The following is a 56653-nucleotide window of genomic DNA, read 5'->3' on the forward strand; positions in this document are numbered from 1 at the left end:
TACTAATAGGGTGTCCACTACTCGAGGGTAACCTCACGAGGACGGAATAGTTGAGCAGAAATTCGTTGAAGAGCTGCATTTGTACTGCTCTCAACCGGAACTTGAAAGGCTGATAAAGCGGTTTAAAAGTTCCTTCGCTCAAGAATTTCACGAATTGGATGACTTTTCTCCCGTTGCAGTGGAAACCGAAGAAGACGACTATAATCTAGCTATCGAAGCAGCAGGTAGGGGCGATTTTGAGGATCTTCGAGCTTACGTAATAAAGCAAGAGTTTGTTTTCCCTGTCCGAAAAAAGAACGAGGAAGATCTCGACAAAATCAGCAATAGGGTCTTCGGGATTGTTGGAGAAACTGTTGAGGATGTCCCCTATTTCAGCTTCCTTGACCTGGAAGGGGATCGGACCTAAGTAGCCCCAGCGATTCTCCGCGTTCTGAGACGCCTGCACCACGCCTGGGTGATGTGCTCGACGCTCAAGAGCGCATAGAGCGCCCCGGACGACGGGGCGGGCGCGCTGGCTGGCGTTAGCCGCGTTCAAAGTCAGCGATAACCAAGTCAGCCGCCGTCGCCGTCTGCGTCGACACCTGGCGCTGCCGCGCGTACGGCTGCGCCGCACGCTTGCCCCTGAATTTTTCGTGCCCGACAGCCCCGCCCTGTACGTGCTTTTTCCCGAGGCCACCACGGAATCTCGGCAGATTGCCCGGGAGGATAGCGATTACCTGACACAGCCAAAAGCCGCCGAAAACTCGGCGGCTTTTCTATGCTGACCACGCTCTACGAGCGCTAAGCGCTCTAGGATATGGGACAGGTGCGGGACCCCTGTGGTACTACGACGCGGTTGGTACACCCCGGATGCTAAAAGGGGAAAAGGGGGTCCTTGGGGCTATGACAAGATCAGGCATAAGCACGGAATTTGGAACCTATATACGATAAACAAGTACTTTAAAGGGCTCTGCGAAGCGAGGATGGAAGGTACCGACCGTATCTATGAAACTCCTATCTATGAGGCTGTCCGCACTAATGATGGAAAAAAGGTTGGAACTGGAAGATCATTTGAACTTCGAGCAGTAATAGAAACTACAGTGTGGGTCCCTGGAGGACTAGAGCTACGTGGAGTGAAGACAATGTTCCCGCTACGTGAGTCCAATGATGGCAGCGACGTGGTTCCCCAGTGGTTCAATATGGAGAAAAACATAGATTAAAATAGGCGCGGTGAGGCAGGGGGTAAATGATTAACCGTGGCCGGTTCGTGGAATATAAAGCTCTGTGCCCATCTTTTTGTCTGCCTTCGCTCTCCTCAATTCTATAAAGCGTTGAGGCGTGTTGTCGCTAACGGTTCCGAGCCATTTTATTTTATCTCCGCAACCGTAGTCTAAATCCCCGGCGAATGGATCACCGGCAAGCTGATCTGCCCAGGCCTTGACAGCAGTATCTTCTTCCGATGAGACTCCCCCAGTACTCGGTATTGGGGGCATTTCCATGCCAACATACGCAAGTCCTTTCGTGGACATTACTGAGAATACGCAGTAGACGTACTGAGCCGTTCTCCAAGCTGCCCGTAGCTCGACAGCTCCGGAAGAAATGAGGTTTTCTTGAGCAAAATACCGCTTTAAAAGCGAATTCATGTAATGGGCAAAAGACGTTATGCTCCAATTATTTACCATGTTTCACTCCTCGTATTCGCGCTACTGACAGTCAATGCAGCTTCCGCAGTCCATACCAACTGCATAGTACCTCTTGGGGTTACCCGCAAATCTGCGAGCCCAGAAATTGCGACACTCCTTCGTAGGAGTATTGCTTCTTCCATCGTGCCAATGACCTCGGTCGTTCCATGTCCTTTACCTCAATTCTCTCGTAAGAGTGGAAGACTATTTCCTCGTTCGAAGGCTGTGCTTAGCTCTCAGCTGAACCGTTGGCTACATTCAGCCATAGCCCGCGCATCCATCGGTCGACGACGTAGAGACGCCAAATCAACTTGATCATCTCACGTCGCGATGAGTGCGCCGGGATCTCAAGGGCAGCGCCCTTCGAGAAGTCCTCGAGGATCCGCCAAAATGTAGGCTGTGTCTTGGATTTAAGCTTCTCAAGATTCGGCGACTCTAGTAACTCGGCCGCTAATTCTCGCGCGAGCGTTTCGGTATATTCTCGTGGCTTAAGTGTCTTCAATCGTTCATCGACATACGTATCTTTGGAGTCAACAAACTCAGGAACTGCACTTTGACGCTGCTCGTAACTATCTCGGCCTATTTTTTCGTCTGCCCCTCGCGACTCAAACAACCAACTGCCGCCATTTGAAAGAGGGACTCGGTTTCCAGCGGGCCAAATAAGCTCCAGCGCCCTAAACAATGCACGTTCCGACACTTTCTCTGACATCGTCAGAGCATCCGATACAGCTGCAACCTCGGCATCTGCAATGGGATAGGCTATTACCGCATCCCGCTCGTAGAGGTTGATATGCCCTTGAAGCCAACGTCCAGACCGGAAACTCCGTGCGAAAAGGTAAAGGTATTCAATCGATTGGTTCACAGCAACGTCGCTCGCCCACTGCTCTAGGAACTGGTTATATCCCTCTATTAGAGAATCAGCAGCAAGCCAGGTCGCTTGCCGGCGGAGCGCATTCTTCAACGACTGTGGGGTGTAGGACAACTTGTTAGCCTGTCCGCCTTTCATGAGCGGCCACTGCCCAAGAACGATAGGATCACCGTCATGCCGAGGGCTAGAACCTTCGTACAAAGCCGTGTGCGGTTCCGAAGGAGGCACACCATCGGAAAGCCTAATTATCCTATCTACCTTATCCGACGTTGCGGATAGATCAACTTCCTTAGGTGCTGTGACATGCAGTGGAGTTCCTGCTAGGGAGCACAAGGTTTGCGCCACCCTAACTTCTTCGTCATAAGGACGCCCGTAAGTCACCGCATACAGTGGAAGTTTTCGGTTACTCAACAATCCCAGGAGGATGCGGCTGTCTTTTCCCCCGCTCATGCGTAGTTGTACGTCTCCGCCGCCGAAGTCCCGAAAAGCACGCTCCGTCGCATCCTGGAGGGCAGATGCCAAGGCTTTGCCGCCTTCTTCCTCTGTATGAAACTTGTCTAACCGTGAGTGGTTCCCCGCAGGAGCATCGATAATCCGAATACGCCCAGCACGGATTTCCAAGGCCTGATCTACCGCAAGTGTTGATACCTTTTCATAAGGCGACGCTGAACTCACGTTGTACCCAAAAAGCACGTACTCATCCAAATAATCGTCCGAAAGCTTCACATCTGCCAGGACTCCTTCGACGCGAGCCAGAGCTGCTAGTAGTGGGCGATTTGAGACCACTACGAAGTCTTCGTTCTCTGCGTAGTGCGCAGTTTCCAGAGCAGGCACGGTGTTCCAAATTGTCACGCAGTCGCGGTATCGCTCACCAAAAACTGCAACGTACGAACCCCACAGCGGGTCGGTGAAAACGAGCTTTTCGCCACGTCGGCTTACATAGTGAATCAGATCTTCGCCAACGTCTTGGCCCGAGGAATAGGCCCACCAATCCTTCTTCTTGCGTACAGAATTGGGTTCCTTGTCACGAGCCCAGGTAAGAATGGACGCCAGACCATCAGCTCCCGGTGGTACGATTTTCGGTTCAGCTCCGTAGTGGTTACCGACCACGGCACGATAGGTTGTAAACACCCGCCGCAAAAACTCCGAGCTCTGTTTCACACGTTGCTCGGATCCGCCTTCGCGCTGGCGTTCCTTGGGGATAGCTAATAAGAAAATACTCATTTATTTCTTTCGAGAGAGGAGACCGGTCTAGGACAAACGCAGCTTAGGTATTGCCTACCTTAGAAGTCTTTAGAGAGAATACCGGCCCACTGGGTGTAAATACTGTCCGTGTTCCACTTCGCCGCATTTTGACGGGCTCTGAAGCTCATTTCCTTGAAACGTTCGAAAGAGCGGGCGGATAGAACGACTTCGGCCATTTGTGCAAGATCTTCGTAGACATTGTCACTGCCAAAGACGTCCATCGAGCCGGCACGACTCCAGACTATTGGCACAGCTCCGGAGGCCATGCCTTCGGCTGGGGCGAGGTGAAAACTTTCTTCATCACTGGGTGAAAGGACGAATCCGATTCCTCGCAACCAGGAAGCAATGTCCGTGCTGAACGGTTCGAAAACAACGTGGCTGGAAAGAAGCTCATCTTCTCGTAGGCGTGCGAAAAAGTCGAGGTATTTGTGCCTCTGTAGGTTGTCTTTCCACACGTAGGGGTAGTCCCAAGGCATTCGCCCCTTGATGTGGAGATAGTAGCGGTCGTCCTGTTGTAGTAGCTTGCTGAGCAGATCCAAAGCCTTGTCGGGGCGCTTCAAGAACGGCACCATCCCAACGAGGCCTAAGTGGTAGCGAGCATCTGGCCCCTTCGGGCGCGAAAAGTCTTTGGTGTCAATCATGTTCGGGACCACCTGGACCTTGCCGTCTAGTTCGGGAAGGAATTCAATGGTGGCCCGTCGATAGTGCTCCGAGACCGTGAGCACAGAATCAACTGCTTCTAAGTTCGCGTCGGCGAACCAGGGAGCCCGATTGCGTGTTTCGAATCCGTGGAGGCGAGCAATAAGGCGAGTATCTTCGGCCTTGTGGTTTGAATAGTACGTCAAGTTTGGGCCAGCGAACTCGCAGAAGATGACGTCGGCCCATTGGGCTAGCTCGTTGCTTTGTGCCTCATCGTGCTTGTGTAGCGACTCCCAATGGTCGAACTTAATCTCAAAGCGAGGATCCTTGAGCAGCCGAGAAAGCAGTTCGCCAGCGAATTTGAGGTCGTGGGATGCCACCAGTAGCTTCGTCGGCTCATACGCATTTTCGTCGTCTTTATCATTGCGCAAGACCATCGCGCGGGTAAAGACGTCGCGCAAGCGTTGTACAGCAGAGCTCATCGAGTATTGGTGAACCGCACGCTGGACAGAGTCTTGAACCTGCGGGACTGAGCCAAGATTCGTCGCAATGGTCTCGGCTAGCAGGTCAACGTCAGTCTGTGCGTTAACGAAGAAGGGATAATCAGCCCCCAAGAGGAGCTCATGGTCGCCATTGCGGTTAATTACCGGCGGAGTGCCGGCTGCTGCGTATTCCAAGGCCTTTGTGGAGATCTCCATGCTGGAGTCCAGCTTTGAAGTACGCCACCCGATTCCCAGATCTGCCTCCGAAATCATGCGCAGAGACTCTTCGCGCGCGACCGCACCTACTGCCGTGACTCCGGGGTACTCCCCGCGTTGGGCAGACTCAAGTGCCTGGGCCATTCGACTACTCCAGCTCGGATCGTCCTTGTCCCGATTGATCTTTGCTCCGATGACTGTCAGGTGGGCACGCACTCCCCTCTCCTGGAGTTTGGCCGGCAGCTCCAGCATCTCCAAGGTCTTCCAGTCCTTGGCGAATTTACCCGCGTAGACGATCTCCAGTGGTCCCTCATTCCCCGCACTATCTTGTGTCATGTCGGCAAAGGCTTTGTCGGGAATCATGGGAGGAAGGAGGTAGGTTTTCCCAGGGGCCGAAGGCGCAAGGGCTTCGAAATAGGAGCGGGAAGTCTCCGTCTGCGAGAACAAGCCAGCTGAGCGAGAAGCAACGCGCTCTAGACGGTTCAAGCCATTAGCGGATAGCTTGCTCGGCGGAAATGGCAGGTCAGTGACGTAGGACCATAGGATTTCGCTAAGCCCCTGATCCTTGCAAAATGCATTACACGCTTCGAGGCCGCGGACCACAACGGCATCAAGGCCTTCCGCAGCGTGGATTTCCTTCACGCGAGCAGCACACTGCCCAATATCGCGGACGCTAATTTCCCCGCTCGAAGGATTCGGCACGTAGTCAATGGCTACATTGTCCAAGACCGAAACCGCTGATACCAGCTTCTTGTCGGTCGGTTCAGTCTTCAAAACCAGCCAAACCTCGTCGAAGACTCGGCTAAGGACCTCGGTGATCGACATCATCCAGATGGAAGAGCCGTCAATAATATTGGGGTTAATGTCAGCGTATACAGCAGCCTTAGACATTGAGTGTGCTCTCCTTTTCCAGATAGTTCTCTAGCTGGGCGTAAATCGCCAAGCCTTCCAACTGCGACCTATCATCTTCGCCGTCACCAATTACGTAGTCTGCTGCCTCTCGCAACGAATGTGTCAAGGTCGTGACCTCGGCTCCGGCAAGGACGAGCACAATGGCCCCTTGCTTCTTCGCTAGGTTCAATGACTCCATTAGCTCGAGGAATGCTTGCAAGCGGAAAGACTCGAGCCCGTGCGCCCACGCCCCCTTATTGAAAGCTTCTTCTTCGATAATCACGTAGTCCTGTGGGGCAGCCACTGCGCGCCGGGTTTGATTCGGCTCGAGCGTCTCTAGGTCTACCGAATCAGACAGATCCGACATCAATTCAGTTGTCCCAATGACCGCTACACGTTTAGCCCATCGATCATCGGAGGAGTCGAAGACCGCACTGAAATTCTGATATTTATCGCTAGTTACGCTGATGGCGGCTGCCCCACGACCGATAACTCCCGGCGCATTCGACCGCTGCACAGAGGATGCAGGGATCGCTCCGGCAGCGTATACACTTCCTGCTTCAGCTTCGAACGGCGAAGTATTATTTGGAGCATCTGCAGGCACTGGATTTGCGGGCGCACTAGATTTGCCAGTACGCGCTTGGAGCTGTTCAATGACCGTATTTCTTTGCGAGGCCGCGTTCGAAATATGCGGATCCAGGTTCTTGAGGCGAGCATCCACCTGACGGAAGTATTGCCGAAGTTCACCCACTGACTGCTTTGCCCAAGACAAAAACCCCACGGCGAAAATAAGAGCGACAAGGCCACCGGCCAGAGCGAAGATGGTTTCCACGACGCCTTGCGGCACGACGAAAGCCACTGCAAACAGCACAAACGCCACGGCTAGAAGCAGCGTCAATGCTTTACCGTGGCGAATTTTGCCTAGAACACTCATCCTGGGCCTTTCCACAATTATCCAGACTAATTTCAACTGCTAATTTAGAATACACAAGGTATCTCACCCTCGTGAGGTAACTGGGGAACCTCCGTTTAACCCAAAACGACGTTCGGAGCCCGGTAAGCCGCGGTGACTTCCTGGAGGTACTCGTGCGCGGGATCTTTGTTGTCCTTGCCCATCAGGCGTGCCCACTCGTGGTACTGGGGAGAGACCACGTCGGTGGGCCCGTCGGCGATGATGTGTCCCTTGCTGATCCAGATGCAGCGCTGGCAGTTCTTCTCTACCTGCCCGATGGAGTGGGAGACGAGGAAGAGGTTGCCGGCGCGCTCTAGGACCTCGGCCATGCGCGCCTTCGCCTTGGCGCCGAAGGCGGCGTCGCCGGTGGATAGGGCCTCGTCGATGAGGAGGATATCCGGCTTGACGGCGGTAGAGATGGCAAAGCCCAGGCGGGAGCTCATGCCGGAGGAATAGGTAGACATGGGGCGCTTGATGGCATCGCCTAGCTCGGTCCACTCGGCGATGAGCGGGATCTGCGCGCGAGCCTCCTCCGGTTTCATGCCCAGCGCCAGGCAGCCCAGGTAGATGTTCGTCTCCCCGGACAGGGACCTCTGCAGGGCGGGGCTGACCCCCATCAGCATCGGCTGCGAGCGCACCAGGATCTTGCCGCTGGTGGGTGACTCGCCCCCGGCGATGAGGTTAAGCAGCGTGGATTTGCCGGAGCCGTTCAGGCCGATGATGCCGACGGACTCGCCGGGCGCGGCGACCAAGGAGGCATCGGTCAGCGCGTCGACGACCATCTTGTTCTTGCCCGCCCGCACGGTCCGGGCGTCGTCGGAGCGGGACTGGCTGATGACGTAGCGCTTCGAGACGTTCTGGACGACGACGTTGGCTTCCTCCACGTAGTGGACGTTGTCGTCCGCGTTCGCCTCGCTCGTCGCCGCGGTGCTAGTGGCGGTCTTTGCTTGGTCGGTCTTATGCAAGTCGGACATATTTGTGCTCCGCTCCCCAGAAGTAGATGAAGCCCACCACGAACGTGCCGACGGTCCAGGCCAGCAAGGTCAGCCACGTGGAAAGAGCCGGACAGGTTCCGTAGATGGTCGAATCACGGATCGCCGTGAGGAAGATGTATGCCGGATTGTGCGACATGAGCTCCTGGACGGCCGGCGTGTGGGAGAAACGATCCAACGAAAACATCACGCCGGACAGGAAGAACCACGCCTGCGTCACAATGCCGATGAGGGCTTTGACGTCCGGGATTTCGGCGGTCAGGCGCGCCACGATCATCATCAGCCCACAGCCGAAGATGTGCAGCATCAGGTACAGCGGCACCACCAGGATGATGGTCCAGTTGGGCGGGGTGCCCCACTGCGCCAAGAACGCCAGGATCATGCCGATGAGCGCGGGCAGGAGGTTATCGATGCCGGCGCGCAGGGTCTGCGAGAATGCCAGCGAGGCCCGCGGGAAGGCAAAGGTGCGGATCATCCCGCGGGACTTGGTAATCAGGCCGCTGCCGGCGGAGAACAGGCCCGTAATCATGCGCATGAACATGATGCCGAGGATGAGGTAGCCAATGAAGTTCTCGATGCCGCGGGAGGTCTTGAACAGGTAGCCGAACAGGAAGCCGTAGAAGGCCACGTCCAGGATCGGGTTGGCCACCAGCCACAGCTTCCACAGGCGGTAGTCGCGCGTGGAGCGCAGGGCCTTGGAGCGGGCTTCCGCGATGACGAAGAAGCGGCGTTCCCAGAGCTGCTGGATATAGGTGGGCAGGCTGGGCCGGGGGTTGAGCGGTTTCAGCCCCTCCGGGGACACGATCTGGACCGGACCGTCGGAATGGGTGATCTGCTCGTTGAGCTTCTGGAAATAATCGACGCTCCGGGAGTTCTCCCGCTTTCGGTGACGACTCATTTACCTAGGCCCCCTTTCCGTTGCCTCATTGTCTTGACGTACCTCTTTGTTTTCACTTGAAACTTCAACCAGTCTAGTCAACTTCCTTTAGCAAATGATAAAGGGTTTTTACTATCGCGTCCGTGTCGCCGGATGGGCTGTAGAAGTCCAGCGGTAGCTGCGACAGCGGCGAGTCGGCGGTGACAATCCCCCACACCGGCGTGGTGGAGGCAGAATAATCGGAGTACTTCGACGGCAGGAACGGGTTGACGGCGAAGGCGGACCCGGTGGTCTCCGCGTCGTTGACCAGCAGCACGTCGTAGTCCTCCGTGGTAGCCAAAAAGTCCAGGTAATCCGCGTAAGGGTAGGCGCGCACATCGACGGGCGCTCCGGGTGCTTCGGCGGCCTGCTGCCACCGGAGGGCATCGACGGCCGCGGGGTTGCCGCAGTAGATGTGCAGGACAAAGCGCTGGCGCGCGTTTTCCGGCAGGATGGCCAGCGCCCGCAAGACCGGGCCCATGCCACGGTTGGCGTAGAAGTTGCCGAAATAGGCGATGTTGATCTTATCTGGAACCGCTTGGGCCTTAGAGTCACCCAAGGAAAACAGCTCCCTCGGCGGCGGGGTGTGCGGCCGGATGACGGATTTCGCCCGCGCTTCTTCTTGCAGCCCCTCCGGGTACGGGGCCAGCATGACCTCGCGCTGGTTGGCGTTGGTAAAGACCAGGCGGTCGGCGTGGATGAGGGTCACGGCCTCAGTCAGGGCGAAGTGGGTCTCCAGGGCGAGACCCGGCCACCGGCTGGAAGAGACCGCCCGCCGCAGCTGCAGCGTGGTCAGCCCCGGGGTGATAGCTCCTTCCCGGGGCTCGCCGTCCACGCCGAAGCGCAGGGGATCGGAAAATTCCGCCTCCCAGTAAAGCCCCGGGTGCTTGAGCTTGACCAAGGCCGCGGCCACGTGGGAGCCGGACCACAGGGCACGCGAGTACATCTCCTCGTAGGGGTGGGCGGATTTCATCCGCTTGCCGGCCACCCGCGCGGCCTTCCGGGCAAAGCTGGAGATCAGCGGCCAGGCCGCGAACGAAGGATCGACCCGGATCTCGGTCCGCTGGGCCAGGTAGGGCTCGACGATAAGCTGCGTCGACGGATCCTGCGAGCGCACGCGGGACATATCGGCGAAGATGGCGTCGACGAGCTCGCCGCGTGCGGCGATGTGCTTGGCCACGACGTTGGCCGCGGTATCCGCATAGGGCGGGAAGCAATAGGAGATCACCAGCCGGCGCGCTTTGCCCGTGCGCAGGTCGGCCCACGGCAGGCCCGGCACTTTGAGGCTGACTGCCTCCGCGATTGCCGCGTCCACGTCCTCCGGATTCGTCTTCAGGTAATCGCGCACGAAGGAGAACTGGGCGGCCTCCAGGCTCTCACGTGCTCTTGCGGAGGCCTCCGGGACATCGATGCCGCGCAGGCTAGCGATGCAGGCCAGGCGCTGGCGCACACTGAATTCGTACGAGCTTTCCTGCCGGCTGACCGACCCGGCGCGCTGGGTGCGCAGGTAGGCGGCCCCGGCGTGATCCTGCGGCACGCGCAGGGCCAGGTCCGGGTGCTTGAGCAGGTGCGCGAAGAAGACCACGTCCTCGCCGGAGGCCAGGTCTTCGGCGTAGCGGTAGCGGGTCAGGACCGCGCTCGGGACCACCTTGCAGGCGTTAAAGCCCAGGGCCCAGGCGGTGCTGCGCGCAAGCTGCGTCGTCCCCGCCAGGGCCTTAATCCGCACGCCCAGGCTCGTGGACTCGTCGCGCTGCCCGGCGCGCACGTCCACTATCGGCAGCAGCCCGCCCACCCCCGGCCCCGCGGTGGCCAGCCCTAGCTCGAGGAAACGCGGCTCGAGGCAGTCGTCATCGTCGAGGAAGGTGACGTATTCCCGCCGCACCGCGGCCAGCCCGAGGTTGCGGGCGCGGCTGGCGCCTGGGGCATCGCTAGTCAGAACCCGCAGGTTCAGCCCCGGGTGCTCCGCGCGCGCCTGGGCCAGGGCCTCGTAGCTGCCGTCGGCCGGCCCGTTGAGCACCACGATGACCTCGAAGAGCTCCGGGGCGAGCGTCTGTGCCGTCAGGGAGTCGACCACGGCTGGCAAGCGCTCGCGGCCCTGGTACGAGGGCACGACGACGCTGATACCCGGCTGGAATGCTCCGCGGCTCATCGCAGCTTCTCCAATCCCTTGTAGAGGTAGGCCACCAGCGTGGCCGGCAGGTACTGTTTGATGGGCTTGGCCAGCGGCACCACCTTCTTGACCACCAGGGAGCCCAGGCTGGGCTCCGACAGCGTCGGCTCGGCAGGCTCTGGCTCGGGCTCCGGGCCGGCCCCCGCCTGGGCGGCTAGCCCCCGCACGAAGTCTTCGCTGGAGCGGGTCGGGCCCGAGGCTGTGCCTAGGCGCAGCCGCAGCCATCCTCCTTCAGCCTCGAATCCGGTCACGCACGCGCGCTCTTCCGGGACGTCTGCGCGCAGCAGCCCCACCATCCGCGCCAGGTGTTTAGTATCTGCCCAGTACTCTGCCTGCGCGTGGCCGGCGCTGAGCCACCGGGAGGCGGCGTCCAGGGTGAGTGGCTCGGGAGTATTGACCAGGATGAGCCGGCCGCCCTCGGCGGGCCACGTGTCCGGCAGCCCGGACAGGAAGATGGCATCCCCGGGAACGGAGGCCAGGGAGACCGGCGCCGCGGAGTCGTCAAGGATTACCACCGGGCGCGCGGGCTCCGCGGCGGGGCGCTCCGGGTTTTGAAGCTTCGTGCTGATTGTGGCCTGGTAGGCCTCTAGGCTGCTGATACGCATGGTGAATGTGCCGCCTACCTGGTCGCGTTCTGCCGGTTGCGCTGCAGGTGGGCGTTGTTGCGCTCAATCCGGGCGAGGATGTCGAGCAGGTTGGCCGGCACCACCTCGTCGCGCTGGTGCTCCACCCACTTCCTGCCGGTCTCCCCGACCTGGAGCATCTCCGGGTTCTTAGCGAGGCTAATCCACAGCTCCGCTAGGGCCTCCGGGTTTTCCGGCTCCATCACGTGGCCGGCGCGCAGCTGGTGGATAAGCGACGCGGCCTCCCCGGCTACGGCCGCGCTGATGTGGATACCTAACTGCATGAGCTCGTAGGTCTTGGACGGGATAGCGCGCTCCAGGGCGTCCCAATCGGTCAGGTGCACCAGGGCGGTATCCGCCCACTCGTAGTATTCCCGCAGTTGGTCGGCCGGCAGCCGGTGGTGGAACTCGACATCGAGGCCCAATTCTTCCGCGCGCTCATTCAGGGCGAACCAGGTAGCGCCGTCGCCGATCATCCGCAGGTGCACGTCCAGGCCCTTGTCCCGGGCGATCTTGGCGGCCTCCAGCGCGTTTTCCAGCTTCTGGGCCCGCCCCAGCGTCCCGGCGTACAGGACGTTCAGGCCGCCTTCGCGCGGTGTGCTGACCTGCCGGTCGTAGTCCGAGCGGGGCGCGAAGACGTTGCGGATGGTGGTCAGCTCCGGCTTGGGTCCCGGCATGGTCCGGGCGAAGTAGTTGGCCAGGTAGTCGCTCTCGCGCTGTGTGGTGGTGATGACGCCGACGGACTTGCGCAGCGCCGAGTACATGGTTTTCTCGGTGGCCTTGGTCAGCACTTGGAGCGGCCCGCGGCTCAAGATCTTTTCGCGCAGGGTCCTCCGTCCGGTCCCGGAATTCCAGTCGCGGCTCTCGCGCAGCAGATCCGGCCAGGCGTCGCGCAAATCGAGAACGTAGGGCACCCGGTGGATACCCGCGACCAGCCGCGTCACCGCCGAGGTCGGCAGGGCCGGCACAGTGCCGATGACCAAGTCCGGCCGCAGTTTGCGGACCTGGTGGGAGGGGTTCAGGTGCATCAGCACCATTGAAGCGGCTACCGATGCCTGGTTGAAAATCCGCTGCGTCAACGAGCGGCCCGCGGGGAAGAACCCCGAGCGGATGATCCGCTCCCCTGCCGGGCCTTCTTCGGCGTGCTGCGCGGAGCGGAAACTGCGCTGGTCCAGCCATTGCCGGAGAGAGATTTTGCGCTGGTAGTGCGGGGGCGGCGCGATGACGGTGACCTGGTGCCCGTTGCGAATGAGGATCCGCGAGAGCCACGCCCACCGCCGCTGCGGTACCCCGTTTTCCGGATACCAGTACTGGGAAAGGACAAGGATCTTCACGGCAAACTAGGTGCTTTCTCTCACGGACGGATGTCTGGCTTTCTCAAGTACTGGGCCGGTGGCTCAGTATCAACCAAAGATTATCTAGATTTTTTAGTAACCACTTTTCCTACCTTACTTCCGATTGCTCGCTCGGAAAGCTCAATTCGGCACTCCGAAGGAAAAACGGGAGGGATTTACCGAAGCGGCGCACCCCCATCCCCACCACGCGGTAGCCATCCGGGAGGAAAACCTCCACCGTGCTGGAACCGCTCCCCGGGCGGGAGTCCAGGTATTTGTAGTAGCCCACCTCCGCTTGCGCGGACTTCGGCACGCCCGGCAGCGAGGCGCCGCCGGGGACTGGGCGCCCGTCGGCGGTCTGGATGTCCAGGGTGACCAGCCCTTGGTGGGGCCGGGCGGTCGGCGCGAAAATATGATCAAGCTCCAGGCGGAAGGATTGCAGCGGCCGGGGCATCGCTAGCCGGGCGGCTGTCCAGACCAGGGTGGGGCGGGGCAAGGCAGAGGCAGTGCGCTCGTCCACGACCAGCGGTGCCACCGTGGGAAACAGGCGCCCCAGGGATTCGCCGTCCTCGAAGCGCGGGTACTTGGACATCGCCTTGACCAGGCCCGACATGGAGGGCCCGTCCTTGGCGCGCAGGACGTTGTCCTGGGACAGGTGGTTGAAGCGGAAATACCCCAGCTTGCGCGAGTCCAGGATGACCGGGCTTTTCCGGTCCACCATGTTGTGCGGGGCCGGCCGGGGCGATTGCAGCTTCCCGTCCTCGGCGAACTGGCAGACGTACATCAGCCCCATGGAGTTCATGGGGAAATGCGCCTGCCGCAGGTTCGTCACGCGACCCCGGTGGAGGATGCCCTCCACCCCGAGCGGCAGGCTGACGGCCATCCCGCAGTACTCCGGCCGCACGTAGCGCGCCATGGTGGCGAAGTATTCGGTGCTCAGCACGTCGTCATCGTCGAGCCGGTACTGTCCGAAGGCCTCGCCCGCGGCCACGTGCTCGCGCGCGATCTCTGCCAACGGGGTCCCGGCCTTGCCGTCGGGCCGCTTGTCGAGGTGCAGAAAATCGTAGCGCTGCGCCGCCTCGGCCAGGCTGCGCTGGTACTTTTCCGGCAGCGACTCCGAGTAGGAGACCACGTGCACCACGTCGAAATCCCGCGCGGCCGCGGCCAAGGCCGGCAGCGTGTGCTGGATGAAGATTTCCTCCCGCAGGTCTAAGCGGGCCGGGGCGTAGAGCTCTTTCTTGTAATTCTCCACGCTCTTCGCGGTTTTCGCGTTAGCTTTAGCGCCCGCGGTCGCAGCGCCGTCCTGCTGGGTCAGCCGCCACGACGTCGAGGTCGGGTTGAACAAGCTGTACCGCGTGCGTCCGATGAAAAACATGTTGTACTCTCCCCTGCCCTAGTCCTCGTCTGCTTCCCGGCCCACGAAGACGTGGTCCCGGTTGAGCCCGTAGCTTTCCACGATCCCGTTGCGCTTCAGCGCCGAGGCCTCCACGTCCCAGGTGTGCCCGGCGGCGGCGCGGACCTGGATGTAGTTGAAACGGTCGGCCGAATAAATCTTCCCGCCCGCGGCGGCCACGTCGCGCAGGAACTGGGTGTCCTCGCCCCTGCCGAGCTCCCGGAAGGGATGCTCCACAAATGTCTCCCTCCTGCCGGTCAGCGTCGCGCCCAGGACCAGGTCGGTCCACAGGTGCTCGCGCCACGGTTTGCGCAGTACGAGCTCGTTGGTGTCGGCCAGGTACAGGTAGGACGCCTGCTTGCCCACGACGTCGGCCCCGGAATAGCGCAGGGCGTTGACCTGGTCGCGCAGGTAGTCCGGCCCGTAGCAGTCGTCATCGTCCATCTTGGCCACGTAGTCACCGCTGGCCTCGCCCACCAGCCCGTTGAGGACCTCGCCCAGGCCCGCCTCCGCGGGAAACTTGCGCAGGCGCACCCCATCCGGGACCTGCTCCGGGGCGGCAATCCCGTGAAGGCCCACCAGGACTTCTAGCTCGACCTCGCGCTGGCCCACGATCTGGTCCAAGGCCTCTGCCACGCGCTCCGGCCGGTTGGTAGCCATGATGACCGTGACCTTCGGCCGGCCGGTCCATTCGTTGTCCGCAGGCAGGCCCGCAGCTTGGACGATCTGCTCGGCGCGGTGGGTATAGGTGTGCCCCTCCCAGATGATCCGCTGGGCCTTATGCACCATCCGGTCCCGCGCGAGCGGGGAGCGCACCAGGGCCTCGATGCTCGCCGCAGCCGCATCGATAGCTTCCTCCGCGTCCTCGACGGGCTGTGCCACGGGGCCGTCGATGCTCAAGACCTCGCCGGGGCCGAACAGGCGGGATATCCCCTCTGCCGGTGTGGTTGCCACCGCGGTGCCGGCGGCGAGCAGCTCAATCACGCGGCGGGAAAACATGGTCGGGCTATCGGTGATGGTGTTGACGTTGAGGAAGACCTTGTAGCCGCGGTACGCGCTGAGCATCCGGCCATAGGGCAACGCGCCTACGACCCACTCGCCGAATGGCTCCGGGAAGGTGTATTTTTCGTCCACTTCCTGGTTGCGCGAATAGATGGTCAGCGCCGAATGCAGGTTGTCGCTAGCTAGCAGCCCGGCGCGCAGGATGAAATCCATCTGCCGGGCGCGGTCCGGGAATTTGTGGCGGAAATAGGTTCCCGCAAAGCAGAGGTCCCCGCGCTGGTAGCGCCCGCTGACTCCAGTGCGAATGGGGTTGTGCACCCGCGGCTGGGCGGCGAAGGGAGCGACCACCACGCGGCTGCCCGGCAGCGCCTCCTGGTAGCGGGGCGCGCAGGCGGCATCGGTAGTAGCGACGACCTCAAAGAGCCCCGCGGAAGCGAGGAAATCCTCGAAGTGGGCCGGGTCCTCCTTGTTCCAGAACACCGTGGGGATGCCGGTGCTCCGGCAGTGCGCGACCAACTCGCGCAGGCTGTCCGAGGGGGCGTTGCTGCCGACGACCTGATAGCGCCACGCCCCGGAGTTTCCCTGCCAGGCGGACTCAACTAGCAGGAAATCAATACCTTCGGCAATCTCCTCGCGCCAGTTGTCCGGGGAGACCGGCACCAGGTCGAATTCCCCTCCCCAGGCAAGGTGCGAGAAATCATCCAGGATGGCGCCCACCCGGTAATGGCCAAAAGGCTTGGGCCGGGACGTGTTTTCCGGGAACTCCTCGAAGTCCAGCGGATCGAAACCGCGCAGCTCCGCGCGCTTCATCTCCTCTACCCGCTGCTTGTCCGCCGCGTCCTGCGAGGCCTTCAGCCGGAGATTCTCCCGGTGCTCCAGGTGCCGGCCCAGCTGCCGGAAACCGCCCTTGCGCAGGTGCCACAAGGCGGTCCGTAGTTCGGAAAGGTTCATCGCTGGGCTCGTTTTCGGTTCGGGGAAGCGCTGAAACACAGCGTCACAGGAAAATGTTAACTGCGAACATCTTAAACGAAGCCCACCAACCTCTGCAGGGTTGCGGTTTAAGGCTGCACCCGTTTTCGCGAGCGTGCACAGGGTGGAACACGTGGACGAGGCAAAGCGCTAGACTTGTGCGCATGCCTTTCGTCAGAAACTACCGGCGCTACCGCGCGGATACCGTGCTCCACCGGTCCCTCGACGATTTCTGCCACGCCGAGCTCACCCCCGGCATCCAGGTCATCGGCTACGAGGACGCGCTGCTGGAACTGATGGTGGTCGACCGGCAGGCGGCCACCACCATCGTGGTCTTCCACGCCGCCGCGGACCCAGCGACGACCAGCCTGCCGCTGTTTGTGGGCCAGCAGTTGACCGAAAATCTGGACGCCAATCTGGTCTTCGTCTCCGATCCGATGCTGGGGCGCAGCACCGCCATCGGGTGGTTCACCGGTTCGCCGTCCCTGCCCCTGCAGGACGATCTGGTCCGCGCCCTCACCCACATCCAGGACGGGCTGGACAACGCAGAACACCTCATCTTCTACGGTTCCTCCGCCGGGGCCTTTGCCGCGTTGTACTACTCGCACCGCTTCCCCGGCTCCCTAGCCATCGTGGCGAACCCGCAGACCACCATCGCCGGCTACTACCCCGGTCACGTCAAGGCCTTCCTGGACAGCAGCTGGGCGGGCGCGCCGATTGAGGACATCCCCGCCGTCACTGACGTCACCCCGCTCTACGCCGAGTCCTTTCCGAACCACGTGGCCTACCTGCAGTGCAGCGACGATGAGCTCCACGTGACCCAGCACTGCCGCCCCTGGAAGGAGGCTACCGCCGACCACGCCGGGCGCCGCCGCTTCCTAGTCGGCGACTGGGGCCCGGGGCACGCGCCACCGCCGTTCTATCTCCTCCAGGGCATCCTGGAATTCGCCGTCTCCCTGGGCGGGCACTGGGACGAGCTGCTGGCCGACGACATGTTCAGCGACAGCATCACGCCCTAGCCAGCCTGTTTGGCCTTGAAGGCCTGCCAGTAGCGCAGGAACTCCGCGTTGGCTTCCTCATCCTGGGCCGAGTAGTACTCGATGCCGGCCTTGTCCAGCCCCGCGGTCAGCGTGGCGCGCAGCGGCTCCGGGTAGTTGCGGTATATCCGCCCGTCTGCCTTGCGCATGAAGTCAAAATCCATGCCCCGCACGTCGCGCACGATCTGCTGGCTGAACCCACGCACCAACTGCCGGGCTAGGTCGGGGTGCCCCAGCCAACTCAAGTACATCGCGGTCAGGTCCGTGGTGAAGTTATCCCCGAAGGTGAAATAGGGCTCCGGCGGCATCTCGATGCGCGGAAGGCGCACCGGCGTGCCCGCCGCTGCGAGCACCGCCTCGACCAGCGCCCGCTTGCGCACCAGCTTTTCCTCGCGGGGTCCCGCCAGCGACTGCAGCGAATCTGCCAGCAGCTCGGGCGCGTTGTGCGCGAGCACCAAGACCGTGCCGGCCTCGGTCAGGCCCAGCGTCGGCGCCGCGTTCGTCATCCCCGCTGCCGCAAACGGCGGGAACGTGAAGTTGTTCTCATAGGCGCTGCCCCGCTTGAACCGGGTCGATTCCAGGATGGAACCGAAAGAGCAGTACTCCGCGCGCGTGGTGGCCGCGGTCAGCAGGGTCCCCAGGCCGATAAACGACCAAGAGTTCGCCCGCAGCGGGGTGCGCACGACGTTGGTCTCCACGCGGATCGGGTCGAAGCGCTGAAAGAACTCCCGCTCGCGGCTAAACCTTCCGCCGAAATCCAACGAGACCAGCTCATGATCTTCCGGCAGCAGGTAGCGCGCCGCCAGGGAGTCAAACCCGCCGGAAAAGTTCAGCACCGCCTTGCCCGCGATCGCTTCCGTCACCCCGCCCGGCGCGGTACCCGCCCCGCCGGGTGCGCCTTCGGCGTTGACTTCCGCCTGCGTCCACTCCGCAATAGCCTCCCGCACACCGGCGGATACCTCGAAGCCGAAATCGATGCGCTCGAAGTTCTTTCCCGTCAGCGTCGATAGCGCCAACGCCAAGCAGTCACCCGTGACCGCGACATCACGATTAAACGTGAAGCTCACGCGGACCGGCCGCTGCGCCCGTGCGGGAAGCCGGCGCCACAGCTTCTCCGGGCCCCATTCCGGCGGCCCCGGCAGGTCCGTGTGCACCACCAGGGACCGCTTAGTCCACGTGTGCGGGTGAAAAGATATCCGAGAAGTCACCCCTCTAATCTACCTGCCACAGCCCACTCATTCCGCGCTGCCAATACGATTCCAGATAACCTCTCCTGCCTGGCGATTTGTGTTATTCGGAGGTTTCCTAATATAGTTATGTCTCGTTGCAGCGAGCAGTCGTTGCAGCGAATGGATATTCCTCCATAGCTCAGTTGGCAGAGCATTCGACTGTTAATCGAAGGGTCACTGGTTCGAGCCCAGTTGGAGGAGCAACACAAGCCCGCTGTTTACAGCGGGCTTTTTCTTTTTTCCTAAGTACAGCGCTAGCCCGCGGCGAGTCAGGTATACGTAGAGATAGCCACACCGTCCACGACTGATGGCCAGGCAGGCAAGTCTCCCCTCTCCCTCCCCGAAAGGCTCCACCATGCGCCGCACACTTCCCCTAATTTTCGCCTCAGTTCTTCTCGTCAGCGCGTGCGGAGGCGAGCAAAACACTCCTTCCGAAAACCCCACTTCTGCCTCCTCTACTAGCAGTGCGTCCACAACCTCCAGCGAGAGCACCAAGCCAAGCACTTCACAGGTAACCAGTAAAGAACAGAGTTCCGAAGATCCTGCGGCACAGTCCCCAGATCCCGCAGCCTCAGCTACGGAACCGCAAGAGCCTTACGTTGTAGAGTGCCTCCCTGGAACGCCGGGCCCTTCGCTGATGTCGGACGGAACCACTCAACCTACTGACTTCTGCGCCAATCAAGAAGGCGCTGAAGAGTATCGCGAGGCCGAGGCCAACGCCGGACTTCCCGATCCCGCGACCATCCCCTACGCAGACGGGGGAACATGCCCTGCGGCAATTTGCGGATACGGCCACGATGAGAACGGCAACCCGAACCCCTCCAGTGGCGAAATACAAAGTTGGTGGATGAACTGCATTTCCACCAACTCGGAAGAATTCTGCCGAGCCAACGACCCCTACACGAATTAGGCCGCTTGCGACCTCCTCAGCAAGCCAGCAGGCTCCCCAGCTCGGATGAGGCGGTCGGCTGTGCACTAATCCCCCCCCCGCGAAGCCAGAAATCAGGAATACAACCCCGCTGACGGTTTCTAGTCAAGGCATCCATGTTTACCCCGTAATCACCCCCGGTATAGGGCATTGTCGCAGCATAGGGGTTTGTGAAAGTGTTTGTGGGCAAACGTAGAGTGCAATAGACATATTCGCCTGGTTTCGGCGTGGGGGTAAAACGCAAAGTGGGTACGGCGTGGGTGTGGCTTCAATACACTGGGCCGTACGACCTTGGATTTCGCAGTCGCGCCTTCGCGGGTGAGCCAAGGAAGCTTTTCGCCGCGAGCCCGCAAGCGCGCTCAACACAGAAAGCAGGCCCATGACAGCAAGTGAACAACCTGATACCCGAATAGACCTCATCTGGTTGTCCGAACAAGACATGATCGACGCCGGCGTGACGGATGCCGCCAAGTGCGTCGAAACCATGGAAGAAACCCTCATCCTGCTCGACAAGGGTGACTACCGCATGGCTGGTGCCTCCGCCAACAGCCACGGCGCGCAGATCAACTTCCCCGATGACCCGGAGTTCGAGGGGATGCCGGCCAACGGCCCCGACCGCCGCTTCATGGCTATGCCGGCCTATATCGGCGGCCGTTTCAACAACACTGGCGTCAAGTGGTACGGCTCCAACGCGGACAACCGTAACCACGGGCTGCCGCGCTCCATCCACGTCTTCGTCCTCAACGACACGGTCACGGGCGCGCCAAAGGCCATCATGTCCGCGAATCTGCTCTCCGCCTACCGCACCGGCGCGGTCCCGGCCGTGGGCGTGAAGCACCTAGCCGTGGACAACGCCGAGGAAGTCGGCATCATCGGACCGGGCGTGATGTCGCGGACCATCCTGGCTTCCTCGATTACCCAGCGCCCGTCCATCAAGCGCGTCAAGATCAAGGGGCGCACGGCAGCCTCCACCGAGCGCACCGCGAACTACCTGCGCGAGCAGCACCCAGATATTGAGTTCACCGTCGTCGACAGCGAGCAGGAGGCGGTGGAAGGTTCCGATATCCTCATTGCGGGCACCTCGACCTCCCAGGACGGCCCGCAGGGCTTCCCGTACTTCAACAAGGACTGGCTCAAGCCCGGCGCGCTGGTGCTGGCCCCGGCCGCGGCCCGCTTCGACGACGACTTCGTGGCCTCCGGCGGTGCCCGCCTCGTCGTGGACTACAAGGGCCTGTACGCCGAGTGGTTCAACGAGAACGGCCCCGACGTGACCTACGAGCGTCTGCTCGGCATCCCCGGCAACCGCTGGTGGGACATGGTCCAGGAGGGCAAGCTGGAAGAGTCCGACATCGCCAATATCGGCGCCATCGCCGACGGCCAGGCACCCGGCCGCACTAACGACGAGGAGATCTTCTTCTACTCCATCGGCGGCATGCCCGTCGAGGACGTCGCGTGGGCCACGGACGTCCTCGACCAAGCCCGCGACAAGGGCCTGGGCACCCCGCTCAACCTCTGGGACGTGCCGGCGCTGTCCTAGAGCACCGGTGCCAGCCCAGCACCCATCTCTTTCCCATTATTTCTCATCCCCAACTACACCCTAAGGCGTGTTTTTTACAGTGAGCTTGCAAGCTTCCTCAGTCCACGATGTCATCGACTTCATCCAGGCGGAACAGGTCCGCTACCTCGATATTCGCTTCAGCGACGTGTTCGGCGCCGAGCACGCCCTGACCGTGCCCGCCCGCCTGCTGACGGAAGAGACCGCCCGGGAGGGCTTCGCCTTCGACGGCTCCTCCATCCCCGGTTTCGCCACCGTCGATAAGTCGGATATGACGCTCATCCCCGATCCGGGCACGGCGTACCTCGACCCGTTCCGCGCCCACAAGACGCTGAACATGCAGTTCTTCGTCCGGGATCCACTCTCCCAGGCCTCCTACTCCCGCGACCCGCGCTCCATCGCCCAGAAGGCGGAGGCCTACCTGCAGGAGACCGGCATCACCGATACCTGCTCCATCGGCGCGGAGGCGGAGTTCTACGTCTTCGACTCGGTCCGCTACTCCTCCGGCGTGAACCACTCCTTCCACCAGGTCGACTCGGACGAGGGCTGGTGGCGCTCGGGCGAGGAAACCATGATGGACGGCAGCCCGAACCGCGGTAACCAGATCCGCATCAACGACGGCTACTTCCCGGTTGCGCCTTACGACAAGACCATCCCGGTGCGCGACGACATTGCCTACAACCTGGAGCTCATAGGCTTTGACGTCGAGCGTTTCCACCACGAGGTAGCCACGGGCGGCATCCAGGAGGTCAACTATCGCTTCGCCAACCTCCTCCGGGCCGGCGATGACATGCAGGCCTTCAAGTACGTGGTGCGCAATACCGCGGAAAGCCACGGGCAGACGGCCACCTTCATGCCCAAGCCCTTGGCCGGCGATGGCGGCTCCGGCATGCATGCCCACCAGTCGCTGTGGAAGGACGGCAAGCCGCTCTTTTACGACGAGACCGGGTATGCCGGCCTGTCCGACATCGCCCGCTACTACATCGGTGGGCTGCTCAAGCACGCACCGGCTGTGCTCGCGCTGACCAACCCCACGGTCAATTCCTACCGCCGTTTGTTCTCCGGCTTCGAAGCCCCGGTCAACCTGGCCTATTCCCAGTCCAACCGCTCCGCGGCCATCCGCATCCCCCTGACCGGCGAAAACCCGAAGGCCAAGCGTATCGAGTTCCGCGCCCCCGATCCTTCGGCCAACCCCTACCTGGCGTTTACCGCGCAGATGATGGCCGGCATCGACGGCATCCTCAACCGCATCGAGCCCGGCGAGCCGGTGGACAAGGACCTCTACGAGCTCTCCCCGCAAGAGCGCAAGGACATCCCCCAGGTCCCCCACTCCCTGGAGTCCTCGCTCGCGGCCCTCGAGGCCGACCACGAGTTCCTCACCGCCGGCGACGTCATGACCGAGGACTTCCTCGAGGCCTACGCCCGGCTCAAGTTCGACCGCGAAATCCTGCCCCTGCGGCAGGGCCCGTCCCCGAAGGAATTCGAGCTGTACTACAACGTCTAATTCCTGGGAGACTACCCTGGCCCTAGGTGTGCATTATCCCAGTTCAGTGGGTTATGGCACAGCCGAAAAGCAAATTTGTAGTTAAGAAGCAAACGCCCCACTTTTTCAAGTGGGGCGTCGCGATAAGTACGGTAAGTATTGCGGTTTGGGATCCGCTTTTCATGGGTAATGAGTCTGAGACTCGGCCCATCGGGCGCTTGCTTCTAGTCTGAGACTAAGGCTTCAGCGCCTGATTGGATCATACCCCACCCCTAAGTTCTGTCAAGGACAGCTCATGGCTTGTTTGGAGTTTCAGCAGGTCGGTTCGACAATCGTTGAAACACGTTTCGCCTAGTGCAGCCGCAATGTCTTTCGCCAATCGTGCCTTCGGTGTTTTGTCGTCGAGAAAATGCTCCAACCCATTGTCTTCAATTATCTTTCTCGCGTGAAATACCGCGCTAGCCAACAAATCGGCGATTTGCAGTGGAGGGCAGGTCCTAGAATCGAAACTAACTGCGGTGACCACTCGCTTGTTTCCAAATCTCTTATTTAAACCGGCAGCAAGCTCATCACCATACGAAATCCTTTCTGGGACATCAATGTGATCTACCATCAGCACACTCACTTCGCGCCGAGTTATAAGCCCTCGAAGCAACCGGTCGGTGGCGAAGCGGTGCCCCTGCCATTGATCCCTGTTAGACCACGGGTCAAAATGCCGTTTATCTAAAACAAACGCTCCAAAGGTGCACCCTGCTGACACTGCTTCCGAAAATAGTTCGGCAAGTATCGGCTCGGAACTCTTTGTCACCTTAGAAAACTTGATTTCTTCGGCTTTCGTAAAACTATTTCTATCGCGACAGGCTTTGATAGCTCTAGAGAGCTTATCCGGATCAGTAGTCCTCACCGCTGCTGTCACAAAGTGTTTCCCGAGAGAGCCCTTACTCCCAGCCTCATCCACAAAGTACGCTACCCCCTCTGTAGACAAGGGGAGATGGACTTGAGGAGGGCTCTTGGGAGACAAGCTATCCATGAGTTCAGTTACCGAAGCCGTTCGGATCGAATTGTGTATTCTACCGATCCTGAAACTCGGCAACCTCCACCACCAGCAAAATCCGCCCTGGGGTGTTCTCCCAGGGCGGCGCAAAAAGCCGCTAGTCCTGCGGGAAAAGCCCCTTGGCGGCGCTCAGCTGCGTGGCGGGCTGGCTGGGATCGGCCGGGGCATCATCGTCCGGCAGGAGGCCGGGGCGGACGTACTCGTCGGCGGCGTCGACGAATTCCTGCGGCGGGGCGAAGAAGTTCGCGCCCGTCAGCGGGGTGGAAAAGTCGAGGATGCGGTCGTAGTTGCCGCGGGGCTCGCCCAGGAACATGCGGCGCAGCATCAGCTCGGTCACGCGAACGTCGTTGGCGTAGCTCATGAAGAAGGTGCCCTGCTCGCCGGTGCCCTTGCCGAAGGCCAGGTTGTCGCGGACGATCTCCAGGGAGTTGCCGTCGACGTCCTCCACAGAGTTCAGGAAGACGTGGCTGTTGTGCGGCTTATCGGCGTCGTCGAACTCGATGTCCTCGGCCTTGGTGCGGCCGATGACGCGCTGCTGCTCTTCGACGCCGATTTCCTCCCAGTCCTTCAGGTTGTGGGTGTATTTCTGCTCCACGATGTAGCTGCCGCCGGCCCACTGGCCCTCAGCAATCAGGGCGGCGTCGGCGCCGGCGCGTCCCTGAGGGGACTCGGTGCCGTCCACGAAGCCCAGCGGATCGCGGAAGTCCATGTAGCGGAAGGCGTGCACCTCGTCGAGGGTTTCCACCTCGTCGCCCAGAAGCCCCTTGATGCGGCGGGTGAGCTCGAAGGCGCGGTCGAATTCGTCCGAGCGGATGTGGAAGAACAGGTCCCCGCCCGTCGAGGGCGCGGAGTGCTTGTCACCCTCCAGCGGCACGAAGTCGTGCAGCCCCTCCGGCTTCGGCGCGGTCGACGGGTCGAAAAGCCGGTCCCACAGCTGGGAGCCAATACCCACCACGGCGCTCAGGTGCGAATGCGGATCGCGGAAGCTGACGCCATCGACGGTGCCGGACAGGCCGGTCAGGGCATCGATAGCCGCCTGCTCCTGGCCTTCGGGCACCTTGAGGTTGATAAAGAATGCCACCTTGGTCTGCGGCAGGATGATCGTCTGGGAAAGCTCATGGGGTTGCATGTTCCCCAGTATAGAAGGTCGCGCGCGCCCCAACCGGCGGAACGCGGGGGCGAATTCCGCCGCGGGGCGGCCGCACCCTAGTCCGCGGCGGACGGCGCGAAGTCCGGCAGGCACTCGCCCAGGCCGAACAGGTTCGCGATGGCCGCGACCGAGCGCGCCGCGCCCTGGCCGTCGCCGTAGGGGTTGACCGCATTCGCCATGGCGGCGTAGGCGGCGTCGTCCTCGAGCAGGAGGCGCGCCTCCGCGGTGATGAGGTCGCGGTCGGTGCCGACCAGCTTGACGGTGCCTGCCACGACGGCCTCGGGGCGCTCAGTATTCGAGCGCATCACCAGCACGGGCTTGCCCAGCGCCGGGGCCTCCTCCTGGACTCCGCCGGAGTCGGTCAGGATGATGCTCGCGCGGTTCTGCAGCTGGGTGAACTGGTCGTACGGCAGCGGGTCCGTGATGATGACGTTGTCCAGATTTTCGACCTCCGGCAGCACCGCCTGGCGCACCTTCGGGTTCAGGTGCAACGGCAGGACGAAGTAAGTGTCTGAATATTCACCCGCCAGGTCCGCGACCGCGTCGCCGATATTCTTCATCGCGTCCAGGTTCTCCCGGCGGTGGGTGGTCACCACGACCAGGCGCTTATCGGTGGCCGCGGCGGCCTGCAGCGCCGGATCGACAAACTCGGTGTCCCAGCCGGCGGCCTCGAGCAGCGCGTCGATGACGGTGTTGCCCGTGACCACGATGTCCTTGCTGCGGAAATTCTCCTTGCGCAGGTTTTCCATCGCACCCTCGGTCGGCGCCAGGTGCAGCGCCGCGACCTGCCCGATGATCCGACGGTTGGCCTCCTCCGGGAACGGGGAGGAGATATCGCCGGTCCGCAGGCCGGCCTCCAGGTGGATCACCTTGACGCCGCGGTGGAAACCGGCCAGCGCCGCGGCCATCGCGGTGGAGGTATCCCCCTGGGAGATGATCGCGTCCGGGTTCTCCTTGGAGATCACCTCGTCCAGGCCCACCAACGCCCGGGAGACCAATTCGTTCAAGCCCTGCCCCGGCTTCATCAGGCCCAGATCGTGAGCTGGGGAGATCCCGAACATGGAGTTGACCTGCTCGAGCATTTCCTTGTGCTGGCCGGTGGATACCGGCACGGATTCAAAGCGATCATCCTGGTCGAGGGCCTTGATGACCGGCGCCACCTTGATGGCTTCTGGGCGGGTACCGTAGACCGTCATGATCTTCGGGGCAGGCATTACGCTCCTTTAGCGAATTTAGGAATACAAAAATGAGTGTGTTTACCTGTAAGGACATTACCGAGGATCAAACAATCCCGCTACCGCTACGGCACCCGCAATGGTGTGAATTTCCCGCGCGCTCCCCCGCCACGCGGGCCCCCGCCCTGCCCTCGGCGGGGTTAGTTAGGCTGATTCCTGTGAACACGCCAGCAGCAAAGCGGCCCACGCCACGCCTGCTGCGGCCTCATTTGTCGCCGGCACGGCCGGCACCATTCCCATGTCCACACCCTAAATATATAGTGCTCAATGCATATACGGAAGACTAAGAAAACACTTCGCCCTCCCCACCCCCGTTCGGGCGGGAAGGGAAAATGGGTAGGCTAGGAACGTAAAAAGCACCACACCTATCGCCGATTTTCGCAAGGGAGTAATTTACCGCCCATGATTCAGTTCGTTGTTGGCGCCGCAGCCGGGTACGTCTTCGGCACTAAGGCCGGCCGCAAGCGTTATCACCAGATCAAGGGTGCCTACCAGAAGGCCGTCAATTCCCCCGCCACCAAGTCCGCCCTGCGGTCTGCGCGCAAGGCCGTGGCCAACCGCCTCGACCCGGAACCGCGCATGCGCGAGGTCAAGGACCTGCGTTCCCGCGGCTCCCGGTCCGCTGCGCAGCCCGATATCCCCCGGGACCGCATCTACGAACCCGACGAGGACTAGCCTCGCTCTACCTCGATTAGCCGTGCAAGAGCGCGGGCCCGTGCGGCCCGCGCTTTTTCTATGCCTTATTCACGTCACCCAGCCGGCGGGAGGCAGGGGTTCGGGGGTGCTTTTGAAGGTGCGCTGGGAGTGCTTTGGGTGCGCGTTGGGTGAGCTACAGCGCCCGCTCGTTGAGCTCGCGGCGGGCTTGTTCCAGGGCCACCAGATCGGCGAAGAGGCTGTTGTAGGCGCGCTCGTCGTCGCTGGGGCGCATGCGGCCTAGGCGGGCCTTGAGCTGGGCGATCTGGTCGGCCACGCGGGATTCCTGCAGGCGGGACAGCACGGAGTCGGCGTAGCTTTCCAGCGGGATATCGCCGGTGGGCAGGATGGTTTCCACGGCCAGCTCCGAGACGAAGTTGCGGCCGGTCAGATCGCGCATCTGGCCGGCGACGACGGCGAGCCACTCGACGTTGGGCAGCTGCGCGCCGCGCACGGCGCCGCCCTCGGCGGCGATGGCCTCCCGCACTATCCGGTAGGCGTCGTTGGTATAGGAGTCCGCCGGCAGGCTGTCGAAGTACTCGCCCACCACGGCCGGGTGCTGGAGGGCCAGCTTGAGGGCCTCGCGCTGCGGCCACAGGTGGGTCTCGTTGGGGCTGGGCGGGCGGATGGCCGGCACGTCCTGCTGGGCGGGCTGGGCCTGCGCGTGGTCGAAGCGCTTGGCCTGCATCACCGGCTTGCGCTGGGCGTTGGAGCGGTTATCCCGGGCGGCCTGCTCGACCTGGTGCATGACCTCTTCCGGATCCGGCCAGCCCACCCAGCCGGCCAGGCGGCGGGCGTATTCGCGCTGCAGGGGCTTGTCGCGGATCTGCGCGACGACGGGGACCGCGCGGCGCAGGGCCTGCAGGCGGCCCTCGGCGGTATCAATCCGGTAGCCGGAAATCAGCGACTCGATGACGAACTCGAACATCGGGATACGGTCGGCGACCAGCTCGCGCACGGCGGCATCGCCGCGCTTGAGCCGCAGATCGCACGGGTCCATCCCGTCCGGGGCGATGGAGACGAAGGACTGGCCGGTGAATTTCTGCTCGCCCTCGAAGGCGCGTAGGGCAGCCTTCTGCCCGGCCTCGTCGCCGTCGAAGGTGTAGATGAGCTCGCCGTTGAAATAGCTGTCGTCCAGCATGAGGCGCCGCAGCAGCTGCAGGTGCTCCCCGCCAAACGCCGTGCCGCAGGAGGCGACCGCGTTGGGCACCCCGGCGGCGTACATGGCCATCACGTCCGTGTAGCCCTCCACGATGACGGCCTGGCGCTGCTTGGCGATGCTCGACTTCGCCACGTCCAGCCCGAAGAGCACCTTGGACTTGTGGTAGAGCATGGTCTCCGGGGTGTTCATGTACTTGCCCAGGTTGTCGTCATCGAAGAGCTTGCGCGCGCCAAAGCCGATGACGTTGCCGGCCATGTCCTTGATCGGCCACAGCAGGCGGCGGTGGAAGCGGTCGATGGGGCCGCGCCGGCCCATCTTGGACAGCCCGGCGGCCTCCAACTCCTCGTAGTCGAAGCCCTTACGCAGCAGGTATTTAGTCAACGTATCCCAGCCGTCCGGGGCGTAGCCGCACTCGAAGTCGTAGATGACCTGCTGGGAAAAGCCGCGGTCGAGCAGGAAGTTGCGGGCCGTGGCGGCCTCCGGGGTCTCCAGCTGCTGGCGGTAGAACTCGTGCGCGGCTTTGTTGGCCTGGATAAGGCGCTGGCGGGTGCCCGGTTTCACGTCGCGGGCGCCGGTGGTCCCGCCCTGGTAGTTGATGTGGTAGCCGATCTTCTGCGCGACGGCTTCGACGGCCTCCGGGAAGCTGAGCTGTTCCATCTCCATGAGGAAGGTGAACACGTCGCCGCCCTTGCCCGTGGAAAAGCAGTGGAAATAGCCGCGCTGGGGGCGCACGTGGAAGGACGGGGTCTTTTCGTCCTTGAAGGGAGACAGGCCTTTCATGGAGTCGTGCCCCGCCGGTTTGAGCTGGACGTATTCGCCCACGATCTCCTCAATCGGTGCACGCTCTCGGATCTGCTGAATATCGCTTTCCGGAATCCTGCCTCGCGCCATGTGTAATAGCGTACCCAGCACCGCAAACCGGCGCCCAATTTCGGTATCGGCTGGCACACCTGTTACAACTTAAAGCCATGGCGAAAAGCGGTAGCTCCCAAAAATCGTGGCCGGTGGCCTTAGGCGGGCTCGCGGTGGTTCTCATCGCGGGCTATTTCGGCCTGGACTTAGGCGGTAACTCCGGCGCGGGTTCGGGTGCGCAGACCGGTTCCGGCGGCGCGGGGAGTTCGGAGGCTGCCGTGTCGGCCGAGAATGACACCTGCGAGCTGTCTACCCTGCCGGCCGAGGCCGCCGAGACCGTGGAGACCATCCAGGCCGGCGGGCCCTACCCGCACCCGGACAACGACAACCAGCGCTTCGGCAACTACGAGGGCGTGCTGCCGGACCAGGCCTCCGACTACTACCGCGAGTACACCGTGGAGACCCCGGGGTTAAACCACCGCGGCGAGCGCCGGATCGTGACCGGCGGCGGCAGCGAGACCGACCCCGAGCACTGGTACTACGCCTCCGACCACTACGAAAGCTTCTGCGAGATCCCAGATGCCGAACACTAAACGCGTACTGATCACGGACCACCTGCGCAGCGAGGCCGACTTCTACCGGGCGCTGGGCAACCTGCGCCAGGCCGGCGAGCGCCCCGCCCCGCGCAACCTTAACGCCCTGGCCGACTTCCTGCGCGAGCTCGGCCTGGATTCCATCGTCTGCGCGAACTGGTGCCTGCCCGAGGCCGACTCGCGGCGCCTGCGCCGGGTCCTCGACGACCTCGGCGTGCGCCTGCTGCGCTAGCGGCGCCTAATCGTAGAAGCCGGCCAGGTCCGCGGACTGGCGGGCTAGTCGCTCCAGGCGGGACTCGGTCATGGACGCGATCTGGTCCACGATGACGCGGCAGCGCTGCGCCGGGGTCTCGGCCTGGTCGTACCAGAGCCTGAACATCGGGTCCAGCGCCCCCGGCGCGCCGGCGGTCAGGTAGTCGAAGACGCGGTAGATCCGCTCGCGCTGCCTGTCCTGGCGGGCCAGGTGGGTCGGCTCGTCCATGACGTAGAGGACCGCGATGGTCTTCAGCAGCCGCACCTCCGCATCCGCCAGGGGCGGGACCACCAGGCGGCCGTGCTGGCGGCCCAGCTGGTTGTTATCCAGCAGGTCCGCGTTGTGCGCGCGGGTGGCGTCCACGGTCGCGCCGACGTAGCGGCCCACCAGCTCCGAGGTCAGCTGCTTGAGCGCGACGTAGTCGTCCAGGGTGTGGTTGAAGTCCGCGGCGCGGTTGACCACCGGCAGGCGGCGCAGGGAATCGGCGGCGGCGAGCAGCTCCTCGGCCGTGCCGCCGAAGGCGTGGGCGCCCTTGTCGGCCAGGGCGGCTAGCTCCACCAGGTCCCAGAGCACCTGCAGGGAGATGCGCCCGGAGACCACCCCGTCCTCGACGTCGTGGACGGAATAGGCGATATCGTCCGAAAAATCCATGGCCTGGGCCTCCATGGAGGGCAGGTCGTCGGTGTGGCCGGCGCGCAGCCACTCGAGCGTGGCCACGTCCTCGTCGTAGCAGCCGTATTTACGGTTGGTCGTACCGTCCGGGTTGGTCTTGGTGCGCGGGTATTTGCAGGCCGCGTCCAGGGCCGCGCGCGTCAGGTTGAGCCCGTAGGAGGTCTGGCTTTCCGCGCCGGTGCCCAGAATCTTCGGCTCCAGGAAGCTCAGGATGCGCAGGGTCTGCGCGTTGCCCTCGAAGCCGCCGCAGTCCGCGGCGACCTCGTTGAGCGCGTTCTCGCCGTTGTGCCCGTAGGGCGGGTGGCCGATGTCGTGGGTCAGGCCGGCCATGTCGCACAGGTCCGGGTCCAGCCCCAGCCCGGCCCCGATGCCGCGGGCGATCTGAGCGACCTCCAGCGAGTGGGTCAGCCGCGTGCGCGGGGTGTCCCCGTCGTGGGGGCCGACCACCTGGGTCTTGTCCGCCAGGCGGCGCAGCGCGGCCGAGTGCAGCACGCGGGCGCGGTCGCGGGCGAAGGCGCCGCGGTGGTCGGCATCGGCAGCACTGCCGGAAGGAAAGCTCGAGCCCTTGGTCCCTTCCGGGCTGCGGCGCTCACGGTCGACGGGTTGGTAGCTATAGGTCACCCTGCCAGTCTAAACGCCGGGCCGGGCCGCGGCCGGTTGGCTAATCGGCGCGTAGGAAATGGTTCCGGCGGGCGCGCGAGGGCCGCAGGCGATTTTCGATGCCGTGCAGCACCCCGCGCAGCTGCCGCGCCCGGCGGGCACCTACGGTCATCTCCGCGCCGAGGACGGCCAGTCCCCCGCCCTCGTGGGCGGCGGCGCGCCACCAGGAACGGTGCGGGAAGCGCTGCGGGCAGTCGCGCGCCCCGCAGGTGCGAGCGCGCAGGCCGGCCCGGCGGGCCAGGGCGGCGGTCCGCGCGCGGTGGAGCGGATCGGTGACGATGACGCCGGCGCCCAGCCCGCGCGCGGAGACCTCGCGGGCCAGCGCGGCCAGGGAGCCGGCCGTGTCGTTGCCCTCGGCCAGGGCCGTGACCCGGGCGCTGTCGATGCCGCCGGCCACCATGTCCCGGGCCGCCACGCCGGCCTCGGTGAAGCGATCTCCGGGCAGGTTGCCGCCCAGGGTGAAAACCGCGGCCGCCGGGTGCGCGTGGGCGAGCTGGGTGGCGGTGGCGATGCGCGCGGCGAGCACCCGGGAGGCCACGCCGTCGTATTGCGCGGTGCCCAGGACCGCGATCCAGGCCGGCGCGCCGGCTGAGCGGGAAGGTTGTGCTGCGGCTGGTTTCACCGTGCCCAGTATGCCAGCAACACGGTATTCTGGTGGCCATGACAAAGCGCGTTCACCTGCCCCACCCCGTCGTTGCCTCCCGCCTGCCGCTGCGCCTTTCGGCCTTCACCGCCGCCGCGCTGGTAGCCTGCGCCGCCCCGGCGGCCCTGGAGGCATCGGCGGCGCCAGGGCCCCAGGTGCAGGTACTCGCGCTGGATCCGAGCCAGGTGCGCCAGCCGGTCACGGACGAAGCCGGCGTACTATCGGACGCGCAGGTCAGCCAGCTGTCCGAGCAGATTTCGGAGCTGCAGACCGAGCAGCAGCGCCTGCTCTACATCATCTACTCCAACGATCTGTCCGGCCTGCAGGCCCAGGACTACGCGCAGCAGGTGGTCAACTCCCGCGGGCAGAACACCGCCGCCTTCGTGGTCAACGTGGACGCGCGCGACGCCGGCGTCTACGTGGGCGGCGAGTGGAACCAGAGCGACATCGACCGGCTCTACGATGCCGCCTATGCCCGCCTGGCCGCCGACGACTTCCCCGGGGCGGCGCAGGCCGTCGTCGAGGAGGCCCTCAAAAAGGGGCACGGAGAGGAGGGCGCCGGCGGGACCGGCTGGCTGCTGGGCGGCGGCGCGGCCCTGGCCGCGGCCGGCGGCGGCATCTGGGCCTATTCGCGCCGCAAGACCAAGAAGCAGTCGCAGGCTACGCTGTCTGATGCCCGCAGCATCGACCCGGCCGACACCCGCCGGCTCGGCGCCCTGCCGCTGGAGACCCTGGAGGAGCGCGCCCACGAGGAGCTCGTCTCCACCGACGAGTCCATCCGCCGCGGCAAGGAAGAGCTCCAGCTCGCTCAGGCCGAGTTCGGCGCGGAGCGCACCCGCCAGTTCACCCGCGCGATGAACCACTCGACCGCCACGCTGCGCAAGGCCTTCGACATCCGCCAGCGCCTGGATGATTCCATCCCGGAATCCGAGTCCCAGCGCCGCCAGATGCTGGTCGACATCATCTCCTCTTGCGGCCAGGCCGACCAGGCCTTGGACGAGCAGGCGGAGGAATTCGCCGAGATGCGCAACCTGCTGGCCACCGCGGACAGCAAGCTGGACGAGCTGACCCAGCGCGTGGTCGACCTGCGCGCCCGCCAGCCGCAGGCGCAGTCCACCTGGGAGTCGCTGCAGGCCAACTACTCCACCGAGATGCTCGAGTCCATCGCCGACAACGTGGAGATGGCCGCGGTCAGCCTAGACGAGGCGGACAAGGACCTGGAGCGTGCCCGGGGTATTGCCGCCCAGCCGGCGGGCCAGCAGGGCGGGCTTATCGATGCCATTCGTTCCTGCGAGCACGCCCTCGAGGTGGCCAACCGGCTGCTGACCGGCGTGGAAAACGCCGAAACCAATATCGCCACCGCCCAGTCCCAGCTGGGAGCCCTCATCACCGAGGTCGACGAGGAGCTCGCCGAGGCCGAGCAGCTCAAGCAACAGGGCCAGTCCCAGGGCACCGCCGCCGACTGGGCCGCCCTGGACGAGCTGGTGGGCCGCGCCCGCGCCGCCGTCGACCGCGCGCGCCGCGAGGGGGACACGGATCCGCTGGGAAGCTATACCGAGCTGGCCACCATCGACACCGAGGTCGATCAGGCCTTGGACCGCGTCCGCGAGGCCACCTCGACCCACGCCCGCCAGCTGGCCCTGCTGGACCAGCAGCTCAACGCCGCGGCGGCGCAGATCCAGGCCGCCGAGGATCTGATCTCCTCGCGCGGGCGGCTCGTCGGCGCCTCCGCCCGGACCGCCCTGGCCGATGCGGAGCGCCTGCACGCCCAGGCGCTGCAGTACAAGAAGTCCGATATCCAGCGCGCCCTCGATGCCGCCCGGCAGGCACTGGCCGCCGCCCAGGCCGCGCTGCAGCGGGCCAAGAGCGACATCGACGACTACCGCCGCTCCCAGCGCCGCGCGCAGGCCGGCAACGTCGCCGGCAACGTGGTCACCGGCATGGTCATCGGCCAGATGCTCGGCGGCGGCAACCGCGGCGGTTTCGGTGGCGGCTTCGGCGGGGGCGGCGGCTTCAGTGGCGGCGGCCGCGGCGGCGCCTTCTAGCCTTTCTGGTTTTCCGCTTGCCCCTCCCGCTCGCGGGAGGGCTAGATGCGCCGGGTCTGGCGCGGCAGATCGATAAGGCTAATCCCCCAGGTCAAAAAGGCCAGGTCTGCCAGCGGGAGGGCCTCGCCTGCCGGGGCGCGGGTGACCACGAGGTCCCCGCCCATCTGCGGGCTGGTGCGCGCGATGGTCACCGGGGCGTCCTCGCCCGTGCCTAAGGCCTTGACGCAGCGCTCCCGCCGGAAAGGCCGGGTGCGCTCCAGGATGTAGCGGCGGGGCCCGCAGGTAGCGGACAGGCGGGAGACCGAGAAGGTGGTCTGCTGGACGTTGTAAAACGTCCCCTGGGAGGAGGTGCCGCGCAGGCGGAAACGCATCTGGCTGCCCAGGTTTTCGAGCAGCAGGTGGTCCCCCGCCACGGTGAGGACCTCGTCATTAGCGCTGGCGATGACGTCGTCTGCCTCATCCAGCAAACGCCCACCGCTCCAGCGCAACTGGGCCTCTACCCGGTGGCCGGAGTGCCCGTTAAATACACCCGCCTTGTCATTCACGGATGCAGTTTAAATCAGAACCGCCAGCACCGCCACCGCAGAGAGCAAAACCAGGGTGCCGATAATGGCGACCGAGCGCTGGGACAACCGGTTTTCCAAGATGACGCGGCTAAACCAGCTCAGCGCTGCGACCTCCTGGCGGCCCAGGTCCAGGGCCTTGTCTGGATCGGCATCGTTCTCGTCGTTCTCGAACTCCAGGATCGCCTCGCGCACGCCGTTGTTGGCGCCGCTGAATTGGGCGACCTTGCGGTCGTTGACGTCAAAGATGACCCAGTTGCTGCCCGACTCGTTGACCAGGCTGAAGGTCCGGCCCTCCAGGGAGGCCTGCAGGGTCTTGTCCTTTTTCAGGTTGCCGGCCAGGCGGTAGGTGCGCCCGTCGTCCGAGGTCGCCGAGGCGCCGAGATTCTCATCGATCTCGGTGCGCCAGTGTTGGCCGTCGACCTCCGCGCCGGAGGCCGTGAAGGAGGCCAGCTCCTCCGGGCCGCGGCCCACCAGCAGCGTCGGGCGCTCCTTATCACTGCGATCCCAACTGGTGAAATGCATGCTTGCGCCTAGTCCCCTCTTAGCAGCCGATGAGGCGGGCGGCCAGGTAGGCTTCCAGCTCGTCGATCTTGACGCGCTCCTGCTCCATGGTGTCGCGCTCGCGCACGGTGACGGCGCCGTCCTCCAGGGAGTCGAAGTCGAAGGTCACGCAGAACGGGGTACCGATCTCGTCCTGGCGGCGGTAGCGGCGGCCGATGGCGCCGGAGACGTCGTAGTCGATGTTCCAGTGCGCGCGCAGCTTGTCCGCCAGCTCCTTAGCCGGGGTGGACAGCTCGGGCTTCTTGGACAGCGGCAGGACCGCGACCTTGACCGGCGACAGGCGGCGGTCCAGGCGCAGCACAACGCGCTTGTCGGTGCCGCCCTTCGCGTTCGGAGCCTCCTCCTCGTGGTAGGCGTCCACCAGGAAGGCCATCATGGAACGGCCCAGGCCGGCGGCTGGCTCGATGACGTAGGGGATCCAGCGCTCGTCGGCCTGCTGGTCGTAGTAGGACAGGTCCTCGCCGGAGCCTTCCGCGTGCACGCGCAGGTCGTAGTCCGTACGGTTGGCCACGCCCTCGAGCTCTCCCCACTTGGAGCCGGTGAAGCCGAAGGCGTATTCCACGTCCACCGTGCGCTTGGAGTAGTGCGACAGCTTTTCCTTCGGGTGCTCGTACAGGCGCAGGTTCTCCGGGTTAATACCAAGGTCGACGTACCAGTTGTAGCGGTCATCGATCCAGTACTGGTGCCACTGCTCGTCCTCGCCCGGCTTGACGAAGAACTCCATCTCCATCTGCTCGAACTCGCGGGTGCGGAAGATGAAGTTGCCCGGGGTGATCTCGTTACGGAAGGACTTGCCGATGTTGGCAATGCCGAACGGCGGCTTCATGCGCGCCGAGGTCAGCACGTTCTTGAAGTTGACGAAGATGCCCTGCGCGGTCTCCGGGCGCAGGTAGTGCAGGCCCTCCTCGTCATCGACGGGGCCCAGGTAGGTCTTCAGCAGGCCCGAAAACGCCTTCGGCTCGGTCCAGTTGCCGGGCTGGCCGGTCTCCGGATCGTTGATATCGGCTAGGCCGTTTTCCGGGGCGTGGCCGTGCTTTTCCTCGTAGGCCTCCAGCAGGTGGTCCGCGCGGTAGCGCTTGTGGGTGTAGAGGGACTCCACCAGCGGGTCGGTGAAGACCTCGACGTGGCCGGAGGAAACCCAGGTCTGGCGCGGCAGGATGATGGAGGAGTCGATACCCACGACGTCGTCACGGGACTGGACCATGTGGCGCCACCACTGGCGCTTGATGTTTTCCTTGAGCTCGACACCCAGCGGGCCGTAGTCCCACGCCGAGCGGGAACCGCCATAGATTTCACCCGCCTGGTAGACCAAACCACGTCGTTTACACAGGTTAACTACGGTATCAATGACGGATGCCATGAGTGTTTCTGACTCCTCTAGTCGGGATTTCAATCCCCGGCCGGTTGCAGGGGATATAGGTCAATCACAGTCTAGCGTGTCCCCGCCCGCGGCTCGCAGCGGGGGCACTCGGCGACCACCCAATCCAAAAATGTGAACGGGGGCACCCATTTACTTTTCCTGCTGCCTATTGGACGGCCGGTATATTATTGTGACTACACTAAGCAATATGGATTTGGTATACCTCGGCGTTGCTGTATGGCGATAATTTATCATACTTAACCCCTATTTGGTCTAATACGAGAGTAAATATTCCCTATACCCGCACGCCCGCAGGAGAAAGAACACCCGCACATGTGTAGAAAGCAGGACGCCGCCGACGTCGAACCCGCGGTCCGGATTCTCGGCGCGCTCGATTCCCCCCTCCGCCTCCATATCCTCCTCCTGCTCCGCGAGCGCGAGCACTACGTCCACGAGCTGGTCGAGGCGCTCGACAAGTCCCAGCCGCTCATCAGCCAGCACCTGCGCGTGCTCAAGCAGGCCGGCCTCGTGCGCGCCGAGCGCTCCGGACGCGAGGTCACCTACCGGCTCGCCGCCGAGGAAATCCTCGACATCTACCGCCAGGCCGCCGCGCTCAGCGCCACGCTCCAGCCCGAGGACTAGCACTTCACCTAGTTGTAGATGTATCAACGCTGGTAAACTAGCCAGTATGGCCATCCAAAACAGTATTCCCAAGCTGGGCTCCCGCAACACCCGCCAACGCACCGCCGTCATCGAGGTCCTGCGGGAGCTGGAGAAATTCGCCTCCGCTAAAGACATCCACTTCGCGCTCCAGCAGCGCCAGGAAAAGGTGGGCCTGACCACCGTCTACCGCACCCTACAGTCCTTAAGCGACATCGATGCCGTCGATGCCCTCCACATGCCCAACGGCGAGACCCTCTACCGCCACTGCGACTCCGACGCGCACCATCACCACCTAGTCTGCACCAAGTGCGGCCGCACCGAGGAGATCGACGGCGGCCCCATCGAGGACTGGGCCGCCCGCGTCGCCAAGGAGCACGACTTCGAGCTGACCGGCCACGACGCCGAGATCTTCGGCACCTGCCGCCAGTGCCGCCTAGCCGATGAAGGCGGCGAAGCCGACGCCGAGTAGGTAGGTAATCCCGGCCGCGCCCAGCCCGATGAGCAGCTGGCGCAGCGCCCGCTTCAGCGGCGGCTTGCCGGAGATGACCCCCACGACGCCGCCGGTAAACATCAAGGCGATGGCCACCAGCACCAGCGCCACCACCGCCCCGACGGTGGTCGAGGCCCCGAAGAGGAACGGGATGATCGGGATAAACGCGCCGGTGGCGAAGAAGCAGAAGCTCGACAGCGCGGCCGACCACGCCTGGCCGATGACCCCCGGCGCGCCGCCGTCCGCCTCGCCCGGGGTCTCCCCGGCCGGCAGGCCCATCGCCCCCAGCCCCGCGGAGGGGTGCGCCGCGCGCTGGCGGGCCTGCATCTTGTCGAAGACCTCCTCGGCCTTGGTCTCCGCGGCCTCCGCGCCCATGCCGCGGGCCCGGTAGATGAGCGCGAGCTCGTTAGCGTTGACGTCCAGGTCCGGCACCAGCGTGTGGGCGTCCGGGGCCGGGCGGGAGGCCTCCAGCAGCTCGCTCTGGGACTTCACCGAGACGTATTCACCCGCCGCCATGGACAGCGCGCCGGCCAACAGGCCGGAAATGCCCGTCAGCAGCACCGCCGTCGAGGCCGCGCCCGAGCCCATCACGCCAATGACCAGCGCCAGGTTGGAGACCAGCCCGTCGTTGGCGCCGAAGACCGCGGCGCGGAAATTGCCCGACATCTTCTCCCGCCCGCGCGTGGCCAGCCCGCGCACGACCTCGGCGTGGACGTGCTCGTCCGCGGCCATCTGGTCGCTGGCGTCGATATCGTCCGTGTACGGGGTGCGCGTCTCCGCCGTCTGCATCAGCGCCAGCGTGAACACCGAACCGAAGTGCTGCGCCATAAAGCCCAGCGCCCGCGTGCTCAGATCCGGCTTGCGCGGGAAACCCACGGCGTCGCCTAGCTTGTCCCGCCAGTACTGTTCGTGCCGGGACTCCGACTCCGCCAGCTGCAGCAGGATTGAGCGCTCCTCGCCCTCCTTTTTGCGCGCCAGCTCGCGGTAGACGGCCGCCTCGGCGCGCTCGTTGGCCAGGTAGCGCCGCCACCGGTTGATCTGCTTTTTCGTCGGCCCCGTGGCCTGCATCGGCACCGACTCGCCGGAGGCGTTCACTACTTGGTACCTCCGAACCGGCGGTCGCGGCGCGCGTACTCCTCCACCGCGGCGAACATGTCTTCCGGCGTGAAGTCCGGGAAGAGCTTGTCCTGGTAAATCATCTCCGCGTACGCCGACTCCCATAGCAGGAAGTTCGAGGTCCGCTTCTCCCCCGACGGGCGCAGGAACAGATCCACGTCCGGCATGTCCGGATCGTAGAGGTGCTGGGCGATGGTCTTTTCGTTAATCTCGCGCGGTTTCATCTCCCCGCGCGCGACCTTGTCCGCAATCACCCGCATGCCGTCGACCAGCTCGGCCCGGCCGCCGTAGTTCACGCACATCACCAGGGTCATCCGCGTGTTGTCGCGGGTGAGCTCCTCGGCCGCCTCCAGCTCGCGGACCACGCTGCGCCACAGGCGCGGGCGCCGCCCGGCCCAGACCACGCGCACGCCCTTCTCGTGCAGCCAGCCGCGCTGGCGCCGCAGGACGTCGCGGTTAAAGCCCATCAGAAAGCGCACCTCTTCGGGGCTGCGCCGCCAGTTCTCCGTGGAGAAGGCGTAGGCCGACAGGTAGTCCACGCCCATGGCCAGGCAGGCGTCGACGGCGTCGAGCAGCACCGCCTCGCCGCGCTTGTGGCCCTCGGTGCGCGCCATGCCGCGCTCCTGCGCCCAGCGGCCGTTGCCGTCCATGACAAGCGCGATGTGCTTGGGCATAAATTCGGCGGGGATCTGCGGCGGGTGCAGGACTCGGTTCGGATCGGGAGTAATCACAGCCACCTATTCTACTGTCTGTACACCTGCCAACCGCAAGCGGTGCGGCTAGCTCTGATCCATCACCGACAGCGCCGTCACCTTGTGCTCGATGTGCCACTGCAGGTGCGCCCGCGTCAGCTGGTGGGCCTGGGCCCCGCGCTCCGGCACGGCGGCTATCGATGCCTCCGCCTGCCCCAGCCGGTCATGCGCCAGCAGCCACATCACGTGCAGGGTCTCCGGGTCCACCTCCGCGGCCCCGGGCGGGCGGCACTGGTGGCAGGCCGCCCCGCCGACCGCCGGGTGGAAGGCGTGGTGGGGGCCGGACGCCCCGCACTGGGCGCAGTCGAAGAGGCTGGGCGCCCAGCCGGCGTGCGCCATCGCCTGCAGGAGGAAGGAGTCCAGCACGGCGGTGGGATCGGCATCGGTCTGCAGCAGGCTAAACGTCGCGCGCAGGGCCTCGTACAGGTACGGGTCGGTGTCCGTGGCGGCCAGGCGCTCGGCGGATTCCAGGGCCGCGCAGGCGGCGGTGTAGCGGTCGTAGTCGTAGGTGATCTTGGCCCCGTAGTATTCCACGGTGTCGGCCTGGGAGATGGTAGCCAGGTTGCGGCCCGGGTACAGCTGCACGTCCAGGTTGACGAAGTGCTGCAACCGGGACCCGAACCGGGACTTGGCCCGGCGCACCCCCTTGGCCACGGATCGGACTAGCCCGTGCTCGCGGGTCAGCAGAACGACCACCCGGTCGGCCTCGCCGAAATCATAGGTGCGGATGACCCAGGCGCGGTCCCGGTACGACGCCCGCGACATGGCCTAGAAGCCCAACCGGCCCAGCGACTTCGGGTCGGACTGCCAGTTCTTGAGCACCTTGATGCGCAGGTCCAGGTAGATGTTCTGGCCCAGCAGGGAGATGATTTCCTTGCGGGCGTTGCCCACGATCCGGCGCATCCGGCGCCCGTCCTTGCCCTCGATGATGCGCTTTTGGCCCGGGCGCTCCACGTAGAGCACGGCGTGGACGTCGAGCACGCCCTCGCGCTCCGGGTCCGGCAGGATCTCGTCGACCTCCACGGCCACCGAGTGCGGCAACTCGTCCTTGAGCCCGGACAGCGCGGCCTCGCGGATGAGCTCCGAGATGCGGGTGTCCCGGTCGTCGTCGGTGACGTGGTCGTCCGGGTAGAACTTCGGGCCCTCCGGCAGCGCCTCGGTCAGCACGCCGATGAGCTCCTCGATCTGCGTGTTCTCCCGCGCGGAGACCGGGATGACCACCGCATCCGGATCGTCCTGGGTCAGCAGCTCGTGCAGGGCGAGCAGCTGCGCGCCGACCTGGTCCTTGGTGGCCTTGTCCAGCTTGGTCACGATCCCGACGATCGGGGTGCGCGGGGCGACCTTCTTGACGTTGTCCAGGATCCAGCGGTCGCCCGGGCCGATCTTCTCGTCCGCCGGCACGGTCATGCCGATGACGTCGACGTCGGCGTAGGTGTCCTTGACGGCCTCGTTGAGGCGCTCGCCCAACAACGTGCGCGGCCGGTGCAGGCCGGGGGTGTCCACCACGATGATCTGGGCATTGTCGCGGTGCACCAGCCCGCGGATCGGGTGACGCGTGGTCTCCGGCTGATCCGCGGTGATCGCGATCTTCTGCCCCACCAGCGCGTTGGTCAGGGTGGACTTGCCGGTGTTCGGGCGGCCGACAAAGCTGACAAACCCGGAGCGGAAGCCCTCCGGGGTGCCGGCGGTGCCGGTCAAGAAAGTTTCATTAGTCATCGTGGAAACTATCCTACAAGGTCACGCGCGGGGGCAGGAAAACCTAGAGTTCGTCCACGCTGAACTGCAGCTGCGGGTGGGCGAAGCAGTCCTGGGCGGCGATGAGCTCCAGCTCGCGCGAGTCCGCCTCGTAGGTGGTGCGGAGCAGATCGTAGACCTGGGAGGCCGTGGCCTTGAGCGCCTCGTGGGCGTCCTGGTGGCGCACGTAGTGGCCGGTGAACAGGGCCGCGGTCACGTCGCCGGAGCCGTTGTACTTGACCGGCAGGCGCGGGGTGGTCACCGAAAAGGCGCGGTCGCCGTCCACGGCGATCATCTCCACCTGGTCCTCCGGGGTCTCGGGCCGCTCGACGGAGGTCACCAGGACCACGCGCGGGCCGATGTCCTGGGCCACCTTGACCGCCTGCAGGGTCTCTTCCAGCGTGCCGGTCGGCTGGCCGGTCAGGTAGCCCAGCTCGAACTGGTTCGGGAAGATGATGTCGGCGACCGGCAGGATCTTATCGCGCAGCAGCGGCGGGATCTCGTCGGAGACGAAGCAACCGGACTTTTCGTTGCCCATCACCGGGTCGCAGGCGTACAGCGCCTGCGGGTTGGCCTTTTTGACCCGGCGCACGGCGTCGATGATGACCTCCGCGATATCGGAGCCGCCCTGGTAGCCGGACAGCACCGCCGCAACGTCCGGGAAGGCGCCGCGGCGCTCGATGCCGTCGATGATCTCCGTGACCTGCGCGGCCGGCAGCTGCGGCCCGCCCCAGTCACCGTAGCCGGTGTGGTTCGAAAAGTTCACGGTGTGCACGGGCCAGACCTCGTGGCCGGCGCGTTGGAGGGGAAAGACGGCAGCGGAGTTTCCCACGTGCCCGTAAGCCACGTGGGACTGGATGGAAAGGATACTCATGGCAGATTAGTCTAGCCGGCGTCGTGGTCGCTGTTGTCCGGTTTGGCCACCGGCTCCCCCACCGGCGGGATGCCGCCGCCCGGCACCTGGCGATCCAGGTCGGCGCGATCGGCGGCCGAGGGGAACGCCCGCGGGCCGGTTGGCTTGGGCTGGTATTCCACCCCGCGCGCTGACAGGTCGTCGTACCAGTTGGCCAGCAGCTCGTTCTGCAGGCCGAACATCTCCTTTTCCTCCGCGGGGGTGGCGTGGTCGTAGCCCAGCAGGTGCAGCACGCCGTGCACGGTCAGCAGCGCCAGCTCGTGGCCCAGCGAGTGGCCGGCGGCCTGCGCCTGGCGCTCGGCGAATTCCGGGCACAGGACGATATCGCCCAGCATCGCCGGGCCGAAGCCGTCCTGGGCCGCGGGCGCGTCCTGCCGCAGCGTGCCGGTGCTCGATCCCGGGGTGATCTCATCCATCGGGAAGCTCATCACGTCCGTGGGCCCGGCCAGGTCCATCCAGCGCACGTGCATGTCCTCGATCGTGGCCAGGTCGACCGCGGAGATGGTCGCCTCGGCCTCGGGGCTGACGTCCATCTGCGCCAGGGCGAAGCTGGCGACGTCGTTGAGCATTTCCTCGTTCACGCCCGGGTAGCCGGACTCGTTGACAAATTCAATGGCCATGTTTTTCTAGCCCTCCTGCTTCTGGCGGCCGCATTCTCGGGCGGCATCGTAGGCATCGTAAGCATTGACGATCCGCCCGACCAGCGCGTGGCGCACCACGTCGTGGGAACCGAGATCCGCGAAATAAATGTCGTCCACCCCGTCCAGGATGCGGCGCACGACCTTCAGCCCGGAGACCTGCCCGCGCGGCAGGTCCACCTGGGAGACGTCGCCGGTGACCACGATGGTCGAGCCAAAGCCCAGTCGGGTCAGGAACATCTTCATCTGTTCGGGCGTGGTGTTTTGGGCCTCGTCGAGGATGACGAAGGCATCGTTAAGCGTGCGGCCGCGCATATAGGCCAGCGGGGCGACCTCGATGATGCCGGCGTCCATCAGCTTCGGGATCATCTCCGGGTCCAGCATGTCCCGCAGCGCGTCGTAGAGCGGGCGCAGGTAGGGGTCGATCTTGTCGTTCAGCGTGCCGGGCAGAAAGCCCAGCTTCTCGCCCGCCTCGACGGCCGGGCGGGTCAGGATGATGCGCTGGACCTGCTTGTTCTGCAGCGCCTGGACGGCCTTGGCCACGGCCAGGTAGGTCTTGCCGGAGCCGGCCGGGCCGATGCCGAAGACCACCGTGTGATCATCGATCGCCTGCACGTAGCGGCTCTGCCCCACCGTCTTCGGCCGGATGGTCTTGCCACGCCGCGAGATAATGTCCGCGGCCAGCGCCTGGCTGACCGACAGCGGCGCTTCCGTTTCGATCATGGCCACGGTGTGCTTGACCGTCTCCGGGGAGATGGCGTGCCCGCGGCGGGCGATGGCCTCCAGCTCGTCGAAGACCTTGACCGCCCGGGCGATCTCAAAATCGGGGCCCGTGACGGTCACCGTGGTGCCGCGGGCGAAGAGATCGGCATCCAGCTGGTCGTTGAGCACGCGCAGCGTCGTATCCGCCGTGCCCAGCACGGCGTTGACATAAACCGGGTCGAGCTCAATTTTTTGGGTATCAATAGCCACGCCCATAGGCTACCAGCGCTCGGTTAACGCCCCGATAGCCGCCAGGGCCACCATGGCTGCCGATGCCGTCCGCAGCACCTGCGGTCCCAACTTGATAGGTTGCGCCCCGGCCTGGGTCAGGCGTTCTAGCTCCGCGCTGCCGATGCCACCTTCCGGGCCCACCAGCAGAAAGACCGTGCCGGAAAGCTGGGCCGCGCGGATGCTGCGGGTGGCCTCCTCGTGCAGGACCAAGGCGTGATCGGCCTGGGCCAGCAGCTGGGTCAGCTCGCCGGTGGTGACCGGTCCGTGAACCTGCGGGATGCGGGCCCGGCGGGACTGCTTGGCCGCCGCCTGGGCCGCGGCCTCCCACTTGGCCAGCGCCTTCGGGATCTTCTTGCCCTCCCACTTGGCCACGCAGCGGTCGGCCTGCCAGGCGATGATCTCGTCCGCGCCGGCCTGGGTGGCCAGATCCACGGCCAGCTCCGCGCGCTCCGACTTCGGGATGGCCTGCACGACGACCACCTTGGGCTCCGGGGCGGGTTCTGCGCGCACCGCGGTGACGGCGGCGTCCAGCTGGTCCTTGCCGGCGGTGGTGGTGACCTCGGCGGTGACCACGCGGCCGGTGCCGTCGATAAGCTCGAGCTGCTCGGCGGGTTTGAGCCGCTTGACCGTCACGGCGTGGCGGCCCTCCGGCCCGTCGAGGTGTACCTGCTGGCCCACCTCGGCCCCGCTCAGGTCCGGGTGGATGAATACGGGCAGCGACATTAGCGGCGGAAGTGGCCCCGCAGGCGGGAGAACAGCGACTCGTCTTGGCCGTCGCCCTCCTCCTTGACGGTGGCGGTGTCGTTCTGGCGGTCGCGGATCTTCTCCAGCGCCTCGCGGGTCTTCTTGTCCAGGTTGCGCGGGACGACCACGTCCACGTGGGCGTACAGGTTGCCCGCGCCCTCGGTGCGCAGGCGGGTCATGCCCTGTCCCGGGATCTCGATGGCCTCGCCCGGCTGCGTACCGGCGGCCACGTCCACGGTGACGTCCTCGCCATTGAGGTGCGGCAGCTTGACCTGGGTGCCCAGGGCGGCATCCACCATGGGCACGCGCAGGGTCACGTGCAGGTCGTCGGCGTCGCGCTCGAAGACCTTGTGCGGGCGGGTGTTCACCTCCACGTAAAGGTCGCCGGCCGGGCCGCCGCCGTGGCCGACCTCGCCCTGGGAGGCCATGCGGATGCGCATGCCGTTGCCGATACCCGCCGGGATATTGACCTTCAAATCGCGGCGCTTCTTCACGCGGCCGTCGCCGCCGCAGTGGTTGCAGGGGTCCTCGATGATTTCGCCGTAGCCCTGGCACTGCGGGCACGGGCGCGAAGTAAGGACATTGCCCAAGAAGCTGCGCTGGGTCTCCTGGATCTCGCCCGCGCCGGAGCAGGTCGGGCAGGTCACCGGCTTGGCCTTGGACTCCGAACCGGAGCCCTCGCACTTGTCGCAGAGCACGGCGGTGTCCACGGTGACCTGCTTCTGCAGGCCGGTGAAGGCCTCCTCCAGCGTGATGCTGGTGCGCAGTAGGGCGTCGTTGCCCGGCTGCACGCGCGAACGCGGGCCGCGGGAGCCGCCGGCCGCCCCGCCGAAGAACTCGGCGAAGATATCGCCCAGGCCGCCGCCCCCGAAGCCGCTGAAGCCGCCCGCGCCGGCACCGGGACCGCCGCCGCGCTGCTCCATGGGATCTCCGCCCATGTCCACGATCTGGCGCTTCTGCGGGTCCAGCAGGACCTCCTGGGCCAGGGAGGCTTCGCGGAACTTCTCCGCCGCCTCGTCGTCGCCCGGGTTCACGTCCGGGTGGTACTTGCGCGCGAGCTTGCGGTAGGCCTTCTTAATCTCCGAGTCGGACGCGGACTTGTCCACGCCCAGAATGCCGTAATAGTCACGAGCCACGGTAAATTGCGTCCTTACTTGCTTAGTCGTTAGGGGTTTTTAAAAAATCTGTAGCGGCCTTCCAGCCTACTAGCCGCCGGAACGGCTATTTCTCCCCGGCCAGAATTTCGCTGACATAGCGTGCAACAGCAGAAACCTTAGCGATTGTTCCCGAGTAATCCATAAACGTCGGTCCCACCACGCCGAGGCCGCCCAGCGTCTCGCCGTCCGTGCCGTAGGCGGTGGTCACCACCGACGACGAACGCAGGGCATCCGCCTCGTGCTCGTCCCCGATGACCACGGAGACGTTGCCCATATCCGGCACGCGCGCCAGTAGCTTGAGGAAGACGACCTGCTCCTCGAGGGCATCGATAATGCCCGGCAGGCCGTCCGGGAAGTCCCGGGCCAGGCGGGTCAGGTTGGAGGTGCCGGCCAGCAGCAGGCGGTCGGCCGGCTGGTTGACCAGGGTCTCAATCAGCGTCGTGGCGCTGTTGAGCACGTGCACGCGCATGTCCACCGGCGCGACGTCCACCAGGTCGGCCAGGGACTGGGAGGCCTCCGTGATGGTCTTGCCCGCCAAGGCGTTGTTGAGCAGCTCGCGCAGCCGATGCGTCTGGTCCGGGTCGATGACCGAATCCAGCGCCACGTTGCGCTGGTCCACCCGGCCGGTATCCGTGATCAACACCAAGAGCAGGCGGACGGGGCTCAGCGCCACGACCTCGCAGTGCTTGACGCGGGAGACCTGCAGGTTCGGCATCTGCACCACCGCGGCCTGCTTGGTGACCTGGGCCAGAAGCTGCACCGAGCGGGAGAGCACGTCTTCCAGGTCCACGCCGCCTTCCAGGAAGTTGAGCATGGCGCGGCGCTCCGAGGAGCTCAAAGGTTTTAAGTCGTGGATGGCATCCACGAAGAGACGGTAGCCCTTCTGCGTGGGCACGCGCCCAGAGCTGGCGTGCGGTTGGGTGATAAGGCCTTCGGATTCCAGCGCCGCCATGTCGTTGCGGATGGTCGCCGATGATACCCCCAGCTGGTAGCGCTCCAGCAGGGTTTTCGAGCCCACCGGTTCCTGGCTGGCAATATAGTCCGCGACGATGGCACGCAGGACTTCCTTGCGGCGCGCATCAGTAGTGCTAGACATGCCTTTAAGCCTACCCGCGGTCTTCGGCCACCAAGATATCGGTGATAATCCCGTCCGCCAGCAGGCGGCCGGCGTCCGTGACCTTCAACCGCCCGTCGGCTTCTGTCAGCAGCCCGCGCTGCCGATGCCGCCCCACCACCTCGTCGGCAGCCTGCGACACCCAGTCGCGCGGGATGCCTTCGGCCAGGCGCAGGCCCAGCATGATGGCCTCGGTGTGCCGGTCGGCGTCGGTGAGGGTTTCTTCGCCGGAGATGGGCAAGGTGGCATCGGCAAGCAGGCGGGAGTAGCGGGCCGGGTGCTTGACGTTGAAAAAGCGGGTCTTCCCCAGGTGGGAGTGGGCGCCGGGGCCGGCACCCCACCAGTCGCCGTCACGCCAGTAGATGAGGTTGTGGCGGCATTCCCCACCCGGCTTCGCCCAGTTGGAGACCTCGTACCAGCCGTAGCCGGCCTCTTCCAGCGCGCCCGCGATGAGCTGGTAGCGCCGGGCCAGAACGTCCTCGTCGGGGGCCGGCAGCTGGCCCTTGTTGACCTTGCGCGCCATGCGGGTGCCGTCCTCGACGATGAGCGAATAGGCGCTGACGTGGTCCACGCCCGTGGCCAGCACGCGGTCCAGGGTCGCGCGCACGTCGTCGTCGGTCTCGCCCGGCGTGCCGTAGATCATGTCCAGGTTCACGTGCTCGAAGCCGGCGGCCAGGGCCTCGGCGGCCGCGTCGAAGGCCCGGCCCGGGGTGTGGGCGCGCTCCAGCACCGCCAGCACGGCCGACGATGCCGACTGCATCCCCAGGCTCACCCGCGTAAAGCCCGCCTCGCGCAGGCCGGCGAAAAACGCCGGGTCCGTCGACTCCGGGTTGGACTCCGCGGTCACCTCCGCGCCTGGCGCCAGGCCGAAGGTCGCGCGCACGCGGTCCAGCACCCGGCCCAAACCATCCGCGCCCAGCAGCGACGGGGTGCCGCCGCCGATAAAGACCGTCTCCGCCGGGCGCTGGACCCGAGCTGCGGCCAGCTCGAGCTCCTTATCCAGGGCGTCGAGGTAGCTGGCCTGCGAATTAGGCGCGCCCAGTTCCCCGGGCGTATACGTGTTGAAATCGCAATACCCGCAGCGTGTGGCGCAAAACGGGACGTGGATGTAGAGCCCAAAGGAATCCTGCATGGGCATCAGCCTAGCGAAAGCGGGAACAAACTTGGGGGTCAGGGCGGTTATACATGTAGTCTAAGAAGGTAAAAAATCCCCGTCCCCAAGGAAAGAAAGGCTACTTTGGTGGAACCTCCCAGTCGATGTCCCCGCTACCTGTATCTAGGCGGTGGGGTCTAAACCATGTGGTCCGCAGCTTTGATGCTCTTAGCGGGCATCGTGGTCATCGCTCTCATCATTGTGGCCAACGCGTATTTCGTCGCGCAGGAATTCGCGTTCATGTCGGTCGATCGTACGCAGCTTCGCACCGCGGCCGCCCGCGGGGATAAAACCGCCCAGCGGGCCCTGCACATCACCGAGCGCACCTCCTTCATGCTCTCGGGCGCGCAGCTGGGTATTACGATTTCCGGCCTGCTCATCGGCTACGTCGCCGAGCCGCTGGTTGGCGAGGCCCTAGGCGTGCTGCTCGGCGGCGTCGGCGTGCCGCGTGCGGTCTCCGTCACCGTCGGCACCGTGGTCGCGCTGGCGCTGTCGACCATCGCCAGCATGCTCTTCGCGGAGCTGTTCCCCAAGAACTACACCATCGCCGCGCCGATGAAGTCGGCGCGCTTCCTGGCCGCGTCCACGCAGTGGTACCTGCGCATCTTCGGCTGGATCATCCACTTCTTCGAGTATTCTTCCAACGCCATCCTGCGCCTGTTCCGCGTGGAGCCGGTCGACGACGTGGACTCCTCGGCCACCACCGACGACTTCGAGTCCATCGTGGACGCCTCCCACGAGGCCGGTGACCTGGACCAGGACACCTACATGGTCCTCGACCGCCTGCTGGACTTCCCCGAGCACGACGTCGAGCACGCGATGATCCCGCGCTCCCGCGCCGACGCCGTCGACCCGGAGACCACCCTCGGCGAGGTCCGCGCGCTCATGGCCGCCAACCACACCCGCTACCCCGTCGTCGACGAGGAACACAACCCCATCGGCGTCGTCCACCTCATGGACGTCCTGGGCTCCGAGCTTGCCGCCGATGCCCCGGTCACCCGCGTCATGCGCGAGCCCGTCGTGGTGCCCGAGATGATGCCGCTGCCGGATCTCGTCTCCGAGCTGCGCGGCCAGGACCAGAAGCTGGCCTGCGTAATTGACGAATACGGCGGGTTTGTCGGCATCGTTACGCTCGAGGACCTAGCCGAGGAAATCCTGGGTGATGTCACCGACGAGCACGACATCGAGGAATCCGAGGAAATCACCGAGCAGGGCGAGAACCACTGGATTGTCGACGGCGACACGCCGCTGGACGAGGTCGAGCGCGCCATCGGCCACGACCTGCCCGAGGGCGACTACGAGACCATCTCCGGGCTGCTGATGTCCCAGACCGGCGCGCTGGTTGAGGCCGGCGAGGTCCACACCATCGACCTGGAGGCCGAGCCCGAGGACTGGGTCGACGCTGACGATGCCCCACTGCGCCACCTCAAGGTACGCGTCGAGGAGATCGACCGGCACGTGCCCTCTAGCCTGGCGCTCGAGCTCGTCGAAGAGTACCGGGAGGAGGAGAAGTAATGGACAACTGGGTTTTCAATCTGCTGGTGACGATCGTCATCATCATCGCCTCCGCGTTCTTCGTGGTCATCGAGTTCTCCCTGCTGGGCGCGCGCCGCAACCGCCTCGAGGAGATGGCCGAGGACTCCCGCAGCGCCCGCGCCGGCCTGCGCAGCCTCAACGAGCTGACGATGATGCTCGCCGGCTCCCAGCTCGGCATCACCGCCGCCACCTTCATCCTCGGTGCGGTCACCAAGCCGTGGTTCCACCACCTGCTGATGCCCGTCTTCGAGGCGCTGAGCATGCCCGCGCGCGTGGCCGACATCGTGGCGTTTATCGTCGCGCTGTTCCTGGCGACGTTCCTGCACCTGGTCATCGGCGAGATGGCCCCGAAGTCCTGGGCGATCACCCACCCGGAGACCGCTTTGCGGCTCATCGCCATCCCCGCCCGCGCCTTCATCTGGATTTTCCGGCCGCTGTTGGCCTGGATCAACCGGATGGCCAACAGGCTGGTGAAGCTGGCCGGCGAGGAGCCCGTCGACCGCGCCGCGGCCGCCGGCTACAACGTCGAGACCCTGCGTAGCCTGGTCGAGCACTCCCGCGAGACCGGCGCCATGGACGACGAATCCGCCTCCCAAATCACCGGCGTCATCGAGCTCGAGTCCTCGACCGTCGCCGAGCTCGCCCGCGAGCACGGTTCCGCCGTGGTCCCCATGCCCAGCGACACCACCGTCCGCGAGCTGCAGGACCTGGTGCTGCGCAAGGACATCATGCGCGTGCTCGTCTTCGGCAAGTCCTCCCGCGTACCGCGCCTGGTCCACGTCCGCGACACCCTGCTCGCCGACCCGGAGACCCCGGTGCTCGAGTTCTCGCGCCCGTGCCTGACCGTTGCCGGCGCCACGACCGTGCAGCACACGCTGGACCACATGCGCGCCCGCAACGAGCAGCTCGTGGTCGTCGGCCGGGCCGACAAGGACAACGCCATGTGGGTGCTGACCTGGGACGACATCATGGGCCAGCTGTGGCCGCAGATCGCCGAGAAGCTCGACCAGGTCACCGAGACCAAGTAACAGTTCTACCCGCCTTCCCGCAGCCTGGGTACATTCCTAGGCTGCGGGTCTTTTTCGCAGGTCGCGCCGCAAAATGGGCGTTTTCTGCTGTTTCGGGCCTCGTGCAGGATGGTTACTGTGCTCCGAGTTATCCACAGATTGGGTTTTCGGGCCTTGTGGGGGTTGACGTGTGCTTCTAGCGTGTGGGGCATGACGACGACAGCCATGGACACTTTGAAAGCAGCGCACTCCATCTTCGCGGACGGGATCCAGTATTTGGGCCTGTGCCGCGAGTTGAGCCTGCCTGCCCTGAAGGCTGTCATGTCCGACGTTGCCGCCGCCGCGCACTACCGCGCGTGCCAGACTTTCTTCAGGCACACGACGTATACGCGCAAGCAGGACGCCGCCCGCCGGGGTGCCGCAGAATCCGGACACCACCTGGATACCCTGCTGGTGTTAGACAACGCCTTCCGCCGGGTGCGCAACCAGGGCGAGGCCTGGGCCATGCTCATCGAACTGTGCAACACCCCCGGCACCACCAAACAACTACGACGCCTAGCCAACAAGAAGGTCCTGGAGCTTAACCGCCCGGCACCGCCGGCCGAAGGCGTGCGGGTCACCCGCCGCAAAGACGGCCCCAGCACGTTTTCGGTGACCGGGGACCCGGAGCTGGTGGAAAACCTCTGGGCCTCGATTAAGACCATCTCCGACGTCGAGGCCCTTTTCAGCGGCGGCTTGAACAAGCAGCCGAAGGCCACGCACGTGGTCATCTCCCTGCCCGACTGGGTTCGTATCCTGTCCGGTGACGGGGATGAGATCACCCTGCAGCTGACCAACGGGACCACCATGACGGGTGCCGAATACGTCCGCCAATGCCTGTGGGACGCGGGCCTGGCCACCCTGGTGGATCCTAGGCGCGGGCCGGTCAACCAATACCGCTACCAGCGCCATGCTTCACCCAAGCAGAAGGACATGGCCAAGGCCGAGACCACCACCTGTGCCTGGCCAAACTGCCGCAAGCCGGCCGATGAGTGCCAGGTCCACCACATCCACCCCTGGGTAGACGGCGGCGAGACCAACCAGGAGAACCTCACCTTGTTGTGCGAGTTCCATAATTCCTGGAACGACGACGACCCCACCTACCCCAGACACGGCAGGGTCAACCGAAGACACGGCAAGGTGACATGGGACCCGCCCTGGGGCGGCGGCACCTAACGGCTGACGGCGGACGACTGAGACGGGGGGCAGCCGCAAACCCAAGGAACACACCCAGCCAAAACACGCGAAAGGCACCACGGACCACGTCCGTAGCGCCTACTCGGCGTGCCCAATCGCGAGTTATCCACAGAAATGTGCCTCCGCGCGGGCGCAGAGGTGACAAACCGCACACGAACACTCAAGTTGTCCACAGGCGGCGGGTGGGGTCCCTTCCGCGGGGGAGGGTAGCCCGCGAGGCTAGGAACCATGAACTTTTCACCACAGTATTTCCGCTCGCCCGCACCCGACCACAGCAACGCTTTAATCAACCTCTCCAAGACCCGCAGCGACCACCCTTACGTCTGGCACCGCCTCGAAACCGGGGCGCTGCTGCGCGTCGCGGGCCGCTTCGCCGTCTCCGCGCGCTATTTCCACTCCCTCGACCACCAGGAGCAGGGCCGCCTGCGCGCCATCGCCGCGGGCCGGAGCTCCTACAGCGCCGTGGCGATTTCTGCGGCGGCGGCGCATATGCATCGTTTGCCGGTGGCCGGACCGGCGGCCAACGCGCCGACTGAGATGTCACTGACCAAACACAATCTCCCACCCCACGACCGGCAAATCCCCGGCATCATGTTCCGCAAGACGCGGATGAACCAGTACGACATCATCGACGGCATCCGCTGCGTTAACGCCGCCCGCGCCGTCGTCGACGTGGCGCGCTTCCACGGCTTCCTCTCCGGACTCATCGCCGGCGATGCCGCCCGCGCCCTCGGCGTCACCCCCACCGACTTCCGCCGCGAGATCCAATTCTTGGGCAAGGCCCGCAACATCCAGGTCGCCCGCCGCGTGGCGGAGCTGTCGAACCCGTCGGTGCGCCACGTGGGCGAGTCCTACGCCCGCGCGCTCATCCTCGCCTCCGGGCTCCTGCGGCCCCACCTCAACGACATGAAGCTATGCACGTTCGCCAGCACGGGGGCGCTCATCGGCATCCTGCTAAACAATTGGCTCGCCATCGAGGTCGAGGACCCGGCGTGCGGGACCAGTCGGCTGCACGCCTCGGCACTGCAGCAGCGCGACGATGCCCTCCGCCACGCCGCCTACCGCCCGCTCAGGCTGCGCTTCGAAGACCTCACCGAGCACCCGCGCCGGACGGAGGCCCTGCTGCTGAGCCACCTGAAGTCGCCAGGTAATTTCCGCGCGCACGCTGCCTAAACGCACCAATTTTCAACAACCGGGAACTTTTCGGGAATCGATAACGACTTCTTAGAAGAGTTTCCGGCTGCAGACGCGATACTCCTTGTCCTTAACCGTTTCTTCCTTCCACAAGGGATACTCGCGTGAACTTTATCAACACGGGCCTCGGGCCCTGACCAAACGCCTGCACTTCGACGCCGGGCTTTTCATCGCACCGTTCATCCTGGTCGCGGCCATCAGCGGGGCGGCTATGCCGCCGCCCCGCAGATCGAGAACGTCGTCTACCGCGATCTGCTGCACGTCAGCGCCAGCGATGCCCCACCCCAGCCGCTCAGCGACCAAGTCCGCGCCGCCCAGGCGGCCTACCCGGACTTCCCCGTCGAACAGGTCTGGCCGGCCGATGCCGCCACGGACACCACCCGCGTGCTAGTCGCCGACCCGGCGCTGGGCGAGTCCCGGCTGCTGGCCGTCTTCGTCAGCCCCTACGACTCCCACGTGCTGGGCGCGCAGCCGTCCTATTCGGGCGTGGGCGAGCTGCCCGTGCGCTACTGGTTCTCCCAGCTGCACAAGTCGCTCCACCTGGGCGATGTCGGCGCCCTGTACTCGGAGCTGGCGGTGTCCTGGATGTTGTTCGTCACCCTCGGCGGCCTGGCCATCTGGCTGTGCTACCGCCGCCCGCGCACCACGTGGTCCGGCCGCCGCGGCCTGCTGCGCCTGCACGGCACCCTAGGCACCTGGCTGCTGGTGGTCCTGCTCGGTCTGTCCGCGACCGGCATCACCTGGTCGAATGTCGCCGGGGCCAACGTGGCAACGACGATTAGCGCCCTGCGCGGTAGCGCCGACCCGGTCGATACCGCGCTGCCTAACCCGCCCGTCGTCGCCGGCCAGTGGTTCGACGCGGAGGTAGCCGACCAGGCCGACGGGGTCTGGCGCACCGCCCGCGATGCCGGGCTGACCGGCCCCTTGCGCCTCTTCCCCGGCGAGGACACCGCCCACGGCTGGCAGGCCGCCGAGCGCTGGGTGCCCTGGCGCCTGGCCTCCGATGCCGTCGCCGTCGATCCGACCACCCAGACCGTCACCGCCTCCCTGCCGTTTAGCGACCTGCCGCTGTTTTCGAAGCTGACCTCGTGGGGCACCTACCTGCACATGGGCATCATGTTCGGCCTGCCGCTGCAGATCCTGCTGCTGGCCTCGGCGGTCGCCATCGCGGTGATGATCGGCGCGGGCTACGCGATGTGGTTCAAGCGCCGCCCGACGCGGATTCCGGGCCGCCACCCGCAGCTGAGCTGGGGCGAGTGGGCCATCGTCGGGCTTTTTGTGGCGACGGCGGGCACCTTCCTGCCGCTGTTCGGCGCGACCCTGGTGCTGTTTATCGCCGTCGACCAGTGGAAAATGAAACGCCGCTGGAGAGGGAATCCAACGGCGTCGGCCCTTCCCTCAGACCAGAAGGAAGGAAGTCTAGTTAAGCCCTAAGCGGTAGCGTTGCTCGCCTTTTGGGCGGCGCGCTTGGCCGCCACCTTGGCCACGACGGCCTGGACGCGGGCGCGCTCTTCCAAAAACGGCGGCGGGTTGTGCCCGCGCATGGCGCGGACGTAGCCGGGGTGGGCATCGGCAACGCAGTGCTGCCAGGCCTGCAAGGCCACGCCGACGGTTTGTCCCACGCGCTTGTACAGGTGCGGCAGGGAGACCATGTCGAGGTTGCGCGCCACGGCATCGGTCTGCGCGAGGACGTAGTCGACCTGTTCGCGCAGGTTCTCGGCCGTCGCCCGGGTGCGGGCGTTAAGCGCGGTGGCCAGCTGGTGGACGTCGACCGGCGGGCCCGCCACGGCGTAGTCAGCCTCCAGGCGCGCGGCCGTCAGCCCGGCCGGCGGGGCCACGTCGAACTCCCCCGACGCCGCCGCGGAGATGGTCCCGGAGCGCACCCCGGAGACCAGCGCCTGGCGCAGGCCGATGAGCTCGCCCACGCACCGGCCGGCGTCCACGCGGGCGTCGGCGATAATGTCGTCGAGCTCGGCCACGCAGTCCACGACCAGCTCGACGTCCCAGTCCTCCAGCGCCTCGATGAGGTGCTCGATGTACTCGGCCACCTCGTCGCCGATGTTGTAGATCTCCTGCGTCAATTCGCGGTGGCGCAATTCAGCAGCCAGTTTGTGCATATCGTCCTTTCCGCGAACAAACCCAATCCTGAAGTAAAGGTTGAGACTTACCGTTGACGCTTGCTGACTTTAGGCGAGAACCTGGCAACTTTCTGGGCGACACTCCGAGAAGATTTTTATCTCTAGCGCTTGTAGATGTGCTCGATCGCGGACGCGTAGCGTTGAGCGACGACGTTGCGCTTGACCTTCATGGTCGGCGTGAGCTCGTTTTCCTCCTCCGTCAGGTCGGATTCCAGGATATAGAACTTCTTGATGCCCTCCGCGTGGGAGACGGTCGCGTTGACCTGGTTGATGGCGTCCTGGATTTCGGCGCGCAGGGTCGGGTCGGTGGCCACGTCCTGGGCGCTGCGGTTGGCCGGGATGTTGTATTCGCGCTTCCAGCGCTCCAGCGCCTCCGGCTCCAGGGTCAGCAGCAGGCCGACGAAGGGCTTGCCGTCGCCGACGACCATCGCCTGTGAAATCAGCGGGTGGGAGCGCAGCATGTCCTCCATCGGCCCCGGCGAGACGTTCTTGCCGCCGGCGGTGACGATGAGATCCTTCTTGCGGCCGGTGATCATGATGTGGCCGGAATCCAGGATTTCGCCTAGGTCGCCGGTGTTGTACCAGCCGTCCTCGAGCGCGGCCTCGGAGGCTTCCGGGTTGTTCCAGTAGCCGGCGAAGACGATGTCGCCCTTGATGCAGATTTCGCCCTCTTCGTTGGTACGGATGGTCACGCCCTCCAGCGGGCGGCCGACGGTGCCGATCTTCTGGTCCTCAAAGTCCACGGCGGCGGCCGCGGCAACCTCGGTCAACCCGTAACCCTCGTAGACCGGCAGGCCGATGCCGCGGAACCAGTGCAGCAGGTCGTGGCTCATGGCCGAGCCGCCAGTAATCGCGTAGCGCACCTGCCCGCCCACGCCCTCGCGGATCTTGGAGTAGACCAGCTTGTCGAAGAGCTTGTGCTGGGCGCGCAGCAGGCGGTTGGGCCCTTCCGGGGTGTCCTGGGCGCGCGAGTAGTCCTGGGCGACCTTCTCAGCCTGGCTGAACAGGGCGGCCTTGACGCCGGAGCCGTCGGCGGCCTTGGCGGCGGCGGAGTTGTAGACCTTCTCGAACACACGCGGCACGCCCAGTATGAGGTTCGGGCGGGAGCGGGCGAATTCGATAGACAGGGTGGAGAAGTCGGACCAGTGGTTCTGGGTGGCGCCGCCGATGGCCACGGCCAGCGAGACCGCGCGCGAGAGCACGTGCGCCAGCGGCAGGAAGGTCAGCACGCGGGTGCCCGGCACGGCGATGTGCCCGATGGGGTTGGTCAGCAGGCCGCGGACCTCGGCCAGCCAGTTGCGGTGGGTGAGCATGCAGCCCTTCGGCCGGCCGGTCGTGCCGGAGGTGTAGACCAGCGAGGCCAGGTCGTCGGTGCGCGTGGCGGCGATCCGCTCCTCGATGGCCGAGTCCTCGATCCCGCGGCCCTCGAACTTGAGCGTGTCAATGGCGGCGGAGTTAATCTCCAGCACGCGGCGCAGCTGGGACGGGGAGTCCTTGAGCATCGGCTGCCCGTCGTCCTGGAGGACCAGGTGACGCACCAGCTCGGAGTGCTCGCGGGTTTCGGTAATGGCCAGCACGGCGCCGGAGTCTTCGATGATCCACTGGACCTGGGACATCGACGAAGACGGGTAGACCGGCACGGAGCTAGCGCCTACCGCCCAGATGGCGTAGTCCAGCAGCGACCACTCGTAGCGGGTGGCCGAAATCAGCGCGATGCGGTCGCCCTTCTCCACGCCGCAGGCCATCAGCCCCTTGGCAACCTCGAAGACCTCGGCGATGAATTCCTTGGCGGTGACGTTAACCCATTCGTAGTTGGCCGGGCGGGTGAACATGACCCCGTGCGGGCGGGCCTTGGCGGTGGCGATAAGGGCGGTCAGGCAGGTCTCGCCCTCTTCGATCTCGAATTCTGCAGGGGTATGTACTTCCGGTAGGGTCACAATTTTCCTTTCAGGCCTGCTTTAAGAACATGACCATTTCCTCATAAACCGTGG

49 protein-coding genes and 1 tRNA gene are annotated in these 56653 nt (G+C 64.7%); 16 read left to right on the top strand and 34 right to left on the bottom strand.

The genetic code is table 11. The annotated features are described in order from the left end of the window. The first annotated feature begins 154 nt into the window (after positions 1-154). Complete coding sequence (locus tag VVR85_RS07125; RefSeq protein WP_301979931.1) at positions 155-406, top strand: hypothetical protein; 252 nt, start codon at positions 155-157, stop codon at positions 404-406. Positions 407-1229: 823 nt separating this feature from the next. Here VVR85_RS07125 and VVR85_RS07130 read toward each other — a convergent pair. The 11 genes from VVR85_RS07130 to VVR85_RS07180 all read right to left on the bottom strand — a co-directional run bounded on the left by VVR85_RS07130 (position 1230) and on the right by VVR85_RS07180 (position 16335). Then, positions 1230-1661: a hypothetical protein gene (locus VVR85_RS07130; protein WP_196977031.1), complete on the bottom strand. Its 432-nt coding sequence runs from the start codon at positions 1659-1661 to the stop codon at positions 1230-1232. A gap of 229 nt (positions 1662-1890) precedes the next feature. Beyond that, complete coding sequence (locus VVR85_RS07135; RefSeq protein ID WP_368520248.1) at positions 1891-3753, bottom strand: hypothetical protein; 1863 nt, start codon at positions 3751-3753, stop codon at positions 1891-1893. A gap of 59 nt (positions 3754-3812) precedes the next feature. Further along, positions 3813-6002 carry a glycosyltransferase gene (locus tag VVR85_RS07140; RefSeq protein ID WP_368520249.1) on the bottom strand — a complete coding sequence of 730 codons (2190 nt, stop codon included), beginning with the start codon at positions 6000-6002 and terminating at the stop codon, positions 3813-3815. Beyond that, on the bottom strand, positions 5995-6936 hold the full coding sequence (locus tag VVR85_RS07145; RefSeq protein WP_368520250.1) for a hypothetical protein: 942 nt from the start codon (positions 6934-6936) through the stop codon (positions 5995-5997). The genes VVR85_RS07140 and VVR85_RS07145 overlap by 8 nt, the downstream gene beginning before the upstream one ends. 95 nt (positions 6937-7031) lie before the next feature. Next, positions 7032-7736 (bottom strand): ABC transporter ATP-binding protein, encoded by a 705-nt coding sequence (locus tag VVR85_RS07150; protein ID WP_409338194.1) that lies wholly within the window; start codon positions 7734-7736, stop codon positions 7032-7034. A gap of 175 nt (positions 7737-7911) precedes the next feature. Beyond that, the gene (locus tag VVR85_RS07155) at positions 7912-8844 is read right to left on the bottom strand and encodes an ABC transporter permease (protein WP_368520252.1); all 933 of its coding nucleotides are present in this window, start codon (positions 8842-8844) and stop codon (positions 7912-7914) included. 73 nt (positions 8845-8917) lie between these two features. After that, positions 8918-11011, bottom strand: a complete 2094-nt coding sequence (locus VVR85_RS07160) for a glycosyltransferase (RefSeq protein WP_368520253.1) — start codon at positions 11009-11011, stop codon at positions 8918-8920. Next, on the bottom strand, positions 11008-11637 hold the full coding sequence (locus VVR85_RS07165) for a hypothetical protein (RefSeq protein WP_368520254.1): 630 nt from the start codon (positions 11635-11637) through the stop codon (positions 11008-11010). The genes VVR85_RS07160 and VVR85_RS07165 overlap by 4 nt, the downstream gene beginning before the upstream one ends. 14 nt (positions 11638-11651) lie before the next feature. Beyond that, positions 11652-12989, bottom strand: a complete 1338-nt coding sequence (locus VVR85_RS07170; protein WP_368520255.1) for a glycosyltransferase family 4 protein — start codon at positions 12987-12989, stop codon at positions 11652-11654. Between the two features lie 109 nt (positions 12990-13098). Beyond that, the gene (locus VVR85_RS07175; protein WP_368520256.1) at positions 13099-14364 is read right to left on the bottom strand and encodes a glycosyltransferase; all 1266 of its coding nucleotides are present in this window, start codon (positions 14362-14364) and stop codon (positions 13099-13101) included. 18 nt (positions 14365-14382) lie between these two features. Beyond that, entirely contained in the window at positions 14383-16335 is a 1953-nt protein-coding gene (locus VVR85_RS07180) for a glycosyltransferase (protein ID WP_368520257.1), read from the bottom strand. Positions 16336-16517: 182 nt separating this feature from the next. On the opposite strand from VVR85_RS07180, the gene VVR85_RS07185 reads away from it, so the two are divergent. Continuing rightward, positions 16518-17372, top strand: a complete 855-nt coding sequence (locus tag VVR85_RS07185; RefSeq protein ID WP_368520258.1) for a hypothetical protein — start codon at positions 16518-16520, stop codon at positions 17370-17372. Here VVR85_RS07185 and VVR85_RS07190 read toward each other — a convergent pair. Beyond that, entirely contained in the window at positions 17369-18598 is a 1230-nt protein-coding gene (locus VVR85_RS07190; protein WP_368520259.1) for a hypothetical protein, read from the bottom strand. The two genes, VVR85_RS07185 and VVR85_RS07190, sit on opposite strands and share 4 nt — an antisense overlap. A 149-nt stretch (positions 18599-18747) precedes the next feature. On the opposite strand from VVR85_RS07190, the gene VVR85_RS07195 reads away from it, so the two are divergent. The 3 genes from VVR85_RS07195 to glnA all read left to right on the top strand — a co-directional run bounded on the left by VVR85_RS07195 (position 18748) and on the right by glnA (position 22606). After that, a tRNA-Asn gene (locus VVR85_RS07195) sits at positions 18748-18820 on the top strand. Between the two features lie 1106 nt (positions 18821-19926). Next, a complete protein-coding gene (locus VVR85_RS07200) occupies positions 19927-21084 on the top strand; it encodes a tyramine oxidase subunit B (protein WP_368520260.1) in 1158 nt (385 codons plus the stop codon). Between the two features lie 79 nt (positions 21085-21163). Continuing rightward, a complete protein-coding gene (gene glnA / locus VVR85_RS07205; RefSeq protein WP_409338190.1) occupies positions 21164-22606 on the top strand; it encodes a type I glutamate--ammonia ligase in 1443 nt (480 codons plus the stop codon). A 238-nt stretch (positions 22607-22844) separates the two neighbouring features. Here the strand turns inward: glnA and VVR85_RS07210 are convergent, their stop codons facing one another. The 3 genes from VVR85_RS07210 to wecB all read right to left on the bottom strand — a co-directional run bounded on the left by VVR85_RS07210 (position 22845) and on the right by wecB (position 26003). Then, on the bottom strand, positions 22845-23615 hold the full coding sequence (locus tag VVR85_RS07210) for a DUF3800 domain-containing protein (protein WP_368520261.1): 771 nt from the start codon (positions 23613-23615) through the stop codon (positions 22845-22847). A 121-nt stretch (positions 23616-23736) separates the two neighbouring features. Next, entirely contained in the window at positions 23737-24768 is a 1032-nt protein-coding gene (locus tag VVR85_RS07215; protein WP_368520262.1) for a Dyp-type peroxidase, read from the bottom strand. A 77-nt stretch (positions 24769-24845) separates the two neighbouring features. Then, positions 24846-26003 carry a non-hydrolyzing UDP-N-acetylglucosamine 2-epimerase gene (gene wecB / locus VVR85_RS07220; protein WP_368520263.1) on the bottom strand — a complete coding sequence of 386 codons (1158 nt, stop codon included), beginning with the start codon at positions 26001-26003 and terminating at the stop codon, positions 24846-24848. A gap of 423 nt (positions 26004-26426) precedes the next feature. Here wecB and VVR85_RS07225 point away from each other — a divergent pair, with 423 nt between their 5' ends. Beyond that, positions 26427-26699 carry a hypothetical protein gene (locus tag VVR85_RS07225; RefSeq protein WP_368520264.1) on the top strand — a complete coding sequence of 91 codons (273 nt, stop codon included), beginning with the start codon at positions 26427-26429 and terminating at the stop codon, positions 26697-26699. 154 nt (positions 26700-26853) lie between these two features. Here VVR85_RS07225 and dnaG read toward each other — a convergent pair whose 3' ends face one another. Further along, positions 26854-28770: a DNA primase gene (dnaG, locus tag VVR85_RS07230; RefSeq protein WP_368520265.1), complete on the bottom strand. Its 1917-nt coding sequence runs from the start codon at positions 28768-28770 to the stop codon at positions 26854-26856. 77 nt (positions 28771-28847) lie between these two features. On the opposite strand from dnaG, the gene VVR85_RS07235 reads away from it, so the two are divergent. Together VVR85_RS07235 and VVR85_RS07240 are read left to right on the top strand one after the other, a co-directional pair. Next, on the top strand, positions 28848-29324 hold the full coding sequence (locus tag VVR85_RS07235; RefSeq protein WP_368520266.1) for a ribonuclease domain-containing protein: 477 nt from the start codon (positions 28848-28850) through the stop codon (positions 29322-29324). Then, the gene (locus tag VVR85_RS07240; RefSeq protein WP_368520267.1) at positions 29311-29556 is read left to right on the top strand and encodes a hypothetical protein; all 246 of its coding nucleotides are present in this window, start codon (positions 29311-29313) and stop codon (positions 29554-29556) included. The genes VVR85_RS07235 and VVR85_RS07240 overlap by 14 nt, the downstream gene beginning before the upstream one ends. A gap of 6 nt (positions 29557-29562) precedes the next feature. On the opposite strand, the gene VVR85_RS07245 is transcribed toward VVR85_RS07240, so the two are convergent. Beyond that, on the bottom strand, positions 29563-30870 hold the full coding sequence (locus tag VVR85_RS07245) for a deoxyguanosinetriphosphate triphosphohydrolase (protein WP_368520268.1): 1308 nt from the start codon (positions 30868-30870) through the stop codon (positions 29563-29565). Between the two features lie 40 nt (positions 30871-30910). Next, a complete protein-coding gene (locus VVR85_RS07250) occupies positions 30911-31531 on the bottom strand; it encodes a YdcF family protein (protein ID WP_368520269.1) in 621 nt (206 codons plus the stop codon). 38 nt (positions 31532-31569) lie between these two features. Here VVR85_RS07250 and VVR85_RS07255 point away from each other — a divergent pair, with 38 nt between their 5' ends. After that, entirely contained in the window at positions 31570-33597 is a 2028-nt protein-coding gene (locus VVR85_RS07255; protein ID WP_368520270.1) for a TPM domain-containing protein, read from the top strand. A 41-nt stretch (positions 33598-33638) separates the two neighbouring features. Here VVR85_RS07255 and VVR85_RS07260 read toward each other — a convergent pair whose 3' ends face one another. The 3 genes from VVR85_RS07260 to VVR85_RS07270 are packed head-to-tail and all read right to left on the bottom strand — an operon-like array spanning position 33639 to position 36084. Further along, positions 33639-34142, bottom strand: a complete 504-nt coding sequence (locus tag VVR85_RS07260) for a hypothetical protein (protein WP_368520271.1) — start codon at positions 34140-34142, stop codon at positions 33639-33641. Positions 34143-34151: 9 nt separating this feature from the next. Continuing rightward, positions 34152-34685: a hypothetical protein gene (locus VVR85_RS07265; protein WP_368520272.1), complete on the bottom strand. Its 534-nt coding sequence runs from the start codon at positions 34683-34685 to the stop codon at positions 34152-34154. Between the two features lie 19 nt (positions 34686-34704). Then, the gene (locus VVR85_RS07270) at positions 34705-36084 is read right to left on the bottom strand and encodes a glycine--tRNA ligase (RefSeq protein ID WP_070768827.1); all 1380 of its coding nucleotides are present in this window, start codon (positions 36082-36084) and stop codon (positions 34705-34707) included. Between the two features lie 333 nt (positions 36085-36417). Between VVR85_RS07270 and VVR85_RS07275 the strand changes: the two genes are divergently transcribed. Together VVR85_RS07275 and VVR85_RS07280 are read left to right on the top strand one after the other, a co-directional pair. Continuing rightward, complete coding sequence (locus VVR85_RS07275; protein WP_368520273.1) at positions 36418-36726, top strand: ArsR/SmtB family transcription factor; 309 nt, start codon at positions 36418-36420, stop codon at positions 36724-36726. A gap of 46 nt (positions 36727-36772) precedes the next feature. After that, the gene (locus VVR85_RS07280) at positions 36773-37216 is read left to right on the top strand and encodes a Fur family transcriptional regulator (RefSeq protein WP_368520274.1); all 444 of its coding nucleotides are present in this window, start codon (positions 36773-36775) and stop codon (positions 37214-37216) included. Here VVR85_RS07280 and VVR85_RS07285 read toward each other — a convergent pair. The 11 genes from VVR85_RS07285 to hemW form a co-directional block, all read right to left on the bottom strand. After that, positions 37181-38305: a VIT1/CCC1 transporter family protein gene (locus VVR85_RS07285; protein ID WP_409338195.1), complete on the bottom strand. Its 1125-nt coding sequence runs from the start codon at positions 38303-38305 to the stop codon at positions 37181-37183. The genes VVR85_RS07280 and VVR85_RS07285 overlap by 36 nt on opposite strands. Positions 38306-38331: 26 nt before the next feature. Then, on the bottom strand, positions 38332-39084 hold the full coding sequence (locus VVR85_RS07290) for an isoprenyl transferase (RefSeq protein ID WP_368520275.1): 753 nt from the start codon (positions 39082-39084) through the stop codon (positions 38332-38334). A 48-nt stretch (positions 39085-39132) separates the two neighbouring features. Continuing rightward, positions 39133-39870 carry a DNA repair protein RecO gene (recO, locus tag VVR85_RS07295; RefSeq protein WP_368520276.1) on the bottom strand — a complete coding sequence of 246 codons (738 nt, stop codon included), beginning with the start codon at positions 39868-39870 and terminating at the stop codon, positions 39133-39135. 3 nt (positions 39871-39873) lie between these two features. Continuing rightward, complete coding sequence (gene era, locus VVR85_RS07300) at positions 39874-40821, bottom strand: GTPase Era (protein WP_368520277.1); 948 nt, start codon at positions 40819-40821, stop codon at positions 39874-39876. 43 nt (positions 40822-40864) lie between these two features. Beyond that, positions 40865-41713, bottom strand: a complete 849-nt coding sequence (gene pdxY, locus VVR85_RS07305; protein ID WP_368520278.1) for a pyridoxal kinase PdxY — start codon at positions 41711-41713, stop codon at positions 40865-40867. 11 nt (positions 41714-41724) lie between these two features. Further along, positions 41725-42372, bottom strand: a complete 648-nt coding sequence (gene ybeY / locus VVR85_RS07310; RefSeq protein WP_368520279.1) for an rRNA maturation RNase YbeY — start codon at positions 42370-42372, stop codon at positions 41725-41727. Between the two features lie 6 nt (positions 42373-42378). Next, entirely contained in the window at positions 42379-43362 is a 984-nt protein-coding gene (locus VVR85_RS07315; protein WP_368520280.1) for a PhoH family protein, read from the bottom strand. Positions 43363-43371: 9 nt separating this feature from the next. Beyond that, complete coding sequence (locus tag VVR85_RS07320) at positions 43372-44106, bottom strand: 16S rRNA (uracil(1498)-N(3))-methyltransferase (RefSeq protein ID WP_368520281.1); 735 nt, start codon at positions 44104-44106, stop codon at positions 43372-43374. Next, positions 44106-45263: a molecular chaperone DnaJ gene (dnaJ, locus tag VVR85_RS07325; RefSeq protein ID WP_368520282.1), complete on the bottom strand. Its 1158-nt coding sequence runs from the start codon at positions 45261-45263 to the stop codon at positions 44106-44108. The genes VVR85_RS07320 and dnaJ overlap by 1 nt, the downstream gene beginning before the upstream one ends. An 85-nt stretch (positions 45264-45348) precedes the next feature. Next, positions 45349-46380 (bottom strand): heat-inducible transcriptional repressor HrcA, encoded by a 1032-nt coding sequence (gene hrcA, locus VVR85_RS07330; RefSeq protein WP_368520283.1) that lies wholly within the window; start codon positions 46378-46380, stop codon positions 45349-45351. 10 nt (positions 46381-46390) lie between these two features. Further along, positions 46391-47530, bottom strand: coding sequence for a radical SAM family heme chaperone HemW (hemW, locus tag VVR85_RS07335; RefSeq protein WP_368520284.1), 1140 nt, complete (start codon positions 47528-47530; stop codon positions 46391-46393). Positions 47531-47695: 165 nt separating this feature from the next. Between hemW and VVR85_RS07340 the strand changes: the two genes are divergently transcribed. The 5 genes from VVR85_RS07340 to VVR85_RS07360 all read left to right on the top strand — a co-directional run bounded on the left by VVR85_RS07340 (position 47696) and on the right by VVR85_RS07360 (position 53958). After that, positions 47696-49066, top strand: coding sequence for a hemolysin family protein (locus VVR85_RS07340; RefSeq protein ID WP_368520285.1), 1371 nt, complete (start codon positions 47696-47698; stop codon positions 49064-49066). Next, positions 49066-50115 carry a CNNM domain-containing protein gene (locus tag VVR85_RS07345; protein ID WP_368520286.1) on the top strand — a complete coding sequence of 350 codons (1050 nt, stop codon included), beginning with the start codon at positions 49066-49068 and terminating at the stop codon, positions 50113-50115. Before VVR85_RS07340 ends, VVR85_RS07345 begins: the two co-directional genes overlap by 1 nt. Positions 50116-50304: 189 nt before the next feature. After that, on the top strand, positions 50305-51309 hold the full coding sequence (locus tag VVR85_RS07350) for an HNH endonuclease signature motif containing protein (RefSeq protein WP_368520287.1): 1005 nt from the start codon (positions 50305-50307) through the stop codon (positions 51307-51309). 249 nt (positions 51310-51558) lie between these two features. Further along, positions 51559-52503, top strand: a complete 945-nt coding sequence (locus tag VVR85_RS07355) for a hypothetical protein (RefSeq protein ID WP_368520288.1) — start codon at positions 51559-51561, stop codon at positions 52501-52503. Between the two features lie 276 nt (positions 52504-52779). Then, positions 52780-53958: a PepSY-associated TM helix domain-containing protein gene (locus VVR85_RS07360; protein WP_409338196.1), complete on the top strand. Its 1179-nt coding sequence runs from the start codon at positions 52780-52782 to the stop codon at positions 53956-53958. Here the strand turns inward: VVR85_RS07360 and VVR85_RS07365 are convergent. Both VVR85_RS07365 and VVR85_RS07370 read right to left on the bottom strand, forming a co-directional pair. Continuing rightward, positions 53955-54641 (bottom strand): hypothetical protein, encoded by a 687-nt coding sequence (locus VVR85_RS07365; RefSeq protein ID WP_368520289.1) that lies wholly within the window; start codon positions 54639-54641, stop codon positions 53955-53957. The genes VVR85_RS07360 and VVR85_RS07365 overlap by 4 nt on opposite strands. A 122-nt stretch (positions 54642-54763) precedes the next feature. Further along, a complete protein-coding gene (locus tag VVR85_RS07370) occupies positions 54764-56599 on the bottom strand; it encodes a long-chain fatty acid--CoA ligase (protein WP_368520290.1) in 1836 nt (611 codons plus the stop codon). Positions 56600-56653: the final 54 nt, after the last annotated feature.

This window comes from Corynebacterium sp. LK2590 (genome assembly GCF_040946105.1).
GTDB lineage: Bacteria > Actinomycetota > Actinomycetes > Mycobacteriales > Mycobacteriaceae > Corynebacterium.

What these genes read in the sequence shown, in the direction of transcription:
- VVR85_RS07130 (WP_196977031.1), bottom strand. Translation starts at nt 1,661, where the DNA reads ATGGTAAATAATTGGAGCATAACGTCTTTTGCCCATTACATGAATTCG.
- VVR85_RS07135 (WP_368520248.1), bottom strand. Translation starts at nt 3,753, where the DNA reads ATGAGTATTTTCTTATTAGCTATCCCCAAGGAACGCCAGCGCGAAGGC.
- VVR85_RS07140 (WP_368520249.1), bottom strand. Translation starts at nt 6,002, where the DNA reads ATGTCTAAGGCTGCTGTATACGCTGACATTAACCCCAATATTATTGAC.
- VVR85_RS07145 (WP_368520250.1), bottom strand. Translation starts at nt 6,936, where the DNA reads ATGAGTGTTCTAGGCAAAATTCGCCACGGTAAAGCATTGACGCTGCTT.
- VVR85_RS07150 (WP_409338194.1), bottom strand. Translation starts at nt 7,736, where the DNA reads ATGGTCGTCGACGCGCTGACCGATGCCTCCTTGGTCGCCGCGCCCGGC.
- VVR85_RS07155 (WP_368520252.1), bottom strand. Translation starts at nt 8,844, where the DNA reads ATGAGTCGTCACCGAAAGCGGGAGAACTCCCGGAGCGTCGATTATTTC.
- VVR85_RS07160 (WP_368520253.1), bottom strand. Translation starts at nt 11,011, where the DNA reads ATGAGCCGCGGAGCATTCCAGCCGGGTATCAGCGTCGTCGTGCCCTCG.
- VVR85_RS07165 (WP_368520254.1), bottom strand. Translation starts at nt 11,637, where the DNA reads ATGCGTATCAGCAGCCTAGAGGCCTACCAGGCCACAATCAGCACGAAG.
- VVR85_RS07175 (WP_368520256.1), bottom strand. Translation starts at nt 14,364, where the DNA reads ATGTTTTTCATCGGACGCACGCGGTACAGCTTGTTCAACCCGACCTCG.
- VVR85_RS07180 (WP_368520257.1), bottom strand. Translation starts at nt 16,335, where the DNA reads ATGAACCTTTCCGAACTACGGACCGCCTTGTGGCACCTGCGCAAGGGC.
- VVR85_RS07185 (WP_368520258.1), top strand. Translation starts at nt 16,518, where the DNA reads ATGCCTTTCGTCAGAAACTACCGGCGCTACCGCGCGGATACCGTGCTC.
- VVR85_RS07200 (WP_368520260.1), top strand. Translation starts at nt 19,927, where the DNA reads ATGACAGCAAGTGAACAACCTGATACCCGAATAGACCTCATCTGGTTG.
- VVR85_RS07210 (WP_368520261.1), bottom strand. Translation starts at nt 23,615, where the DNA reads ATGGATAGCTTGTCTCCCAAGAGCCCTCCTCAAGTCCATCTCCCCTTG.
- VVR85_RS07215 (WP_368520262.1), bottom strand. Translation starts at nt 24,768, where the DNA reads ATGCAACCCCATGAGCTTTCCCAGACGATCATCCTGCCGCAGACCAAG.
- wecB (WP_368520263.1), bottom strand. Translation starts at nt 26,003, where the DNA reads ATGCCTGCCCCGAAGATCATGACGGTCTACGGTACCCGCCCAGAAGCC.
- VVR85_RS07225 (WP_368520264.1), top strand. Translation starts at nt 26,427, where the DNA reads ATGATTCAGTTCGTTGTTGGCGCCGCAGCCGGGTACGTCTTCGGCACT.
- dnaG (WP_368520265.1), bottom strand. Translation starts at nt 28,770, where the DNA reads ATGGCGCGAGGCAGGATTCCGGAAAGCGATATTCAGCAGATCCGAGAG.
- VVR85_RS07235 (WP_368520266.1), top strand. Translation starts at nt 28,848, where the DNA reads ATGGCGAAAAGCGGTAGCTCCCAAAAATCGTGGCCGGTGGCCTTAGGC.
- VVR85_RS07240 (WP_368520267.1), top strand. Translation starts at nt 29,311, where the DNA reads ATGCCGAACACTAAACGCGTACTGATCACGGACCACCTGCGCAGCGAG.
- VVR85_RS07255 (WP_368520270.1), top strand. Translation starts at nt 31,570, where the DNA reads ATGACAAAGCGCGTTCACCTGCCCCACCCCGTCGTTGCCTCCCGCCTG.
- VVR85_RS07265 (WP_368520272.1), bottom strand. Translation starts at nt 34,685, where the DNA reads ATGCATTTCACCAGTTGGGATCGCAGTGATAAGGAGCGCCCGACGCTG.
- VVR85_RS07270 (WP_070768827.1), bottom strand. Translation starts at nt 36,084, where the DNA reads ATGGCATCCGTCATTGATACCGTAGTTAACCTGTGTAAACGACGTGGT.
- VVR85_RS07275 (WP_368520273.1), top strand. Translation starts at nt 36,418, where the DNA reads ATGTGTAGAAAGCAGGACGCCGCCGACGTCGAACCCGCGGTCCGGATT.
- VVR85_RS07280 (WP_368520274.1), top strand. Translation starts at nt 36,773, where the DNA reads ATGGCCATCCAAAACAGTATTCCCAAGCTGGGCTCCCGCAACACCCGC.
- VVR85_RS07285 (WP_409338195.1), bottom strand. Translation starts at nt 38,305, where the DNA reads ATGCAGGCCACGGGGCCGACGAAAAAGCAGATCAACCGGTGGCGGCGC.
- recO (WP_368520276.1), bottom strand. Translation starts at nt 39,870, where the DNA reads ATGTCGCGGGCGTCGTACCGGGACCGCGCCTGGGTCATCCGCACCTAT.
- era (WP_368520277.1), bottom strand. Translation starts at nt 40,821, where the DNA reads ATGACTAATGAAACTTTCTTGACCGGCACCGCCGGCACCCCGGAGGGC.
- pdxY (WP_368520278.1), bottom strand. Translation starts at nt 41,713, where the DNA reads ATGAGTATCCTTTCCATCCAGTCCCACGTGGCTTACGGGCACGTGGGA.
- ybeY (WP_368520279.1), bottom strand. Translation starts at nt 42,372, where the DNA reads ATGGCCATTGAATTTGTCAACGAGTCCGGCTACCCGGGCGTGAACGAG.
- VVR85_RS07320 (WP_368520281.1), bottom strand. Translation starts at nt 44,106, where the DNA reads ATGTCGCTGCCCGTATTCATCCACCCGGACCTGAGCGGGGCCGAGGTG.
- hrcA (WP_368520283.1), bottom strand. Translation starts at nt 46,380, where the DNA reads ATGTCTAGCACTACTGATGCGCGCCGCAAGGAAGTCCTGCGTGCCATC.
- hemW (WP_368520284.1), bottom strand. Translation starts at nt 47,530, where the DNA reads ATGCAGGATTCCTTTGGGCTCTACATCCACGTCCCGTTTTGCGCCACA.
- VVR85_RS07340 (WP_368520285.1), top strand. Translation starts at nt 47,696, where the DNA reads ATGTGGTCCGCAGCTTTGATGCTCTTAGCGGGCATCGTGGTCATCGCT.
- VVR85_RS07345 (WP_368520286.1), top strand. Translation starts at nt 49,066, where the DNA reads ATGGACAACTGGGTTTTCAATCTGCTGGTGACGATCGTCATCATCATC.
- VVR85_RS07350 (WP_368520287.1), top strand. Translation starts at nt 50,305, where the DNA reads ATGACGACGACAGCCATGGACACTTTGAAAGCAGCGCACTCCATCTTC.
- VVR85_RS07355 (WP_368520288.1), top strand. Translation starts at nt 51,559, where the DNA reads ATGAACTTTTCACCACAGTATTTCCGCTCGCCCGCACCCGACCACAGC.
- VVR85_RS07365 (WP_368520289.1), bottom strand. Translation starts at nt 54,641, where the DNA reads ATGCACAAACTGGCTGCTGAATTGCGCCACCGCGAATTGACGCAGGAG.